Origin of the sequence: Variovorax sp. RCC_210 (assembly GCF_041355175.1) — a bacterium.
Taxonomy (GTDB): Bacteria; Pseudomonadota; Gammaproteobacteria; order Burkholderiales; family Burkholderiaceae_C; genus Variovorax.
In genome coordinates, this window is the sequence record NZ_JBFUPJ010000001.1 from 1,247,290 (window position 1) to 1,303,853 (window position 56,564).

Annotated in this window: 52 protein-coding genes (2 of these 52 only partly in view); 22 read left to right on the forward strand and 30 right to left on the reverse strand. The window is 69.8% G+C overall.

Annotation, left to right across the window (positions count from 1 at the left end):
- Both AB6807_RS05870 and AB6807_RS05875 read left to right on the forward strand, forming a co-directional pair.
- Positions 1-342, forward strand: the final stretch of a protein-coding gene (locus AB6807_RS05870; RefSeq protein ID WP_371083849.1) for an MBOAT family protein. The gene continues 1,053 nt to the left of window position 1, outside the view; only the last 342 of its 1,395 coding nucleotides appear in the window; its start codon lies beyond the left edge, outside the window; the stop codon is at positions 340-342.
- A 32-nt stretch (positions 343-374) separates the two neighbouring features.
- Positions 375-1,460, forward strand: coding sequence for a cell division protein FtsQ (locus tag AB6807_RS05875; RefSeq protein ID WP_371083850.1), 1,086 nt, complete (start codon positions 375-377; stop codon positions 1,458-1,460).
- A 19-nt stretch (positions 1,461-1,479) separates the two neighbouring features.
- On the opposite strand, the gene AB6807_RS05880 is transcribed toward AB6807_RS05875, so the two are convergent.
- Complete coding sequence (locus AB6807_RS05880) at positions 1,480-1,974, reverse strand: protein tyrosine phosphatase (protein WP_371083851.1); 495 nt, start codon at positions 1,972-1,974, stop codon at positions 1,480-1,482.
- Positions 1,975-2,065: 91 nt separating this feature from the next.
- Here AB6807_RS05880 and AB6807_RS05885 point away from each other — a divergent pair, with 91 nt between their 5' ends.
- The 12 genes from AB6807_RS05885 to AB6807_RS05940 all read left to right on the forward strand — a co-directional run bounded on the left by AB6807_RS05885 (position 2,066) and on the right by AB6807_RS05940 (position 17,454).
- Entirely contained in the window at positions 2,066-4,792 is a 2,727-nt protein-coding gene (locus AB6807_RS05885; protein WP_371083852.1) for a GNAT family N-acetyltransferase, read from the forward strand.
- Positions 4,793-4,862: 70 nt separating this feature from the next.
- On the forward strand, positions 4,863-5,900 hold the full coding sequence (locus AB6807_RS05890; protein ID WP_371083853.1) for a DUF4105 domain-containing protein: 1,038 nt from the start codon (positions 4,863-4,865) through the stop codon (positions 5,898-5,900).
- Positions 5,897-7,936, forward strand: coding sequence for an esterase/lipase family protein (locus AB6807_RS05895; RefSeq protein WP_371083854.1), 2,040 nt, complete (start codon positions 5,897-5,899; stop codon positions 7,934-7,936). Before AB6807_RS05890 ends, AB6807_RS05895 begins: the two co-directional genes overlap by 4 nt.
- A 277-nt stretch (positions 7,937-8,213) precedes the next feature.
- On the forward strand, positions 8,214-9,467 hold the full coding sequence (locus AB6807_RS05900; protein WP_371083855.1) for an MFS transporter: 1,254 nt from the start codon (positions 8,214-8,216) through the stop codon (positions 9,465-9,467).
- The gene (locus AB6807_RS05905) at positions 9,464-10,336 is read left to right on the forward strand and encodes a dihydroorotate dehydrogenase electron transfer subunit (RefSeq protein ID WP_371083856.1); all 873 of its coding nucleotides are present in this window, start codon (positions 9,464-9,466) and stop codon (positions 10,334-10,336) included. Before AB6807_RS05900 ends, AB6807_RS05905 begins: the two co-directional genes overlap by 4 nt.
- Positions 10,329-11,279 (forward strand): dihydroorotate dehydrogenase, encoded by a 951-nt coding sequence (locus AB6807_RS05910; protein WP_371083857.1) that lies wholly within the window; start codon positions 10,329-10,331, stop codon positions 11,277-11,279. Before AB6807_RS05905 ends, AB6807_RS05910 begins: the two co-directional genes overlap by 8 nt.
- 10 nt (positions 11,280-11,289) lie before the next feature.
- Positions 11,290-12,564, forward strand: a complete 1,275-nt coding sequence (locus tag AB6807_RS05915; protein ID WP_371083858.1) for a hydantoinase/carbamoylase family amidase — start codon at positions 11,290-11,292, stop codon at positions 12,562-12,564.
- Position 12,565: 1 nt separating this feature from the next.
- Positions 12,566-13,633 carry a dihydroorotase gene (gene pyrC, locus AB6807_RS05920; RefSeq protein WP_371083859.1) on the forward strand — a complete coding sequence of 356 codons (1,068 nt, stop codon included), beginning with the start codon at positions 12,566-12,568 and terminating at the stop codon, positions 13,631-13,633.
- Positions 13,634-13,665: 32 nt separating this feature from the next.
- Positions 13,666-14,571 (forward strand): helix-turn-helix domain-containing protein, encoded by a 906-nt coding sequence (locus tag AB6807_RS05925; protein ID WP_371083860.1) that lies wholly within the window; start codon positions 13,666-13,668, stop codon positions 14,569-14,571.
- Positions 14,568-15,275 carry an orotate phosphoribosyltransferase gene (locus AB6807_RS05930; RefSeq protein WP_371083861.1) on the forward strand — a complete coding sequence of 236 codons (708 nt, stop codon included), beginning with the start codon at positions 14,568-14,570 and terminating at the stop codon, positions 15,273-15,275. The genes AB6807_RS05925 and AB6807_RS05930 overlap by 4 nt, the downstream gene beginning before the upstream one ends.
- A gap of 15 nt (positions 15,276-15,290) precedes the next feature.
- Entirely contained in the window at positions 15,291-15,617 is a 327-nt protein-coding gene (locus AB6807_RS05935) for a hypothetical protein (RefSeq protein ID WP_116907678.1), read from the forward strand.
- Positions 15,618-15,780: 163 nt separating this feature from the next.
- A complete protein-coding gene (locus AB6807_RS05940; RefSeq protein ID WP_371083862.1) occupies positions 15,781-17,454 on the forward strand; it encodes an ankyrin repeat domain-containing protein in 1,674 nt (557 codons plus the stop codon).
- Positions 17,455-17,582: 128 nt separating this feature from the next.
- Here AB6807_RS05940 and AB6807_RS05945 read toward each other — a convergent pair whose 3' ends face one another.
- The 12 genes from AB6807_RS05945 to AB6807_RS06000 form a co-directional block, all read right to left on the reverse strand.
- A complete protein-coding gene (locus tag AB6807_RS05945) occupies positions 17,583-18,590 on the reverse strand; it encodes an LLM class flavin-dependent oxidoreductase (protein WP_371083863.1) in 1,008 nt (335 codons plus the stop codon).
- Entirely contained in the window at positions 18,587-19,555 is a 969-nt protein-coding gene (locus tag AB6807_RS05950; protein WP_371083864.1) for an ABC transporter substrate-binding protein, read from the reverse strand. Before AB6807_RS05950 ends, AB6807_RS05945 begins: the two co-directional genes overlap by 4 nt.
- Positions 19,556-19,560: 5 nt before the next feature.
- Complete coding sequence (locus AB6807_RS05955; RefSeq protein ID WP_371083865.1) at positions 19,561-20,502, reverse strand: ABC transporter substrate-binding protein; 942 nt, start codon at positions 20,500-20,502, stop codon at positions 19,561-19,563.
- A 47-nt stretch (positions 20,503-20,549) separates the two neighbouring features.
- Positions 20,550-22,400, reverse strand: a complete 1,851-nt coding sequence (locus AB6807_RS05960) for an amino acid ABC transporter permease/ATP-binding protein (RefSeq protein WP_371083866.1) — start codon at positions 22,398-22,400, stop codon at positions 20,550-20,552.
- Positions 22,397-22,933, reverse strand: coding sequence for a GNAT family N-acetyltransferase (locus AB6807_RS05965; protein ID WP_371083867.1), 537 nt, complete (start codon positions 22,931-22,933; stop codon positions 22,397-22,399). Before AB6807_RS05965 ends, AB6807_RS05960 begins: the two co-directional genes overlap by 4 nt.
- On the reverse strand, positions 22,933-24,282 hold the full coding sequence (locus AB6807_RS05970) for an LLM class flavin-dependent oxidoreductase (RefSeq protein ID WP_371083868.1): 1,350 nt from the start codon (positions 24,280-24,282) through the stop codon (positions 22,933-22,935). Before AB6807_RS05970 ends, AB6807_RS05965 begins: the two co-directional genes overlap by 1 nt.
- A gap of 49 nt (positions 24,283-24,331) precedes the next feature.
- Complete coding sequence (locus AB6807_RS05975) at positions 24,332-25,339, reverse strand: LLM class flavin-dependent oxidoreductase (protein ID WP_371083869.1); 1,008 nt, start codon at positions 25,337-25,339, stop codon at positions 24,332-24,334.
- 319 nt (positions 25,340-25,658) lie between these two features.
- Entirely contained in the window at positions 25,659-25,856 is a 198-nt protein-coding gene (locus AB6807_RS05980; RefSeq protein WP_116907670.1) for a hypothetical protein, read from the reverse strand.
- A gap of 114 nt (positions 25,857-25,970) precedes the next feature.
- On the reverse strand, positions 25,971-27,011 hold the full coding sequence (mgrA, locus tag AB6807_RS05985; RefSeq protein ID WP_371083870.1) for an L-glyceraldehyde 3-phosphate reductase: 1,041 nt from the start codon (positions 27,009-27,011) through the stop codon (positions 25,971-25,973).
- Positions 27,012-27,210: 199 nt separating this feature from the next.
- On the reverse strand, positions 27,211-28,206 hold the full coding sequence (locus AB6807_RS05990; protein ID WP_371083871.1) for an ABC transporter substrate-binding protein: 996 nt from the start codon (positions 28,204-28,206) through the stop codon (positions 27,211-27,213).
- 67 nt (positions 28,207-28,273) lie between these two features.
- The gene (locus AB6807_RS05995; protein ID WP_116907667.1) at positions 28,274-28,603 is read right to left on the reverse strand and encodes a ferredoxin family protein; all 330 of its coding nucleotides are present in this window, start codon (positions 28,601-28,603) and stop codon (positions 28,274-28,276) included.
- Positions 28,600-30,225 (reverse strand): FAD-dependent oxidoreductase, encoded by a 1,626-nt coding sequence (locus AB6807_RS06000; protein WP_371083872.1) that lies wholly within the window; start codon positions 30,223-30,225, stop codon positions 28,600-28,602. The genes AB6807_RS05995 and AB6807_RS06000 overlap by 4 nt, the downstream gene beginning before the upstream one ends.
- Before the next feature lie 139 nt (positions 30,226-30,364).
- On the opposite strand from AB6807_RS06000, the gene AB6807_RS06005 reads away from it, so the two are divergent.
- Complete coding sequence (locus AB6807_RS06005) at positions 30,365-30,808, forward strand: GNAT family N-acetyltransferase (protein WP_371083873.1); 444 nt, start codon at positions 30,365-30,367, stop codon at positions 30,806-30,808.
- Positions 30,809-30,820: 12 nt separating this feature from the next.
- Here the strand turns inward: AB6807_RS06005 and AB6807_RS06010 are convergent, their stop codons facing one another.
- The 4 genes from AB6807_RS06010 to AB6807_RS06025 all read right to left on the reverse strand — a co-directional run bounded on the left by AB6807_RS06010 (position 30,821) and on the right by AB6807_RS06025 (position 35,991).
- Entirely contained in the window at positions 30,821-32,329 is a 1,509-nt protein-coding gene (locus tag AB6807_RS06010; RefSeq protein ID WP_371083874.1) for an MDR family MFS transporter, read from the reverse strand.
- Positions 32,330-32,468: 139 nt separating this feature from the next.
- Positions 32,469-33,755 (reverse strand): class I SAM-dependent methyltransferase, encoded by a 1,287-nt coding sequence (locus tag AB6807_RS06015; RefSeq protein WP_371083875.1) that lies wholly within the window; start codon positions 33,753-33,755, stop codon positions 32,469-32,471.
- Between the two features lie 148 nt (positions 33,756-33,903).
- On the reverse strand, positions 33,904-34,866 hold the full coding sequence (locus AB6807_RS06020; RefSeq protein ID WP_371083876.1) for a cation diffusion facilitator family transporter: 963 nt from the start codon (positions 34,864-34,866) through the stop codon (positions 33,904-33,906).
- Positions 34,867-34,998: 132 nt separating this feature from the next.
- A complete protein-coding gene (locus AB6807_RS06025) occupies positions 34,999-35,991 on the reverse strand; it encodes an AraC family transcriptional regulator (RefSeq protein WP_116907872.1) in 993 nt (330 codons plus the stop codon).
- Between the two features lie 239 nt (positions 35,992-36,230).
- Here AB6807_RS06025 and AB6807_RS06030 point away from each other — a divergent pair, with 239 nt between their 5' ends.
- Positions 36,231-37,283, forward strand: a complete 1,053-nt coding sequence (locus AB6807_RS06030; protein ID WP_371083877.1) for an aldo/keto reductase — start codon at positions 36,231-36,233, stop codon at positions 37,281-37,283.
- On the opposite strand, the gene bioD is transcribed toward AB6807_RS06030, so the two are convergent.
- From bioD to AB6807_RS06060, 6 genes are all read right to left on the reverse strand, one after another.
- Positions 37,266-38,057 (reverse strand): dethiobiotin synthase, encoded by a 792-nt coding sequence (bioD, locus tag AB6807_RS06035; protein ID WP_371083878.1) that lies wholly within the window; start codon positions 38,055-38,057, stop codon positions 37,266-37,268. The genes AB6807_RS06030 and bioD overlap by 18 nt on opposite strands.
- Positions 38,054-39,331, reverse strand: coding sequence for an 8-amino-7-oxononanoate synthase (gene bioF, locus AB6807_RS06040; RefSeq protein ID WP_371083879.1), 1,278 nt, complete (start codon positions 39,329-39,331; stop codon positions 38,054-38,056). Before bioF ends, bioD begins: the two co-directional genes overlap by 4 nt.
- A complete protein-coding gene (bioA, locus tag AB6807_RS06045; protein ID WP_371083880.1) occupies positions 39,315-40,721 on the reverse strand; it encodes an adenosylmethionine--8-amino-7-oxononanoate transaminase in 1,407 nt (468 codons plus the stop codon). The genes bioF and bioA overlap by 17 nt, the downstream gene beginning before the upstream one ends.
- 319 nt (positions 40,722-41,040) lie before the next feature.
- Positions 41,041-41,913: an NmrA family NAD(P)-binding protein gene (locus tag AB6807_RS06050; protein WP_371083881.1), complete on the reverse strand. Its 873-nt coding sequence runs from the start codon at positions 41,911-41,913 to the stop codon at positions 41,041-41,043.
- A 47-nt stretch (positions 41,914-41,960) separates the two neighbouring features.
- A complete protein-coding gene (locus tag AB6807_RS06055; protein WP_116907656.1) occupies positions 41,961-42,272 on the reverse strand; it encodes a plasmid stabilization protein in 312 nt (103 codons plus the stop codon).
- A gap of 158 nt (positions 42,273-42,430) precedes the next feature.
- Positions 42,431-43,324 carry a LysR substrate-binding domain-containing protein gene (locus tag AB6807_RS06060; protein WP_116907655.1) on the reverse strand — a complete coding sequence of 298 codons (894 nt, stop codon included), beginning with the start codon at positions 43,322-43,324 and terminating at the stop codon, positions 42,431-42,433.
- Between the two features lie 186 nt (positions 43,325-43,510).
- Here AB6807_RS06060 and AB6807_RS06065 point away from each other — a divergent pair, with 186 nt between their 5' ends.
- The 6 genes from AB6807_RS06065 to AB6807_RS06090 are packed head-to-tail and all read left to right on the forward strand — an operon-like array spanning position 43,511 to position 50,705.
- Positions 43,511-44,656: a C45 family autoproteolytic acyltransferase/hydolase gene (locus tag AB6807_RS06065; protein WP_371083882.1), complete on the forward strand. Its 1,146-nt coding sequence runs from the start codon at positions 43,511-43,513 to the stop codon at positions 44,654-44,656.
- Positions 44,657-44,667: 11 nt separating this feature from the next.
- The gene (locus AB6807_RS06070) at positions 44,668-45,600 is read left to right on the forward strand and encodes a hydrolase (protein WP_371083883.1); all 933 of its coding nucleotides are present in this window, start codon (positions 44,668-44,670) and stop codon (positions 45,598-45,600) included.
- Between the two features lie 51 nt (positions 45,601-45,651).
- The gene (locus AB6807_RS06075; protein ID WP_371083884.1) at positions 45,652-46,596 is read left to right on the forward strand and encodes an ABC transporter permease; all 945 of its coding nucleotides are present in this window, start codon (positions 45,652-45,654) and stop codon (positions 46,594-46,596) included.
- 5 nt (positions 46,597-46,601) lie between these two features.
- Positions 46,602-47,429: an ABC transporter permease gene (locus AB6807_RS06080; RefSeq protein WP_371083885.1), complete on the forward strand. Its 828-nt coding sequence runs from the start codon at positions 46,602-46,604 to the stop codon at positions 47,427-47,429.
- Positions 47,426-49,099, forward strand: a complete 1,674-nt coding sequence (locus AB6807_RS06085) for an ABC transporter ATP-binding protein (RefSeq protein WP_371083886.1) — start codon at positions 47,426-47,428, stop codon at positions 49,097-49,099. Before AB6807_RS06080 ends, AB6807_RS06085 begins: the two co-directional genes overlap by 4 nt.
- A gap of 31 nt (positions 49,100-49,130) precedes the next feature.
- Positions 49,131-50,705, forward strand: coding sequence for an ABC transporter substrate-binding protein (locus AB6807_RS06090; RefSeq protein WP_371083887.1), 1,575 nt, complete (start codon positions 49,131-49,133; stop codon positions 50,703-50,705).
- Here AB6807_RS06090 and AB6807_RS06095 read toward each other — a convergent pair.
- From AB6807_RS06095 to AB6807_RS06125, 7 genes are all read right to left on the reverse strand, one after another.
- On the reverse strand, positions 50,686-51,435 hold the full coding sequence (locus AB6807_RS06095) for a glycosyltransferase family 2 protein (RefSeq protein ID WP_371083888.1): 750 nt from the start codon (positions 51,433-51,435) through the stop codon (positions 50,686-50,688). The two genes, AB6807_RS06090 and AB6807_RS06095, sit on opposite strands and share 20 nt — an antisense overlap.
- Entirely contained in the window at positions 51,432-52,121 is a 690-nt protein-coding gene (locus tag AB6807_RS06100; RefSeq protein ID WP_371083889.1) for a class I SAM-dependent methyltransferase, read from the reverse strand. Before AB6807_RS06100 ends, AB6807_RS06095 begins: the two co-directional genes overlap by 4 nt.
- A complete protein-coding gene (locus AB6807_RS06105) occupies positions 52,118-52,876 on the reverse strand; it encodes a PIG-L deacetylase family protein (RefSeq protein ID WP_116907649.1) in 759 nt (252 codons plus the stop codon). The genes AB6807_RS06100 and AB6807_RS06105 overlap by 4 nt, the downstream gene beginning before the upstream one ends.
- Positions 52,864-53,907, reverse strand: a complete 1,044-nt coding sequence (locus AB6807_RS06110) for an acyl-CoA dehydrogenase (RefSeq protein ID WP_371083890.1) — start codon at positions 53,905-53,907, stop codon at positions 52,864-52,866. Before AB6807_RS06110 ends, AB6807_RS06105 begins: the two co-directional genes overlap by 13 nt.
- Before the next feature lie 164 nt (positions 53,908-54,071).
- Positions 54,072-54,674 (reverse strand): DUF4304 domain-containing protein, encoded by a 603-nt coding sequence (locus AB6807_RS06115; protein ID WP_371083891.1) that lies wholly within the window; start codon positions 54,672-54,674, stop codon positions 54,072-54,074.
- Positions 54,671-55,288, reverse strand: a complete 618-nt coding sequence (locus AB6807_RS06120) for an alpha-ketoglutarate-dependent dioxygenase AlkB (RefSeq protein ID WP_371083892.1) — start codon at positions 55,286-55,288, stop codon at positions 54,671-54,673. Before AB6807_RS06120 ends, AB6807_RS06115 begins: the two co-directional genes overlap by 4 nt.
- Positions 55,275-56,564: the 3' portion of an ATP-dependent DNA helicase gene (locus AB6807_RS06125; protein ID WP_371083893.1), read on the reverse strand. It continues 1,161 nt past the right edge of the window; the window shows 1,290 of its 2,451 coding nt (coding positions 1,162-2,451); its start codon lies beyond the right edge, outside the window — the gene reads right to left on this strand; the stop codon is at positions 55,275-55,277. Before AB6807_RS06125 ends, AB6807_RS06120 begins: the two co-directional genes overlap by 14 nt.

Below are 56,564 nucleotides of genomic sequence, written 5' to 3' on the forward strand. Positions count from 1 at the left end.
GCGCCGTTGGCGCACGCCGCCACGCTGGTGTTCGTGATGCTGGGCTGGACGCTGTTTCGCTCGCCCGACCTCGCGACCGCCGGCGCCATGCTGGGCGGGCAGTTCGGGCTGCACGGCGTGGGCCTGGGCGCGGCGCTGTCGAACATGCTGCGCCTGCCGGTGGTGCTGGCCTACCTGCTGGGCATCGCGTGGGTGGTGGCACCCGCGCTGGTGAAGCGCCCGTGGCCGACCCACAGTGCACGCGCGGTGGCGGCCACGCTGCTGCCCATCGGCGGCTTCGTGTTGTCGCTGGCGCTGGTGGCGAGCCGCGGCACCGTGCCCTTCCTGTACTTCCAGTTCTGACGATGGCACGCCCTACCCGACGTTTGCGAAGTTTGCGAGATGGCCTCCACTGGGCCGTCACCACCGTGCTGCTGGCCGCCATCGGCACCGCCTTCATCGCGACCTGGCCGAACCTGGGCGCGGTGCGCTCGCATGTGGACACGTCGCTGCTGCACGACGCCGCCGCGCGCCGCGCGCTGACCAAGGAGCTGGTCACGACGCCGTTCACCGAAGCCCTGGCGCGCTGGCAGCGGCAGGCCAGCTGGTTGCTGCTGCGCGACCTGGGCCCCGAGGTGAAACGCGGCGAAGAGAACTGGTTGTTCCTGGACGAGGAGCTGCAGCTTCATCGCGACCGCGCGGCCCACGCAACCGCGCGCGCAGAGGCCGTGTCGGCCATCGCCCGCGCGCTCGCCGACCGGCACATCGCGCTGCTCGTGGTCGTGGTGCCGGACAAGAGCCGCATCGAAGCCGCCCACCTCGGCACGCTGCGCCGCCCGCCGCAACTCGACGCCCGCGTGCGCGACTGGACCGCGAAACTGGGCGCCGCGAACGTCGCCACGCTCGACCTGTCTCCTGCGCTCGCGGGCGCGTCGCCCTCGCCGTTCCTGCACACCGACACGCACTGGAACGAGCGCGGCAGCTGGCTCGCGGCGCACGCCGTCGCGCAACGGTTGCAGGAGATGCATGCGCTTCAGGGCGAGCCGGTGCCCTCGGTCGTCGTGTCGAAGCAAGTGCGCGAAGTGCATGGCGACCTGTTGCACCTGGCCGGCATCGACGGCCTGCCCGCTTCACTGCAACCCGCGCCCGATACCGACGCGCAATCGGTCGTGGAAACGCGCAACGACAGCACCGACCTGTTCGGCACCACCGCCGTGCCGTCGACCGTGCTCATCGGCACGTCGTTTTCGCGGCGCAGCAATTTCGTGTCGTTTCTGCAACTGGCGAGCCGCGCGCTGGTCGCCGATTTCGCGATGGACGGTGGCGATTTCTCGGGCGCCGCGCGCCGCTACTTCGGGGGCGAAGATTTCGTGAAGACGCCGCCGCGCACCATCGTCTGGGAAGTGCCCGAGCGCGCCATCGAGGCGCCCATCGGCGAAACGGAAGCGCAGTGGCTGCGCCAGCCGCTGCCGCCGCGTTGATTCGTTGCGGCCTTCGCCGCTATCGCATGTAGCCCAGGTCCCGCACGTCGGAGCGCACCGCCGCTCGGTCACCGCCGTGCAGCGGCAAGCTCACGAGCAGCTCCAGCCGGCGGCGCAGCGAAAACAGCAGCTGTATCGCGTCGTGCGCCACCTTCTCGGGGTTGTCGACGGCGGCCACGTCGGGGTAGTCCCACAGCGCCGCGTCGGGCTGGCCGGGCCACGAGGGCTGGCGCGACTCGGTGGCCGCATCGAGCGTGATGACGAACTCGGCCACCATGCCGTTGGAGCGCGCCAGCTCGTCCCAGCCGCGGGGCGCGTGCGCGGGAACCGGAATGCTCGCGCTGTGCAATGCGCCGACAGCGGCGGGATGAAGCTCGCGCGCTACATGGCCGGGCTGGCCGCAGGACATGGCCGAGAAGCGCTTCGGGTCGAGGTGCGCGAGGCACGCTTCGGCAAGGATGCTGCGCAATGAATTTCGCCGGGAGACGAAGATCACGCCTATTCGTTTTTGCATGGAGCTTTGACTATAGCCAAGCCCGGCGAATTCGTCATGACAGGCAAGGCCCGCGTGCACAGCGCCGGCCGAACGGTGCAGACTTGGGGGCATGGACAAGCATTTCCTGACCCCGCTTTTTGCCCCCTCTTCCGTCGTGGCCTTCGTCGGCCACGCCGACGATCCGGGCGGCCAGTCGGCCGCGGGCCGCACGCTGCGCGAGGCCTTCCGCGCCGACCGTTTCGACGGCACCCTTCGCTTCCTGGACGTGCGCACCAAGGGCACGCTCGAAGAACTTTCACAGACCCATGCCGACCTCGCGCTGATCGCGCTGGCCCCGCGCGACGTGGCCGCCGCGCTCGAAATCGCGGGCCGCATCGGCTGCACCGCGGCGGTCGTCATCTCCAGCGGCATCGGCACCGACCAGGCCGCGCAGTGGCGCAAGATCGCAAGGCGCGAAGGCGTGCACCTGCTGGGGCCGAACTCGCTGGGTTTCCAGCGCCCTTCGCTGCACCTGAACGCCAGCGTGGCCGGCCCGCTGGCGCGCTCGGGGCCGTTGGCGCTGGTGTCGCAGTCGGGCTCGCTCACGGCCTCGATGCTCGACTGGGCGCGCCAGAACGGCGTGGGCTTCTCGAGCGTGGTGTCGCTGGGGCCGCACACCTCGGTCGACATGGCGCAGGTGCTCGACTTCCTGGCGAACGACCGCGACACGCACAGCATCATCGTGTACCTCGAAGGCATCGACGACGCGCGCCGCTTCATGAGCGCGCTGCGCTCGGCCTCGCATGCCAAGCCCGTTGTGGTGCTCAAGGCCGGGCGCAAGCCCGCGGGCAACGAGGCCGCGCAAACGCACAGCGCGGCCATCGTGGGCAGCGACGACGTGTTCGACTCGGCCCTGCGCCGCGCCGGCGCGGTGCGCGTGCGCTCCTTCGTCGAGCTGTTTTCCGCGGCCAAGTGCCTGGCCTCGCGCTACCGCCCGGTGGGCAAGCGGCTGGCGGTGGTCACCAACGGCGGCGGCCCCGGCGTGCTGGCCGCCGACTGGATCAACGAGATCGGGCTCGACCTGGGCAAGCTCTCCGCGCCCGCGCAGAAACTGCTGCTGCCCACCCTGCCCCCGCTGGCCTCGCTCACCGACCTGATGGACCTGTCGGAAGACGCGCTGCCCGCGCACTACCGCGCGGCCATCGACGCGGCCTCGGCCGACAGCCAGGTCGACGGTGTGCTCGCCATCTTCTCGCCCAAGCCCGGCGCCGACGCGGCCGCCACCGCCAAGGCGCTGGCCGACATTCCGCGGCCCATGAACAAGCCGCTGCTGGCCTGCTGGATGGGCGATTCGTCCGTAGGAAAGGCGCGCACGGTGCTGGCCGACGCGACCATCCCGAGCTTTCGCACGCCCGAGGCCGCCGTGGGCGCCTTCGGCAACATCGCGGCCTTCTACCAGAACCAGCAGCTGCTGCAGCAGACGCCGCCGCCGCTGTCGGCGCTGGCCAAGCCCGACATCGAAGGCGCGCGCCTGCTCATCGAAAGCGTGCTGGCCGAGCGCCGCCGCGTGCTGACCGAGATGGAGTCGAAGACGCTGCTGTCGTCGTTCCACATTCCCATCACGCGCACGCTGCTCGCGCGCAGCGCCAACGAGGCCATGATGATCGCCACGCAGCTGGGATTCCCGGTGGCGCTGAAGATCGACTCGCCCGACATCTCGCACAAGTCCGACGTGGAGGGCGTGGCGCTCAACGTGCTCAACGGCACCGGCGCGCGCGACACCTACATCGAGATGATGGAGCGCGTGGCGCGGCTGGCGCCCGACGCGCGCATCAACGGCGTGACCGTGCAGAAGATGGTGCGCGCGCGGCGCGGCCGCGAAATCTACGTGGGCATGGTGACCGACGAGCCCTTCGGCCCGGTCATCGTGTTCGGCGCGGGCGGCACCATGATCGAGCTGCTGAACGACCGCGCCATGGAGCTGCCGCCGCTCAACCAGTTCCTGGCGCGCCGGCTCATCGAACGCTCGCGCGTGGCCGAGACCCTGGGCGAATGGCGCGGCGCCAACGCGGTGGACATGGAGGCGCTCGAAGAGGTGCTCCTGCGTGTGTCGGAAATGGTGTGCGAGCTGCCCGAGCTGCGCGAGATGGACATCAACCCCATCATCGTGGACGAGAACGGCGCCATCTCGGTCGATGCGCGCATCGTGGTGGCGAGCAGCACGCAGGCGGTGGCGGGGAACAGCGGCTACGGAAGCGGATCGGCCAGCTCAAGCAACGGCTACCAGCACCTGGCCATCATGCCGTACCCCGCGCGCTACCGGCGCGAGTGGCCGCTGCCGGGCGCGGGCGGCGGCACGTACATCGTGCGGCCGGTGCATCCGAACGACGCGCAGATGCTGCAGGCGCTGGTGCAGGGCCTGTCGCCGGAGAGCCGGTGGTTTCGCTTTGTGTCGCGCTTCCACGAGCTGCCGCCGTCGATGCTGTCGCGCTTCACCCTCATCGACTACGACCGCGAGATGGCACTGGTGGCCGTGGTGCTGGAGCGCAGCGTGTCGCCCGACGGCACCGTGCTGGAAAGCGAACGCATCGTGGGCGTGTCGCGCTACATCACCAACCCCGACCAGACCAGCTGCGAGTTCTCGCTGGTGGTGGCCGACGAGTTCAGCGGCAAGGGCATCGGCTCGCGCCTGATGGAAAGCATCATCGACGTGGCGCGCGACAAGGGCCTGGCCGAGATGGACGGCCTGGTGCTGGCCACCAACCCCGACATGCTGAAGCTGGTGCGGCGGCTGGGGTTCACAGTGAAGTCGTTTCCGGAAGACCCGGACTTCAAGCTGGTGGTCTACATGCTGTGACACCCCGGCGCGCGAAAGGCATCGCGGCCGCGACGTAAGCTCTCGGGTCGCCAGCTTCCTGACCTTTTTCATGATCCGAACGCTCTTGCGTGTCATTGGCCGCCTTGCGGTGTCGCTCGCCGTGCTGCTGAGCGCCCTCTGGGCCTGCCTCGCACTCTGGTACCAGCTGCCCGGCCCGGCCGCCGTGAAGATCGGCGCCGGTGTGCTGTGGGCCTTGTTCGCCCTGGCCGCCATCGCCCTGATGTGGCGCGGCCGCGCCGCCCGCGCCCTGCTTTCGTACATGGTCGGCTTCGCGCTGCTGCTCGGCTGGTGGGGCACCATCCTGCCGTCGCAGAACCGCACCTGGGCCGACGACATGGCGCGGCAGGTCACGTCACGTGTCGAAGGCAGCGTCGTCACCCTGGACAACGTGCGCAACTTCGACTGGCGCAGCGACACCGACTACACGTCGCGCTGGGAAACGCGCCGCTACGACCTCGACCGGCTGCGCACGGTCGACGTGGCACTGTCTTACTGGAGCGGTCCGGCCATTGCGCACACGCTGGTGTCCTTCGGCTTCGACGACGGCCGCTTCCTGACCTTTTCCATCGAGATCCGCAAGGAGCGCGGCGAGAGCTTCTCGTCCATCGGCGGGTTCTTCAAGCAGTTCGAAACCAGCCTGGTGGCGGCCGACGAGCACGACATTCTTCGGGTGCGCACCAACGTGCGCGGCGAAGACCTGTACCTGTACCGCGTGCAGTTGCCGCAGGCGCAGATGCGCTCGCTGTTCCTGGCCTACCTGGACGAAGGCGCGTCGCTGGTGCGCGCGCCCAGCTTCTACAACACGCTCACGGCGAACTGCACGACCATCGTCTACGCACTGGCCAGGCACATCGTGCCCGGCCTGCCGATGGACTGGCGACTGCTGGCCTCGGGCTACCTGCCCGACTACCTCTACGACGTGGGCGGCCTCACGCCGGGCTACAGCCTGGAAGCGCTGCGCGCGGCCGGCCGCATCACCGACCGTGCGATTGCCACCGACAAGGCGCCCGCCGTCGATTTCTCGCAGGCCATCCGCCAGGGCATGCCTGGGGCCGCAAGCGTGAAGCCAGCAAAGGCGCTGCCATGACGTGCGTGCGCGGACGCGCGCTGCCCGGCTTGCTGCCCGGCTTGATGCTTGCAGCCGCGCTGCTCACCGGCTGCGCGGGCGTGAAGGTCGGCTCCATCTCCCCGGCCGACTACCTCGCACAGCGTCGCGGCGACGTGCTCACCACCGGCAAGCTCAGCACCTCCGCGCAGGAGGTGCTGCGCGTGATCGGCTCCGACGCCGATCTGTGCGGCAAGAGCGGCCCCGCCTGCCGCGCCGCGCTGGCCGACTCGCCGGGCCTGACCGACGAGCAGCGCCTGTCGGCCCTGTCGGAGGTGTGGCTGCAGGTGGCGCTGGCAGCGGACAAGGGCGGCACCACCGCCGAGCCTTCGTCGCCCGACACCGCCATCGAGGCCTGGCTGGAAACCGCCCGCCACGCCTACGCCTACCTCTTCTTCACCGCCCGCAAGCCGCGCGACCGCGCCTTCGAAGACCGCCAGACGCAGGTGCGCGACTACTACAACTACGCGGTGCAGCAGGCCATCACCGGGCTGTACCGGACGTACCAGCGCGCGGGTGCAGGCTCGGCGCCTCAGGCCCCGACCGAAGGCGCGCCACCGCAAGTTCCTCAGGTTCCCCAGGTCGGCAACTGGCGCATCGGCACCGACGTGACCGCGTTGCGCCTGCCGGCCGATTCGGCCCTGCCCGACGAGCTGATTCCCGCCGCATCGCTCACCTTCTCGGGCCTGCGCAACACCTACCGGCGCGACGGCTTCGGAGCCGAGCTGGTGGCCGCGGCCAGCAAGCGCACATACGACGAATCGCAGCAGCCCTCGGTGCCCTACCGCGAAACACCCTTCCCCGCCGTGACCGCGCTGCTGCTGTTCGACGGCAACAGCCTCGGCGAAATCTTGCGCACGCGGTCGCTGCGCATCGCGGCCTACGACCCGTACCGCACCGCCACCGTGCAGCTCGCCGGGCAAGAGGTGCCGCTGGCCGCCAACTTCACCTCCGGCTACGGCCTGTGGCTCGCGCGCTCGGACTTCGCGCTGCAGGCGCTGCGCAGCCTGTTCGGCAGCGCCGAAGGGCTGACCGAGCCGCGCATCTACCTGATGCAGCCCTACGACCCCGAGCGCCGCACCATCGTCATGCTGCACGGCCTGGCCAGCAGCCCCGAGGCCTGGATCAACGTGGCCAACGAGGTGCTGGGCGACGAAACGCTGCGCCGGCGCTACCAGGTCTGGCAGGTGTACTACCCCACCAACGCGCCGCTGCCGCTGAACAACCAGGCCATTCGACAGGCGCTGGAGCAAACGCTGGCGCACTTCGACCCTTCGGGCAAGGCGGTTGCGTCCAACAACCTCACGCTGATCGGCCACAGCATGGGCGGCGTACTGTCGCGGCTGATGGTGTCGTCGTCGGAAGACACGCTGTGGGACGCCCTGCTCAGCAGCTACCCCATGCAGGGCGCGCAGCAACAGCGCATGGAGGCCAAGCTGGCGCCCTACCTGCGCTTCGAGCCGCTGCCGCAGGTGAGCGACGCCATCTTCATTGCCGCGCCGCACCGCGGCACGCCGTTCGCCAACAACCGCGTCTCGCGCTGGGTGGCCAACCTGGTGACGCTGCCGGTGACCATGCTGGGCCAGCTCAACGACATTTCGCGCGAGCTGATCCGCATCGCGCCGGCCCGGCAGGACCTGGGCGCCTTCCGCATTCCCAACAGCATCGACAACCTGAGCGACCGCGACCCGTTCGTGCGGCTGTCGTCGGGGTTGCCGATGAACCCGCGCGTGCGCTTTCATTCGATCATCGGCAACGACACGCCGGGCCTGGCGCAGGCGCTGTCGAGCGACGGCATCGTGCCCTACGAGAGCGCGCACCTCGACGGCGCGGCGTCGGAGCTGGTGATCGCGTCGCCCCACAGCGTGCAGGAGAACCCGCTGGCGATCCTGGAGATACGGCGCATCCTGCGCGAGCAGTTGGCGCCAGTGCCTGCACTGACACCTGCACCTGCACCTGCACCTGCACCTGCACCTGCACCTGCACCTGCACCTGCACCTGCGCGCGCCGCGCCCTGATCAAAACGGCCATCGCGCCCTGACCGCGCCGCGTTCGCAGGCGCGGTCCCCACCACCGTGTTGAACATCGCCTGGGCCGCATGGGCCAGGCTCCGCCGTTGCCCGCGCATGCCACCGGGTTTGCCCCAGTCTCGAAAACTTTACCAGTCTTAAAAAAGATACTAATATCGAAACTTGAACTGAACCCAGGGTTGCGCGACCTCTTCGTCTTCGCGGACCTTCCCAGCCATTGATCCCCGTGCGGCACACACCCCGCGCTCAGCCAGGAGTCGACAACGTGGAAGCAAGAGTGAATTCATCGGCCACGGCCGCGGACGCCGCCCCCGGCCACGACAAGGTGACCGGCTACGGCTGGAAAGCCCTCGCGGGCTCGGCCGTCGGCTACGCCATGGACGGCTTCGACCTGCTGATCCTCGGCTTCATGCTCACCGCCATTTCGGCCGACCTGCACCTCACGCCGGGCCAGGCCGGCTCGCTCGTCACCTGGACGCTGGTGGGCGCCGTGGCCGGTGGCATCGTGTTCGGCTCGCTGTCCGACCACTACGGCCGCATCCGCGTGCTGACCTGGACCATCGTGATGTTCGCGGTGTTCACCGGCCTGTGCGCCTTTGCGCAGGGCTACTGGGACCTGCTGGCTTACCGCACGCTCGCGGGCATCGGCTTGGGCGGCGAGTTCGGCATCGGCATGGCGCTGGCGGCCGAGGCCTGGCCCGCAAGGCACCGGGCGCGCGTGTCGTCGTATGTGGCGCTGGGCTGGCAGACGGGCGTGCTCGGCGCCGCGCTGCTCACGCCGCTGCTGCTGCCGCACATCGGCTGGCGCGGCATGTTCCTGATCGGCGTCATTCCGGCGGTGGTGGCCTGGGTCATCCGCAACAAGCTGCACGAACCCGAGGTCTTCGTGCGCCGCCCGGCGGCGAAGGGCCCGAAGACCAAGGCTTTTCGCCTGCTCGTGAAAGACGGCCGTACGGCGCGCACCAGCCTGGGCATCGTCACGCTGTGCGCGGTCCAGAACTTCGGCTACTACGGCATCATGATCTGGATGCCCAGCTTCCTCTCGAACAAGCTGGGCTTCAACCTCACCAAGTCGGCCCTGTGGACCTCGGTGACCATCCTCGGGATGATGGCCGGCATCTTCGTCTTCGGCCAGCTTGCGGACCGCATCGGCCGCAAGCCCAGCTTCCTGCTGTTCCAGGCCGGTGCCGTGGCCATGGTGCTCACCTATTCGCAGCTGTCCGATCCGGTATCGATGCTGTGGGCCGGCGCGCTCATGGGCATGTTCGTCAACGGCATGCTCGGCGGCTACGGCGCGCTCATGTCGGAGGCCTACCCCACCGAGGCACGCGCCACCGCGCAGAACGTGCTGTTCAACATCGGCCGTGGCGTGGGCGGCTTCGGGCCGGTGGTGGTCGGCGCGCTGGCCACGGCGTACTCGTTCCAGGTGGCCATTGCCCTGCTGGCAGCCATCTACGTGCTCGACATGCTCGCCACGCTGTTCCTGATTCCCGAACTCAAGGGCAAGGAGCTCGAATGACCACCACAGCCGCCCTCCCCACGGCGCACGCCGCCTGCTTCCAGCGCAATGCGCAAGGCGTGGCCTCGCACCGTTGCGAGGTGGTCGAGCACCGCTGGGTGAACGACCGCTACCGCTACCTGCGCCTGTCGGCCAGCGCCGACCTGGCCGGCACCACCCGGCCCGGCCAGTTCTACCAGCTCAAGTGCCCGCCGTCGCAAGACCTGCACCCCTTCCTGCTGCGCCCCATGAGCGTGTACGGCACGGGGCCGGAGGCCGGCACCATCGAGTTTCTCTACAACGTCACGGGCGTGGGCACGCGTGCGCTCGCAAGCCTGCAAGCCGGCAGCCACATGGACATCGTCGGCCCGCTGGGCAACACCTTCGCGCTCGACCCCGGTGCCCGGCGCATCCTGATGGTGGCGCGCGGCGTGGGCCTGGCCACCATGGCGCCGCTGGTGCAGCACGCCGCGCGCCTGGGTGTGCATGTCAGCGCCGTGATGTCCGCGCGAGCGCCGAAGGACCTGATGCGCGACGAGTTCCTGCGCGGCGTGGACGCCGACGTGCACTGCGTGTACGACAGCGACGGCTCCTCGTCGGTCGAGGCCATGGAGGCACTGGTGCGCCGCCTGCTCGAAGAGGCCCGCCACGACGCGGTCTACACCTGCGGCTCGCACCGCATCCTGATGCTGCTGCAGCGCGTGCTGCAAGACCATCCGCACACCCGCGGCGAGGTCGCCATGGAACAGCGCATGGCCTGCGGCATGGGCGTGTGCCTGTCGTGCGTGCGGCTGTTCGACCGCGAGGGCGACAAGCAATTTCTTCGCGTGTGCCGCGAAGGCCCGGTGTTTCCCATTCGCGACGTTGTGGGGGAGGTGGAGTTTGGCTGACCTGAATGTCCGTATCGGCGAGCTCGAGCTGCGCAACCCGGTGATGCCGGCCTCGGGCTGCTTCGCCATCGAGTACAGCGAAGCACTGGACCTCGCCCGCCTGGGCGCGCTGGTGGTCAAGAGCGTGTCGCCCGTGAGCCGTGCGGGCAACCCCACGCCGCGGGTGAGCGAGGCGCATGCCGGCATGCTGAACTCGATCGGCATCCCCAGCAAGGGCCTGGCGCACTACCGGCGCGAGGTGCTGCCCGCCTACACCGGCTTCGGGACGCCCGTGGTGGTCTCCGTCTCGGCCGACACGGTCGATGAGTTCGCCGACGCCGTGGCCGAGATGTCGCTGCCCGAGGTGGCCGTGATCGAGGCCAACATCTCCTGCCCCAACCTGGAAGCCGACGGCATGGCCTTCGCCATGACGCCGGAGACCACCTACAGGGTGGTGAGCGCCATTCGCCGCAAGACCCGCCACCCGTTCTGGGCCAAGCTCACACCCAATGCCTCGCACATTGCCGCCGTGGCCAAGGCCGCGGAAGAAGCCGGTGCGGACGCATTGGTGATGGGCAATACCGTGCTGGGCATGGCCATCGACGTGCGCACGCGCCAGCCCAAGCTGGGCAACGTGATGGGAGGCCTCTCGGGCCCGGCCATCAAGCCGATCGCCCTGCGCATGGTGCACCAGTGCTACCGCAGCGTGCGCATTCCCATCATTGGCTGCGGCGGCATATGCACCGCCGACGACGCGGTGGAGTTCATGCTGGCCGGCGCGAGCGCGGTGCAGGTGGGCACTGCGTCGTTCCTCGACCCCGGCGTGATGCAAAAGATCATCGACGGGCTGCAGGCCTACTGCGGCGAGATGGACGTGGCGCACGTGCGCGACCTCACCGGCCAGGTGAAGCTCGACCGGCAGCTGTCGGACCGCTGGCTGCGCTTTGCACAGCAGTCGGGCTAGGAACACGACCATGGACCTGCTGGAACTGCGCCCGCTCGCCGAGAAGCTGTTCGACGACGTGCGCGCCCTGTCCTTCGACGGCGTGGGCGTCACGCGCGAAAGCTACGGGCGCGGCGAATCGGCAACGGCCGAATACCTGTGCGAATTCGCGCGCGCCGAGGGCCTGGAGGCCGAACCCGACCGGGCCGCCAATGTCGTATTTCGATTGCCCGGCACCGCGCGAGAAACGTCCGTGGCCTGGACCGGCTCGCACATCGATTCCGTGCCGCAGGGCGGCAACTTCGACGGGCTGGCGGGCGTGGTGGCAGGGCTGCTGTGCCTGGTGGCGCGCCAGCGCAAAGCCGATGCAGGGCACGCACGCGATGCAGCAGGGCTGCCCCTGGAAGTGCTGGCCTTCCGCGGCGAGGAAAGCGCCTGGTTCGGCAAGGCCTACATGGGCTCGGGCGCGCTGCTGGGGAAGATCGGCGAGGCCGACCTCGCGCTCACGCAGCGCAGCACCGGCGAGACCCTGGCCGAGTGCATGCGCAAGGCCGGCGCGGATGTCGACGCCATCCGCGCGCAGCAACCGCTCTTCGACAGTTCGCGCGTGAAGGCCTACCTGGAACTGCACATCGAGCAGGGGCCGGTGATGGTTGCGCGCAAGTTGCCGCTGGCGGTGGTGTCGGGCATTCGCGGCAACGTGCGCCACAACCGCATCGTGTGCAACGGCGACGCGCAGCACTCGGGCGTGGTGCCGCGCTGGCTGCGCCACGACGCGATGTTCGCGGTGGCCGACCTGGTCATGCGCATCGACGAGCACTGGCGCGTGCTGCTGGAGCGCGGCACCGACCTGGTGGTGACCACAGGCATCGTGCAGACCGACGCCGCCGAACATTCGATTTCGCGCATTCCCGGCCGCGTGAGCTTCAGCCTCGAGGCCCGCAGCAAGAGCACCGACACGCTGGAGGCTTTCTACCAACTGATGCGCGCGGAGTGCACGGCCATCGAGCGCGAGCGCGGCGTGCGCTTTGCATTCGACCGCCGCCTTGAAAGCGCGCCGGCCACGATGAACGAGGGCATCTGCGGCGTGCTCTCCCAGGCTTGCGGCACGCTCGACGTGCCGTTCGACGTCATGCCGAGCGGTGCGGGTCATGACGCATCGCTCTTCGCCAACGCGGGCATTCCCAGCGGCATGCTGTTCGTGCGCAACCAGAACGGTTCGCACAACCCGCACGAGGCGATGGACATGGCCGACTTCATGCTTGGCGCGCAGGCGCTGAGCGATGCCTTCGGCCAACTGGACTGACATGCGCCCGCAGACCCTCACGATCCGACGCCCAGACGACTGGCACCTGCACCTGCGCGACGGCGACATGCTGCGCACCGTGCTCGGCCACAGCACTGCCTCGTTCGCGCGCGCCGTCGTCATGCCCAACCTCCGGCAGCCGGTGACCACCACGGCGCAGGCGAGCGCCTATCGCGAGCGCATCGTCGCTGCCCTGCCAGCCGGCGCGCGCTTCACGCCGCTCATGACGGCGTACCTCTGCGACGGCACACCTGCCGCCGAACTGAAGCAAGGCTTCGAGCAAGGCGTGTTCACCGCCGCCAAGCTGTATCCGGCCGGCGCCACCACCCATTCGGAATTCGGTGTCACGTCCATCGCCAGCGTGGCCCCGGCGCTGGAAGCCATGCAGGCCCTGGGCATGCCGCTGCTGGTGCATGGAGAAAGCACCGATCCGGCCGTCGACATCTTTGACCGCGAGGTCGTGTTCATCGACACCACGCTGCGCCCGCTGCTCGCGGACTTTCCCGCGCTGAAGGTGGTGATGGAGCACATCACCACCGAGCAGGCGGTCGGTTTCGTGCAGGCCGACCACAGCGGACGGCTGGGCGCCACGATCACGCCGCAGCACCTTCTGTTCAACCGCAACGCCCTTTTCACCGGGGGCATCCGGCCGCACTTCCATTGTTTGCCGGTGCTGAAGCGGGAGCGTCATCGGCTGGCGCTGCGCCGCGCCGCGACCTCGGGCGATGCGCGCTTCTTCCTGGGCACCGACTCCGCGCCGCATGTGCGCGCGCTGAAAGAGGCGGCCTGCGGCTGCGCCGGCATCTTCAATGCGCCGACCGCGCTGCAGGGCTACGTCACGGTGTTCGAGGAAGAAGGCGCCCTTGGGCACTTCGAGGCCTTCGCGAGCGAGAACGGCGCGCGCTTCTACGGCCTGCCGCTCAACGAAGGCACGCTCACCCTGTACCGGCAACCGGCGCGGGTGCCCGAAGACATCGCCCTGCCCCACGGCGCGGCCCTGCACCCGTTCCTGGGCGGCAGCACGCTGGCGTGGTCGCTGGGGCAGCCCCATGGACAGGAGTCTCTATAGTGTCTTTTTCGATCTCCGAGCAGGAAAAAGAGATGACAGCAGCACCTCCGGCATTCAGGTCCTCTATCGACTATGCGGCGCTCGGCGACCGCCTGCGGGCCTACCGCATCGGCGCCTCGCTGCTGGCGGAGGACGTGGCCGAGCAGCTCGGCATTTCGCGCGCCGTGGTCTACCGCATGGAAAAGGGCGAGATCGTCAAGATCGAAACGCTGGAACGCCTGGCCACCCTGCTGGACACCTCCCTCGCCTCGCTGCTGGGCGTGGAGGTGGAGTACTACGCCACCGCGCTCGGGCTGTTCGAGCGCATGCGCCAGCTCGAAGAGAACTCCGACCGCATCCTGGCGCACTTCGAGCCCATCTCGCTGCTGCTGACCTCCGACGACTACCTGCCGCATCTGCGCGAGATGTTGCTGGAGGCCTCGCCGCGCTCGCCCGGCAAGGGCCCCAAGGTCTCGGACATCGACAAGATGCTGGAGATCATGGCGGAGCGCAAGGCCTTCTTCGAGAAGCGCAAGCCGCAGATCGTGAGCCTCATCGGCCTGCGCGAGCTGGAGCGTTTCGTGCACACCGGGCTGGTCGGGCGCGTCGACCTGCCGGCCAGGATCCGCGCCGAGCGCGTGCTGGCCGCGCGCCGCGAAGTGACCCGCATCGCCGACCTGATGGAGAGCGAGCCGTTCCATGTGCAGATCGGCCTGATCGACGACGCCATGCCGGCCTCGACCTTCCAGCTCTTCACGAGCGCCAGGCACGCGGTGCTGGCGGTCAGCCCGTTCCGCCTCGGCGAGCTGCCCAACGTGCGCAACGGCATCGCCACCGTCACGGCCTCGCCCGAGGCGGTGCGCATGCATGAAGAGATGATCGAGCGGCTCTGGAAGAGCGCCTACAAGGGCCGCACCGGCGCGCAGCACCTGCGCAAGCTGCTGGAGCGGATTCAATGACACACGCACACCCCACCGCGGGCACTTCCGCCAGCGCCGGCGCCGGCGCCGACGCCATGGCCGTGGCGGCCGGCCTGATCGATGCCGGCTGCGTTTCGGTTCGCACCGACGAGCCCTACCGCCTGCCCTCCGGCTGGGCCAGCCCGGTGTACATGGACTGCCGGCGGCTCATTTCCTTTCCGGCGTTGCGGCGCGACCTGGTGGCGCGCGGCATCGCACTGCTCGCGTCGCACGGCTGCACCGAGGGCCTTGCGGGCGTGGCGGGTGGCGAAGCCAGCGGCATCGCGCTGGCCGCGTGGATGGCCGAGGCGCTCGACCTTCCGCTGCAGTACGTGCGAAAGCGCGCAGCAGGCGCCAGCCAGGTCGAGGGCGTGGTGCCGGCCGGCGCCCGCGTGCTGCTGGTCGACGACCTGATGGCCGCGGGCCACTCCAAGCTGCGCTTCTGCCGTGCGCTGGCCGACGCCGGCGCGCAGGTTGCCGACCTGTTCGTGGTGTTCGACTACGCCACCTTCCCCACAGCGCAGCTGCTGGCCCCGCTGGGCGTGCGCGTGCATGCGCTCGCCACCTGGCGCGACGTGCTCGCCGTGGCGCAGCAGCGTGGCGACTTCACCCCTGCCGCCCGCGCCGAGTGGGCCGACTTCCTGGCCGCCCCCGCGGCCTGGTCGCAGGCCCACGGCGGACTCGGGCCCACCGCCCATTCATAGAGGAGATCGAGAAAAATGGAATTCATCGACATCGCCCGGCGCTTCGACAGCGCCACCTCGGGCACGGACGCCTTCAAGTCGTTCTACAAGGACGCCTTCGCACTCATGAAGGCCGACCCCGACAACGCCAGCCTGTACTTCGTGGTCGGCATTGCCGCGCAGTCGTATGTGCGCACCTACGAAGACCAGGGCATCAGCGGCGAATTCGCCGACAGCGCCAAGGTCACGCTCGTGGGCTTCAACGCGAAGCTGGTCGAGGCCCTGGCCGCCGCGCCGCAGGAGCGGCTGCGCCTGCTGGGCGAGGTGGCCATCGACTACGAGTGGAACGTGCACAGCTTCTGAACCGGCCCCGCGGAAAAAATGCTGCGCTAACATCCAGCCCGCGGTCGCAAGCCGCGCCCGGGCCCGCGGGAAGGGTTGAACCCACTTGCCTTCACGTGACGATCCACAGCCTTTTGTGCAGCCGGATTTGCGGGCCGTCGGCGCCTGATGCACGGAGGTTTTCATGAAGCGCATTCCCGCCCGGCCCGACATCGGCCATCTCAAGAAACAAGCCAAGGACCTGCTCGCGCTCTACCGCGGCAACGACCCCGCGGCCTTCGCCCGCTTTCGCGACGCCCTGCCGGCCGCTGCCGGCAAGACCGATACCACCCTCGCAGCCCTCGGCCTGCGCCTGCACGACGCGCAGTCGTGCGTGGCGCGCGAGCACGGCTTTGCCTCGTGGGCCGACCTGCAGGGCTTCGTCGTCGCGCGCCGCGCGCAGGCGGACGACCCGGCCCGCGCGCTGCTGCACTGGCTGCGGCTGGTGTACGCGGGCGACATCTCGGGCGGCAACCACCGCGCGCGGCCCACGGTGGCGGCCCGTCTGCTCGAAGACGACCCCGCCCTGCCCGCGTCCATGCCCGTACTCGGCCAGGACCCCTACCTGGCCTGCGCCATCGGCGACGAGGCCGCGCTGCGCCGGGCCACCGCGCAAGACCCGGGCTGGCTGCACCGCGCCGGCGGCCCGCTGAACCTGCCGCCCCTCGTGGCCGTGACGCATTCGAGCCTGCTGCGCCTGCCGGCGTTTCGCGAGCGGCTGCGCGCATGCGCCAGGTACCTGCTCGCAGCCGGTGCCGACGCCAACCAGTCGGCCGGCAACCGCTGGCCGCCGGCCTCGCTGGCCGCGCCCTCGGACACCGAGCGCCTGTCCGCGCTGTACGGCGCGGCCGGCCAGAACCACGACGTGGAACTCACCGAACTGCTGCTCGGCGCGGGCGCCGACCCGAACGATGGCGAGTCGCTCTATCACTCGCTGGACCAGCCGGCCTGCACCCGGCTGCTGCTGCAGGCCGGCGCGCGCGTCACCGGCTCCAACGCGCTGTACCGCGAGCTCGACCTGGACGACGTGGCCACCCTGCGCCTGCTGCTCGCGCATGGCGGCGACGCGAACGAGCCGGCGCGCGGCGCACCCACCTCCGACTGGGGCACGCCGCTGCTGTGGGCCCTGCGCCGCCGCCGCTCGCCGGCCCACATCGAGGCCTTGCTGGCCGCGGGCGCCGACCCGGCCGCCACCACGCCCGACGGCACGCCCGCCCACCTCGTCGCCTTGCGCTTCGGCCTGACCGAGGTGGCGCGGCTGCTGCAGGCGGCCGGCGCCGACAGCGCCCCGTTGCCGCCCGATGAGGCCTTCGTCGCCGCCTGCGCGCGCGCGGACGAAGCGGCGGCGCGGCAGGTGCTGGCGCAGCACCCGGGCCTGATCGCCTTGCTGGGCGACACCCGCCTCAAGCTGCTGCCCGAGCTGGCGGCGCAGGGCTGCACCGACGCGGTGAAGACCATGGTCTCGCTCGGCTGGCCGATCGAAGTGCGCGGCGCCGACATCGACGGCTCGGCGCTGAACCAGGCGGTGTTCCGCGGCGATGCGGCGCTCACGCGCTTCCTGCTCGAACACGGCGCCGACTGGCGCACGCTGCACGGCTACGGCGACGACGCGCGCGGCTCGCTGTCGTGGGCCTCGCTGAACGAGCCCGAGCCCGGTGGCGACTGGCTGGGGTGCGCGCAGGCGCTGGTGGCGCACGGCATGCCCGCCGCGCGGCCGGACCCGCAGGCGCCCGACGCCGTGCTGGTCGGCGAAAAGCGCTACTGGTTCTCCGACGAGGTCACCGACTTCCTGCTCGGCGCATCGGCAGCGCAGGGCTAAAAAAAAAGCGGGCCACAAGGGCCCGCTGAAGGTCTTCCATCGAACGGCGCCAAGGCGCCTTCCGACTCCGACTCACCTCGAACTCAACCTCCTGCACTCCTTTTTTTCCTCTTCCTCTCCTCCTCGGTTCACAGCGCCCGCCAGCCCAGCTCAGGCGCAATGCGCGCGCTAAGGTCGCTCAATATCTGCTCGTAGTCTTCGCCGCTGAAGTTGTAGGGCAGCTCCACGCGCAGCTCTTCCACCTGCGGCAGCACCGGGTCTTGCCGCAGGTGCTCCAGGATCTCGTCGGACGTGCCCACCAAATCGCTCGCGAACAGCGTGCGCCGCTCGCCCTGCGGCGCCAGCGTGCGTTCCACGCGGCCGGCCGCGAAGGCGCGGTAGCGCTTGCGGGTGGCGGCGTCGGCGCTGTCCAGCGGCACGATCACGCGGCCCAGCGCCACCCGGCCCTTGTGTTCGCCTGCCTCGCTGGCGCGAAAGCGCTCGACCAGGCCGAGCTGCGCCGCCAGGAAGTCGTCGGTGTTCTCGCCCGACAGCACATTGCCCTGCAGCAGGTTGAAGCCGTTGCGCCCCGCCCACTCGGCCGAGCGCAGCGAGCCGCCGCCGTACCACAGCCGGTTGGCCAGGCCCGGCGCATGCGGCTGCACCTGCGGCCGCACGCGCCCGCCGGCCGACTCGATGAAGGTCTGCGCGTCGCCCAGCAGCGTGGGCGCCAGGTTGGCCTTCAGCCGGCCCACGCGCTTGTGCGTGTAGTCGACGGTGTTCGGTGCCGTGTCGTAGAAGCGGTTGCCAAGTAGCGCGCCGTGCAGCGGCACGCCCGCGCTCAGGCCCACCTGCAGCCGTCCGCGCGCCAGGATGTCGACCGTGGCCAGGTCCTCGGCGAGGCGGAACGGGTTTTCATAGCCCATCTGGATCACGGCTGCGCCCAGCTCGATGCGGCGCGTGCGCTGCGTGGCCGCCGCCAGGAAGGTCGCGGCCGACGACACGCCGCGCTCCAGGTGGCGCTGCCGCACCCAGGCGCCGTTGAAGCCCAGCTTCTCGCCGAACTCGAACAGCTTCAGCGCCGCCTCCAGTCCCGCGTAGGGGTCGGTCTCCGCGAAATTGCCTGGCGTGAGAAAGGCGAGATGGCGGATGCTCACGGCGCGAACTTCGGCAGGCCGGGCGGGTTGGTTTCCGACCTGGGCAATGCCTCTTCGGCCAGGCTCCAGCGCGCCAGCGTCTTGGCGTAGCTGCCGTTGCGAATGAGGTTGTTGGTGGCCGTGGTCAGCGCCACGGCCAGGCCGCTGCCCTTGCGCGTGGCAATGGCCACGTCGGACTTCAGCGGCCAGCCCGCGTTCACCGTGCCGACCAGGCGAATCTGCCCGTTCTTCGCGGCCTCGTAGGCCTGCGGCGCGTTCGGGTTGAAGTTGGCGTCGACCCGCCTGGTGACCACTGCCAGCGTGCGCGTCACATCGTCGTCGTAGTACTGGATCGTGGCGGGCTTCAGCCCCGCTGCGGCGTTCTGCCGGTTCCATTCGAGCAGGATGCGCTCCTGGTTGGTGCCCGCGCCGGTCGTCAGCTTCAGGCCGGCGATGTCCTTGGGCTCCTTGATGCTCTTGATGGGGCTGTCGGCCTTCACGTAGAAGCCGTGCAGGCCCAGGCGGTAGGAGGAAAAGTCGAACTTCTCCTTGCGCTGCTCGGTCACGCCCACGTTGGAGATCACCGCGTCGTACTTGCCCGAGCTCAGGCCCAGCGGCCAGTCGGCCCACGCGATGGGCTGCAGGTCGAGCTTCAGCCCCAGCGCATCGGCGATGAGCAGTGCGTAGTCGGCTTCGAAGCCGACCACCGTCTTCGCATCGGTCGCATAAGTGGAGATGGGCGGCGCGAACGGCGCCACGGCCACGGTCAGCACGCCCTCCTTCACGAACTTGAAGTTGGGCGGAATCGCGTTCACGGCCTCCGCGTCCTTGCCCGTGCGCAGGCGGCCCTGCTGCTCGGGGCTGAAGTCGAACTTGTCGGCGGCATGCGCCGTGCCTCCAACGAGGGTGAATGCGGCAAGGGCGAATGCGGCAAGGCTGCGCGCGATCCACGCCGCGGATGTGTGCTTGATGTTCTTCAAAGTCATGGTCTTCAGTTCTTCGGCAGGCCGGGCGGGTTGGTGCGCGACGCCTGAATGGCTTCGGACTCCAGGCTCCAGCGCGACAAGGTCTTGGCGTAGTTGCCGTTCTTGATCTGCGTGTTCAGCGCCAGCGTCACCGCGTCGGCAATGCCGGAGCCCTTGCGCGAGGTGACGGCAATCTCGGCGTTCAGCGGCCAGCCGCCCGAGAACACGCCCGCCAGCTTCGTCTTGCCGTCGCGCGCCTCGTAGGCCGCGATGGCGTTCGGCCCCACATAGGCGTCGGCCCGACCCGACTGCAAGGCCAGGCGCTGCACCACGTCGTCGTCGTAGTACTGGATCTCGACCGGCTTCAGCCCGGCGGCCAGGTTCTGCTTGTTCCATCGCAGCAGGATCTGCTCCTGGTTGGTGCTGGCCGCCACGATCACCTTCAGCCCCGCGATGTCCTTCGGCTCCTTGATGGCGCCCAGCTTGCTGTCGGACTTCACATACACGCCGATCTGGTCGTTGCGGTAGGTGGAAAAGTCGAACTTCTCCTTTCGCTCTTCCGTCACCGTCACGTTCGACACCACCACGTCGAACTTGCCCGACTGCAGGCCCAGCGGCCAGTCGGCCCAGGTGGTGGACACCAGCTCCAGCTTGCGACCCAGGCTGTCGGCCACCAGCTGCGCGATGTCGGGCGCGTTGCCCACGGGCGTCTTCGTGTCGGTGGCGTAGGCCGCGAACGGCAGGCGGCCCGTGGTCGTGCCGACGACCAGCACGCCCTCCTTCTGGAACTTGAAGTCCCTGGCGAGCGCCACGGCCTCGTCGATCCTCTGCGCGCGCGGGCGGCCGACCTGCTCGGGGCTCAGGTCGGGGGCGGCCTGGGCCGATGCCGCCAGCGGGAGCAACGCAGCCACAAGAACGGACCAGAAAGCGAACCAGGAGGCGGACAGGATGTTTCGTCGGTAGGTCATGAAGTGCGATGCAGTGAAAGATGCGGTGAAGGAAAAATGGGGAAGCGTCAAAGAACCTTGGCCAGGAACTCGGCCGTGCGCGCGTGCACCGGCGCGTTGAACACCTGCTCGGGCGTGCCCGTTTCCAGGATGCGGCCGCGCTCCATGAAGACCACGGTGTCGGCCACCTCGCGGGCAAAGCCGATCTCGTGCGTGACGATGAGCAGCGTGGTGCCCGAGCGCGCCAGCTGCTTGATGACGGCCAGCACCTCGCCCACCAGCTCGGGGTCGAGCGCGGAGGTGGGTTCGTCGAACAGCAGCACCTTGGGCTTGAGCGCCAGCGCGCGCGCGATGGCCACGCGCTGCTGCTGGCCGCCCGAAAGCTGGCGCGGGTAGGCGTGCGTCTTGTCGGCCAGGCCCACGCGCACCAGCAGTTCGTGCGCGAGCGCCTCGGCCTCGGGCCGCGGCAGGCCGCGCACCGAAATCGGCGCCTCCACGATGTTCTCCAGCACCGTCAGGTGCGGGAACAGGTTGAAGTTCTGGAACACCATGCCCACGTCGACGCGGCGCTTGAGAATTTCTTTCTCGTGCAGCTCGTAGAGCGTGTCGGCGTCGCGCCGGTAGCCGATGAGCTCGCCGTCGATGGCGATGAAGCCGTCGTCCACCCGCTCCAGGTGGTTGATGGCGCGCAGCAGCGTCGACTTGCCCGAGCCCGACTGCCCGAGCACGACCGTGACGCTGCCCTGCCCCACGGTGAGCGTCACGTCGTCGAGCACCTTCAGCGCGCCGAAGCTCTTGGACACGCCGTGGATTGTGACCTCGCCGCCCTGCGTGAGCGGATCGGTCCAGCGCGGCACCTGCGCGGGCGCGTCGGCGACCGATGCGTCGACCTCGAGCGCAGCGACAGGCGCCTTCGAGTGCAGCAGCTTTCGCAAAGCACCGCCGATCCATGAACTCGGCGGATTGCGCAGCGCCCCGCGCGAAAAATGCCGCTCCACATAGTGCTGAACCACCGACAGCACCGTCAGGATGACCAGGTACCACACGGTCGCCACCATCAGCAGCGGAATCACTTCCAGGTTGCGCCGGTAGATGATCTGGATCGTGTAGAACAGCTCGGGCAGCGCCAGGATGTAGAGGTTCGACGTGCCCTTGGCCAGCCCGATGATGTCGTTGAAGGCCGTCGGAAGAATGGTGCGCATCGCCTGCGGCAGCACGATGCGAAACGACTGCCGCCCGCGCGACAGGCCCAGCGCCGCGGCCGCCTCCAGCTGCCCCTGCTCCACCGACAGGATGCCCCCGCGCACGATCTCCGAGGCGAATGCCGCCTGGTTCAGCGTGAGCCCCAGCAGCGCCGCCACGAAGGGGCTGATGAGCTGCGTGGTCGGGTACGAGAAGAAGGTGACGTCGGTGCCCGGAATGCCCAGCGACACCGTCTCGTACAGGTAGCCCAGGTTGTTGATGATCAGCAGCAGCACGATCACCGGAATCGACCGGAAGATCCACGTGAACACCCACGCCAGCCTGGAGAGCAGCGGCGAGCGCGACACGCGCGCCAGCGCCAGCCCGGTGCCGAAGAAAAAGCCCAGCACCGCGCCGAGCGCCGTCAGCAGCAGCGTGCGGCCCAGGCCTTCGAGCACCGGCTCGGCGAAGAACCATTGCGCGAACACGCCCCAGCCCCAGCGCGGGTTGGTGAGCGTCGAATACAGCACCAGCGCGATGACCGCGACCGCGAACACGGTGCCCACCGTGCGTGCCGGGTAGCGGGCCGGCACGATGCGGAAGTGGGAGTAGTCGCCCTTGTCAGGCGTGGTGCGTTGCGGTTGCGCTTGTGCTTGAGGGGACGGTGGCACCTGCGGCAGGCGAACCGGCACGGGGTCGCGCGGCTCGCCGCCGGCGTCGAGCACGGTGGTGTTCATCGCTGCACCGCCTCGGCATGGCGCGGAGCGGCTTCGCTCTGTGCGAGCGGCACCACCAGCTCTTTCTCGAAAGGGAGCTTGCGCGGCGTTTCCGGATCGGCAACCGGGCCGAACAGCGCGGTGTAGCCATGACCCAGGTACAGCGCCACCGCCTCCGGCTGGCGAAAGCCCGTGGTCAGGCAGATGCGCTCGTAGCCCTGGCGCAGCACCTGCGCCTCGAGCTCCAGCAGCACCTTCTTCGCCAGGCCCTGGCGCCGCAGGGCGTGGTGCGTCCACACGCGCTTGAGCTCGGCGGTGCGCTCGTCGTGGCGCATGAACGCGCCGCCGCCCACCGCCACGCCGTCGCGCAGCAGCAGCACGAAGTTGCCGTGCGGCGGCGCGAACAGGTGCGCCGGGTAGCGGTCTATTTCGCGCGGCTCGCCGGGCTCTCGCAGCACGTCGCCGTAGCGGGTGGCGTATTCGTGGGCCAGGCCTTCGAGCAGCGGCGCGGCGCGCGGGTCCAGCGGGGTGGTGTAGACGAAGGCCTCGCTCATCACGCGGCCCTCCGTGTCGCACTGGCTTCGCCTTCAACTGCGTTTGCGTTTGCATAACGGCTGGCCTTGCGCGGCAGGCCGAGGTGGTCGCGCAGCGTGTGCCCCGGCAGCTCGCGGCTGTACCGCCCGCGCGCTTCCAGCACCGGAATGACGAACGCGATGAAGTCGTCCAGCCCCTGCGACAGCACCGGAAAGCCCAGGATGAAGCCGTCGGCCGCGCCCTCGTCCACCCAGCGGATGATCTCGTCGGCGATGCGCTCGCCGGTGCCCACGAACTGCGTGCGCGGCGTGGCCACTTCCAGCGCCACCTCGCGCAAGCTCAGGCCCTTGGCCTTCGCGTTGGCCTTGATGCGGTCGGTGGTCGAGCGGAAGCTGTTGCGGCCCAGCTCGCCAAGTTCGGGAAAGGCGTCGTCCAGCGGGTACTGGCCGAAGTCGTGGTGGTCGAAGAAGCGGCCCAGGTAGGCCAGCGCTTCTTCGATGGTGAGCAGTTCGCGAATCAGCTTGTACTTGGCCTCGGCCTCTTCCTCGGTGGCCGCGACCACGGGGCCGATGCCCGGAAAGATCTTCACGTCGTCGGCCTGCCGGCCCTGCGCCACCGCGCTGGCCTTCACCTGGCGCAGGAAGCCGCGCGTGTCTTCCAGCGAAGGCGAATGCGTGAACACAGCGTCCGCGTACTTGCCGGCCAGGCCGATGCCCGCGTCCGACGAGCCGGCCTGGAAGATCACCGGCTGCCCCTGCGGCGAGCGCTGGATGTTCAGCGGCCCCGACACCTCGAAGAAGCGCCCCTTGTGGTCCAGCGTGTGCAGCTTGTCGCGCGCGAAGAAGCGGCCGCTGTCGCGGTCGCGCACGAAGGCGTCGTCGTCCCAGCTGTCCCACAGGCCCTGCGTCACGGCCAGGTACTCGTCGGCAATCTCGTAGCGCTGCGCGTGCTCGGGGTGCGTGCGGCTGTAGTTCCTGGCGCTGCCTTCCAGCGGCGTGGTCACCACGTTCCAGCCGGCGCGCCCGCCGCTGATGAGGTCGAGCGAAGCAAACTGCCGCGCCACCGTGAACGGGTCGCTGTACGAGCTCGACACCGTGCCCGCCAGCCCGATCTTCGACGTGACCGCGGCCAGCGCCGACAGAATGGAAATCGGCTCGAAGCGGTTCAGGAAGTGGGGTATCGACTTCTCGTTGATGTAGAGCCCGTCCGCCACGAACGCGAAGGCGATGCCCGCGGCCTCGGCCTTCTGCGCGGTGCGCACGAAAAACTCGAGGTTCACGCTGGCATCGGCCGGGCCCGCCGGGTGCTTCCACGAATTCATGTGGCTGCCGGCGCCTTGCAGCATGACGCCGAACTTGATGTTGCTCATGGCCAACCTTTCTTCTTGTCTCGTTGTGGGTGCAGGAGAAAAACCGGGCTCAGGCCGGCGCCAGCTCGCGCGCCCTGGCCAGCAGCTCGACCGATGCATGGCGCGCCGCAAAGTCGGCCACCGGGATGTCGATGACGAACTCCTCGATGCCGTGCTGCGCGCTCAACGCATCGAGCGCCGCGCGCACTTCTTCGCCGGTGCCTGCGATGACGTGCGGGCGCCGCTCTTCGGTGCGGAAGTCGCTTGCGCCGGCCTGTCGCGCGAACTCGGCCGCGGCCTCCAGGCTGGGCAGGTTCACGGTCTGGCCGGTGGGCAGGTACACGCGAAAGCTGCGCAGCGCGCCGACACGCTCGGCCGCTTCGTCGTGCGTGTGCGCGGCAAAGGCGAAGAGCGCGAGCCATGGCGCGCGGCCCGTCTCGGCGCGGTAGGCGGCTATCGATTGCGCGAGGTTCACCGGGTCGCCGTTGAAGTGCCCGGCATACACGAACTGCCAGCCCAGCCGCGCGGCGAGCACCGCGCTTTCAGGGCTGCCGCCCAGCAGCACACGCTGCGGCAATTGCGGCGGCTGGGGTGTCGCGACCGCGCCGGCCAGTGCGTGGCCCGAGGCGACGCCGTCGTACAGGAAGGCGTCGAGCTCCGCCAGCCGCACGCCGAAGTCTTCGCTGCGTTTTTTCTCGGGGTCGTGCAGCCACTGCAGCGCCTTGCTCGTGAGCGGAAGGCCGCCGGGCGCCTTGCCGATGCCCAGGTCCACGCGGCCCGGCGCCAGCGCGGCGAGCACGCGGAAGGTCTCGGCCACCTTGAACGGGCTGTAGTGCTGCAGCATGACGCCGCCCGTGCCCACGCGAATGCGCGAGGTCTTCGCGAGCACGTGGGCGGCCAGCACCTCGGGCGCGGAGCCCGCGTAGTTCTTGTTGCCGTGATGCTCCGCGAGCCAGTAGCGGCGGTAGCCGAGACACTCCGCGCTCTGCGCGAGCGCCACGGTGTGCTGGAACGCCTGCGCGGCGTCGGCGCCTTCGGGAATCAGGCTCTTGTCGAGCAGGGACAGCGAGTAGGACACGGTGTGCGGCGGGACACGCCCTTGAAAGAATTGCTGCGAATTCTCTTGGGCAACGCGCGCACCGGTTGCGCTGAATTCCTCTATCGATATGCGGCGTGGAGTGCCGTTGCGGACCTGTCGCGCAGGCCGGCGCGACGGCGCTGCTTCACGCAGTCGCGAGTGGGAAAGACTCTCCGCGGTGGGTCAGGGTTGCGTGTTTCACGCGTGAGCCTTCAGGACGAAGGCTCGTTGTCGGCGAGAGGCGAATGCAGCCGGTTGCGGTTCCACGCTCTTGCATCGATAGCCGGCCGATCAACCGTTCAGCCGACCGCCATCAGGCTCACCAAGAATGCGGCAGCAGGCCGAGCACGGCGGCCGCATGCAACCGCCGCATCGCGCGCGCAGGCACATGGCCGTGCGGCGCGCGCCGTGCCAGGGCACGGGGGGAACTCGGTGGAATGCGCCAGGCCTTGGCGGTCAGGTCGAGCACATGGCGGGCCTGGGCGGCCGGGGAAACGTAGTGGGTGCGCAGTTGCATGGCAATGAATCGAATGAATGCTTCAACCGATTCTGCTGAGCGGCACCGCCTTTGACAAAGACGGATTCCAAGTTTCCTGATGCGGTTACCGAACGCGGCACCTCACGTGACACTTCAAGCGAAATCGGTCGACGGCTTCTCCCACAGGTTCACGCCGCCCTCCACCGCGTACTTGTCGATCTCGGCCAGTTCCTCCGCGCTCAGCGGCGCGTGCGACAGCGCGGCCACGTTGTCGACGATCTGCTCGGGGCGGCTCGCGCCGATGAGCGCCGAGCTCACGCGCGGGTCGCGCAGCGTCCACGTCAGCGCGAGTTGCGCCAGCGTTTGCCCGCGGCGCTGCGCGATCTTGTTGAGCGCGCGGGCGCGCTCCACGTTGGCCTCGGACAAATGCTCCTGCTTGAGCGAGCCGCCGCCGGGCCGGTTGATGCGCGCGTCGTCGGGAATGCCGTTGAGGTACTTGTCGGTCAACAGGCCCTGCGCCAGCGGCGTGAAGGCGATCACGCCCGCGCCCAGTTCGTCGGTCGCGTTGAGCAGGTCTTTCTCGACCCAGCGGTTGAACAGGTTGTAGGCCGGTTGATGGATCAGGAGCGGCACCTTCCATTCGCGCAGCAGCGCGGCGATCTCGCGCGTCTTGCCGGCCGAGTACGACGAGATGCCGATGTACAGCGCCTTGCCCTGCTGCACGGCCTGGGCCAGCGCGGAGGCGGTTTCCTCGAGCGGGGTGTCGGGGTCGAAGCGGTGCGAATAGAAGATGTCGACATAGTCCAGCCCCAGGCGCTGCAGGCTCTGGTCGAGGCTGGCGAGCACGTATTTGCGCGAGCCGCCGCCCTTGCCGTAGGGGCCGGGCCACATGTCCCAGCCGGCCTTGCTGGAGATGATGAGCTCGTCGCGGTAGGCCTTGAAATCTTCGCGCAGCAGGCGGCCGAAGTTGGTCTCTGCGCTGCCGTACGGCGGGCCGTAGTTGTTGGCTAGGTCGAAGTGGTTGATACCCAGGTCGAAGGCCGTGCGCAGCAGCTGGCGCTGCGTGGCGACGGGCGTGGTGTCACCGAAGTTGTGCCAGAGCCCGAGCGAGATCGCGGGCAGCACGAGCCCGCTGCGCCCGACGCGGCGGTAGGGAATGGCGTCGTAGCGCTTGGAGTCGGCGTGGTAGGTCATGGGTGGGTGTGTCTTGTCTTGACGTTGAATGAATGAGAAAGGCCGCACGCCGGGGTGGGCTGAACCGAACCGAACCGAACCGAACCGTGGCGCGGCGCGGCGCGGCGAGTTCGAGAATGCCCGCGCCGGCGCCGCCTCGCAAGCATGCCCCCGCCGCAAGCGCGTGCATGCGCGCCGCGCGATGCGCGCTCGCAAAAGTTCAGGCTTCAGGCGCGCGCCATTGCGCCAGCGCGAAGTCGCGGCTCACGAGGTTCTCGGCCAGCAAGAACTTCTTCACCTCGTCGAGCAGCGCCAGCCCCTCGGCCGGGTACGCCGCCTCGGGAAACTGCGACAGCGGATGCGACACCTTCACCACGTCGAGCGGAAAGCCGCTCACCTCGGCGTGGAAGGCGTAGTAGGCCTCGCTGTCGCGGTGTATTTCCTGCAGCGCGGCGCGGCGCGCGCGCGTCCATGCGGCGGGCACGCCCGGCGCGGCCGCGAGCAGCTTGTTCGACGCCACGATCACCGAGGTGCCGCGCAGCGTCGGGTGCTTGTCGGCCTCGTCGATCACCGGGTAGCCGCGCGAGGCCAGCAGCGGCCCCACGTCGATCTGCGCGGCAAAGGCCGCGATGGAGCCCTGGTCGAGCGCGGCCTCGCCGTCGCGCGGGAACATGTGGATCACCTTGACCGACTTTTGCAGGCCGTGCTCTTTCAGCAGGCCCAGCACGTAGCGGTGCATGTACGAGCCGCGCGCCACGCCGATGGTCTGGCCATCGAGCGCCTTCACGCTGCGCGCGCCGTTGCGCGGCGTGAGCAGCCACACGTTCATGCCCACGGCATCGAAACCGATAAGCTGGTTTTCGAGCCCGCGCGACCGGGCCACGATGGCGGGCGTGTCGCCGTAGATGCCCACGTCCAGCGCGCCGGCCACGAAGGCCTCGTTCAGGTCGGGCCCGTTCGGAAAGTTGCGCGTCGTCACTTCGGTGAAGCCGAGCGTTGCCAGCTCGCGCTGCAGGTGGCCCTGGCGCAGCGCCCAGCCGGTGGCGTTCGCGGGCTTCTTGCCCGGGCCGATGTAGCCCAGGCGCAGCACCTTGCCGCCGCCTTGGCCACTGGCCGGACTGCCGTTCTGTGCGAAGGAAAAAGCGGGAACCGCGCTGGCGGCGGCCGCAGCCATGGCGCCGCGCAACAGCCGGCGGCGGCCTGGAAGATCAGACATGGAAAGACCCGAGCAAGAAAAAGAGAAAGGAAAAGAGAAAGGAAAAGAGAAAGGAAAAGGAAAGGGCTCAGTGCGCGCGCCGCAGCAGCTCGAAGCTCGCGTCGGCCGAGGCGGTCGACTCGCGCCCCCTGCCCCAGCCGATGGCGCTGCGGTAGCTGCCCATCAGCGCCTCGGCCGCAGCGTCGCGTTCTTCGGCGGTGGCGCCGCGGTCGGCAATGGGGGCGACGTACAGCGCGTCTTCCGGGCAATACAGCTCGCACATGAAGCAGGTCTGGCAGTCGTCCTGCCGGGCGATGCGCGGCGGCCCGCCCGCCACGGCCTCGAACACGTTGGTCGGGCAGGCGCTCACGCAGATGTTGCAGGCCGTGCAGCGTTCGGCGCTGATGACTTCGATCATGCCGACACCTCCTTCACGCCCTGCTGCTGCACCCACACCTCGTCGAGCCCGCCGCTGAGCAGGCGGTGCCGCTGCGCGGGGTCGAGCACGACGTGCTCGCGGCGGCGGTGCATGCCGCGGGTTTCGGTGCGCGCCAGGGCGCTGCGGTACATCCAGCGCGAGGTGGCCAGCATGGCCGCGGCCTCGCGCGCGCGCACGGCCTCGGTGGCCGTGGCGGCCGGCGCGCTGGTGCGCAGGCGCGCCCACAGCGCGTCGAGCCGGCCCAGCGAGTCGCGCAGCACGTCGCCTTCGCGGAACCAGTTGCGCTCGTAGGGGAACACCTCGGCCTGCACCGCGCGAATCACGTCCTGCGCGTCGAAGGGCGTGGCGCCGCGCGTCGACAGCGCCACGCCGCCCGCGCGCAGGGCCGTGCGGGTGGCACGCGCGCGCGTATCGCGCCCGAAGGCGGCCGCGCCCGCGCCGGCCCAGAAGCCCGACGACAGCGCCCAGGCCGCGTTGTGGCTGCCGCCGCCGGTGAAGCCGCCGCAGATCAGCTCGCGCGTGGCCGCGTCGCCCGCCGCATACAGGCCGGGCACCGAGGTGGCGCAGGAATCGTCGACCAGGTGCAGCCCGCCGGTGCCGCGCACCGTGCCTTCGAGCCGCAGCGTGACCGGGAAATGCTGCGTGAACGGGTCGATGCCCTGCCGGTCGAACGAGACGAAGAAGTTGGGCTGCGCCGTGCGCATCCACGCGCGGATCTGCGCGTCGGCGCGGTCCAGGCAGGCGAACACCGGCTGCGACTGCAGCGTCTGAGCGATCACGCCGCGCCCCTTCGACGAGCCCGCGCCCTCGATGGCCACGCCGTCGGCGGTGTAGAAGGTCGCCCAGTTGTAGAACAGCGACTTGGTCACCGACGAAAACGCCGGCCCCAGCCCGTAGGCGTTGGAAAACTCCATGCCCGACAGCGCCGCGCCCACTTCGGCCGCCATCAGCTGGCCGTCGCCGGTGAGCACGTTGCAGCCCAGCGCGCGGCTCAGGAAGGCGCAGCCGCCGGTCGCGATGACCACCGCGCCCGCGCGCACCACCCAGGTGTCGCCGCGCTGGCGGTTCACGCCGGTGGCGCCGCACACCGTGCCGTGCTCGTCCACCAGCAGCTCCAGCGCGGGGCTGTGGTCGAGGATGCGCGCGCCCGATTCCTTCACCCGCTTGCGCATCAGCCGCATGTATTCGGGGCCCTGCAGCGAGGTGCAGCGCAACGCGCCCTGGTCGTCGGCGGGAAAGGGGTAGCCCCAGTCTTTGAGCCGCTCGACGTTGTCCCAGGTCTGCGCGAGCACGCGGTCCATCCACGCATGCTCGGCCAGCTGGCCGCCCATGGCGTAGCGGCTGGCCTTGGCTTCTTCGCGCGCCTTGCCTTCGGGCGACACGTGCCACAGGCCGGTGCCCGAAGGCGCCGTGGCGCCCGAGGTGCCGCAGAAGCCCTTGTCGGCCAGCACCACGCGCGCGCCCTGCGCTGCAGCGCTCACCGCCGCCCATGCCCCGGCGGGGCCGCCGCCGATCACCAGCACATCGGCATGGTGCTGGACTGTTCCGTCGGCGCCCGACAGAACCTGTGCTCCCTGCCCGTTGAAATCTCTCGCGCCCATGGTCGCTTGCCTCGAAATGCAAAGAGAGCGACCGTATCAATGGAGGGCGTGGGGCACAAAGAAGGAAAGTGCGCAAGGTTATGCAACATGCGGGCATGGGCAGAATGCCGCCTCCGAACACGCCCGGCCCCGGACCGCCATGACCATCACCCTCTCGACCCCGACACCCGACCAGCTGCGCTCTGGCGAACTCGGCCGCAAGCTGCGCCATTTCAACTACGCGGCGGTCGGCGAGTACCCCGAGCAGGAGTACATCCGCATCGACGCCCGCGACGAGAACGACCGGCTGCTGGGCGGCATTCGCGGGTTCGTGTTTCTGTACTGGCTGAACGTCGAAGTGCTGTTCGTCGAGGAAGACGCGCGCGGCGCGCGCCTTGGCAGCCGGCTGCTCGCCGAGGCCGAGCGCCAGGCCGTCGCGCTGGGCGCGAAGAACGCCAGGCTCGACACCTTCGAGTGGCAGGCGCGCGGCTTCTACCTGAAGCACGGCTACGAGGAGTACGCGCGCATCGACGACTACGCGCCGGGCTTCTATCTGGCGTACATGAAGAAATCGCTACCAGGCTCAGCAAACCGAACGGGCTGAGCGCCCGAAGCGCTACTTCGGCGCCGGCTTCCCCGCCCCGATGGCATGGCTCTCCAGCCCTTCCTTGGGCAGCAGCAACGCCAGCACCACCACGCCCAGGCTCACCACCAGCATCGTCACGAAGGTCAGGTGCAGCGAGCCGCCCAGCGCCAGCCGGATGCCCGCGTCGGTGGCGGCACTGCCGTGCGAGCCCTGCAGCAGCAGGCGCAGCTGGTCGTCGGTGAAGGCCATGGCGCCGTCGCCGCGGGTGAGCCCGAAGTTGAAGACGGCGCCGAAGAAGGTGGCGCCCAGCGCGCTGCCGAGGTTGCGCGAGAACACGTTCGACGCGGTGGCCACGCCGCGCTGCGCCACGTCCACCGCCTCCTGGATGAGGATGAGCGAGGCCAGGCTCATCACGCCCATGCCCAGGCCCATGATGAAGGAGCCCACCGCCGCCAGCGCGGGCGTGCTGTTCGACGACAGCAGCGCGAAAGCCGCCGTGCCCACCGGAATGAGCGCCCCGCCGATCAGCACCATGCGCCACAGGCCCACGCGGTGGAAGGTGCGCGACGTCAGCGTGGCGCCGATGGGCCAGCCCAGCATCACCATGGTGAGCGTGAGCCCGGCCTTGACCGACGAGCGCTGCAGCACCACCTGCACATACATCGGCAGGAAGGTGGTGATGCCGATGAGCACCATGCCGCCCAGCATGGCCGCGCCGTTGACGGTGGCGATGATGCGCGCGCCCCACAGCTTGAGCGACACCATCGGGTCGGCGGCGCGGCGCTCCTGCATCACGAACAGCACCAGCGTGACGGCGAAGGCCACGGTCCACAGCGCGGCGCTGCCGGTGTCGCCGATGCCGAAGTCGGTCAGCGCGATCATCAGCGCCGCGATGCCCACGGTGAACAGCACCGCGCCGACGATGTCGATGGACGAGCTGCGCACGGTGGGCGCCTCGTGCAGGTGGCGCCAGAAGAGCGCGGCGGCGGCCAGGCCGATGGGCACGTTCATCCAGAAGATCCAGCCCCACTCCAGCTTCTGCACGATGAGCGCGCCGATCATCGGCCCCACCACCGCCGACACGGCCCACACGCTGGCCAGGTAGCCCTGCACTTTGCCGCGTTCGCGCGCCGGGTACAGGTCGCCCACGATGGTGAGCGACACCGGCTGGATGGCGCCCGCGCCGATGCCCTGGATGAGCCGGAAGCAGATCATGGCCGGCATCGACCACGCGAAGCCCGCGAGCACCGAGCCGATGAGGAAGATGGAGATGCCCACGAACATGATGGGCTTGCGCCCGTACAGGTCGCTGAGCTTGCCGAACACCACCGTCATCGCGGTCTGCGCCAGCAGGAAGGACGCGAAGACCCAGCTGTACAGGTGCAGCCCGCCGAGCTCCGAGGCGATCTGCGGCATCACGGTGGAGACGATGGTCGCTTCGATGGCCACCATGGCCATGGAGGCCATGATCGCGGCGATGACCAGCGGGCGATTCGTTGTTCTGGGTGCCGTGGGAGTGGGTATGGGTGTGGGCGTCATGAGCGGGGGATGCTATCGGGGACACGAGCCCTTGTCCCTGGCTCAAGCTCTCGGGGGGCCATGCCGTGATGCCGTGATGCCGAGATGCCGTGACGTCGTCCTGTCTTCATTCCGTCATGACGCCCCCCGGGCGACAGGATCAGCTCGCGTTCAGCGCCGAGGTGCCGTCATAGATGTAGCGCCGCGACCACGGCAGCGTCTTCGCCGCCCTGCCCGCCTTTCGCCCGACGATCTGGTAGATGGCGACGTCGTCGTTCTCGAACGCGTAGGCGCAGCCGGCCAGGTACACGCGCCAGATGCGGAACTTTTCTTCGTCCACCAGCGTGTGCAGCTTCTCGGCGTTGGCCTCGTAGGCGTCGCTCCAGCAGCGCAAGGTCTGCGCGTAGTGGCGGCGCAGGTTCTCCACGTCGAAGGCTTCCAGCCCGCCCTGCTGCATGGCCTGCAGCGCCAGGCTGATGTGCGGCAGCTCGCCGTTGGGGAACACGTAGCGGTCGATGAAGTCGCCGCCGCCGTAAGACACGCCGCCGCCTTCGGGGTCGGACGAGGTGATGCCGTGGTTCATGACCACGCCGTCGTCGGCCAGCAGCTGCTGCACGCGCCTGAAGTACTCGGGCAGGTTCTTGCGCCCCACGTGCTCGAACATGCCCACGCTGGTGATGCGGTCGAACTGGCCGGTCACGTCGCGGTAGTCCTGCAGCCGGATCTCGATGCGGTCCTGCAGGCCGGCGGCGCGCACGCGCTCGGTGGCCAGGTCGAACTGGTTCTGCGACAGCGTCACGCCCACGCAGCGCGCACCGAACTTCTGCGCCGCGCGGATCACCAGCGCGCCCCAGCCGCAGCCGATGTCCAGCAGCGTCTGGCCCGGCTTGAGCTCGATCTTGGTGAGGATGTGGTCGATCTTCTTGAGCTGCGCGGTGCCCAGGTCTTCGTCGCCGTTTTCGAAGTAGGCGCACGAATAGACCATGTTCGCGTCGAGAAAGAGCTGGTAGAACTCGTTCGACACGTCGTAGTGGTACTCGATGGATTTCTTGTCCGACGACTTGGTGTGCGCAAAGTAGCGCGCCATGTTCTGCAGCGCGCCCGAGGGCTTGTCGATGGAGGTCTTGGCCAGCCCGTAGGCGATGTCGATGACGTCGCTGAGCTTGCCCTCGATGTCGATCTTGCTCTTGACGTAGGCCTCGCCGAGGTTGTCGAGCGTGGGCTGCAGCATCAGCGACAGCGCCGCGGGGGTCTTCACGTGCAGCGTGACGGCCGGGGCGAATGCGCCATTGGCCCCATCTGCGCCCTTGCCCCCGTCCGCGCCGGTGGCCTCGCTGAACTCGCCGAAGTCATACGACTTGCCGTCCCACAACGTCAGCCGCGCCGGCAGGTTCGCACGAGCGCGCACACCGGCGCTCCATTGCGCCAGCTTGTTTTCCCAAAGCATGCTTACTCCGTATGTTGTCCGTGTTTTCGGGTTCCGCCTCTCGCGAGGCGGGCGTGCTGCAGCGGACAAAACAATAGCGAAAATTTGTAAAACCTGCATGGTCGACTCGACGCAAGAAATCGCCGAAAGTGCTAATGCGCGCGAGCGCCTAGCGGGTCGCCGCGCTGGCAGCCTGGCTTGCCGTCGCGCCGTGCGCCGCCACCTCGACGGCCGGCGCGTCGCTGGCCTCGATGAACAGCCGCTTGATCATCGGGAAGCGCGCGCGCACCTGCTTCTCGATGGCGGCGATGGCGTCGGCCGCCTCGCCCGTGTCGGTGTCGTCGTGGAAGTTGACGTCCACCACCACCAGCACGTTGTCGGGCCCGACGTACATCGACAGCACGTGGCCCACCTCTTCCACGCTGGGTTGCGCCATCGCCATCTCGCGGATGGCGCGCGCGGTTTCGGGGCGGATGCCTTCGCCGATGAGCAGCCCGCGCGCCTGGCGAATCAGCAGCACCGCCACGCCGGCCAGCAGCAGCCCGATGACCACGGAGGCAGCCCCGTCGAGCTCGGGCATGTTCAGCCGGTGGCTGAAGTAGATGCCCAGCCCGGCCACCACCAGCCCCGCCAGCGCGGCCGAGTCTTCGGCCAGCACGGTGTAGGTGGTCGGGTCCTTGCTGCGGTCCAGCGCCTGCCAGAACGGCGTGTCGCCGGCCTGCTTCAAGAATTCGCGCAGCGCGATGACGAAACTGGTGCCCTCGAACAGCGCGGCCGCGGCCAGCACCACGTAGTTCCAGGTGGGGTCGCGCATGGGCTCGGGTTCGCGCATGTGCTGCACGCCCTCGAAGAAAGACACGCCGCCGCCCAGCCCGAAGATGAGCACCGCGACGATCAGGCTCCAGAAGTACAGCTCCTTGCCGTGCCCGAACGGGTGCTCGGCGCTCGGTGGCCGCTTGCTCAGGCGAATGCCCACCAGCAGCAGCACGCCGTTGAAGGTGTCGACTGCCGAGTGGATGCCCTCGGACAGCATGGCGGAGCTGCCCGTGACGCCGGCCACGATGAACTTGGTGATGGCGATGGCGACGTTGGCGCCAATGGCGCCGTAGATCGCGACTTTGGATTCGGCCATGGGCTGTGCGATCTTTGCAATCGTTGCGAAGGGAAACGCCCAGTGTCCCCAGCCGATGGCCGCCCGCCGCCGGACGCCCGCGCGACCCCTTGCAGGACGCGCGCGCACTTCAGAAGGGCTCAGCCTGGGCTGCTAGGCCGCTTCCATCGACGCCGCGCCCAGCGCGTCGTTGCCCGCCTCGCCCAGCCAGCGCCGCTTGTCGCGCAGCGGCGGCGCGCCGAACATGCGCCCGTACTCCCGCGCGAACTGCGAAGGGCTTTCGTAGCCCACGCTGTGCGCGGCCGAGGCCACGTCGGCGCCCGTGAGCAGCATCTGGCGGCGCGCCTCCTGCAGGCGCAGCTGCTTCTGGTACTGCAGCGGGCTCATGGCCGTCACCGCCTTGAAGTGGTGGTGGAACGACGACACGCTCATGTGCACCGCGCGCGCCATGTCCTCCACCCGCAGCGACTGCGCGTAGTTCACCCGCAGTGCGCTGATGGCCTTGGTGATGCGCTGCGTGTGGCTGTCCTGCAGCGCGATCTGCCGCAGCCGCGCGCCTTCGCCGTTGACCAGCAGGCGGTACAGGATTTCTCGCTTGATGAGCGGCGCGACGATGGGCACGTCTTCCGGCGTGTCGAGCAGCCGCAGCAGGCGCAGCACCGGCTCCAGCACGGGCATGGCGATGCGGTTGACGTACATGCCGCGCGACGCGGGTGCGTTGGCCTTGGCGGGCAGCTTCTCGTCGCCGATGAGCTCGCCGATCTCGTCCACGGCCAGCTCCAGCCGCACGCCCAGGTAGGGCTCGTTCTCGCTGGTGACGCACACCTGGCCGCACACCGGCAGGTCGACCGAGGTCACCAGGTAGTGCATGGGGTCGTACACGTAGATGTCGTCGCCCACGATGATGCGCTTGGAGCCCTGCGCGATGAGGCCCAGCGCCGGCGTGGCGAAGGCGTGCTTGGGGCCGTCGGGCTTGCTGATGCAGAACACCTGCAGCCCGGGCACGGCGGTGATGACGGTGCCGTCCTGCCCGCGCGTGATGCGCTCGATGAGCGCCACCAGCTCCTTGCGGGCTTCGTCGAGCTCGGCGTCCAGCGGCATGGGCTGGGCAATGACTGCTGCGATTTCTGGGTTTTCGTCGGACATGTTCATGGCCTTGTCACGATGGTGGGGCAGCCAGGCAGCGGCCACCCCTGGAGGAATGAGCGGTTTGCAGCTTAGCGCCGCTCCCCCGGTTTGGCACGCCGCGCGGCGGAGGTCTGGAGAATTAGGCAAAAGCTTTGCAGGAACGCGCGCGCCGCCCGGCAGCCCGCGGCGGGATACTTTTCAGGCTGCCGGGGCCCAGTTCGCGCTCCGCACGCCATCCAACGCAAAGGAACCTCTCCATGCAATACCGCAAATTCGGCCGCACCGGCCTCCTGGTCTCTGAACTGTGCCTGGGCACCATGACCTTCGGCGGCTCCTCCGGCATCTGGGGGCAGATCGGCAACCTGCAGCAGTCCGAGGCCGAAGGGCTGATCGGCAAGGCGATGGACGCCGGCATCAACTTCATCGACACGGCCGACGTGTACTCCGAGGGCCAGTCCGAGGTCATCACCGGCCAGGCGCTGAAGAACCTGAAGGCCCCGCGCGACAGCTTCGTGCTGGCCACCAAGGTGCTGGGCGAAACCGGCAGCAAGGGCCTGAACTCGGCCGGCGCCTCGCGTTTTCACATCATGGACGGCGTGAAGGCCAGCCTGAAGCGGCTGCAGCTCGACCACATCGACCTGTACCAGATCCACGGCTTCGACCCGCTCACCCCCATCGAGGAAACCGTGCACGCGCTGGACACCCTGGTGCGCCACGGCCACGTGCGCTACGTGGGCGTGTCGAACTGGGCGGCCTGGCAGATCACCAAGGCGCTGGGCATCGCCGAGCGCGACAAGCTGGCGCGCTTCGAATCGCTGCAGGCTTACTACACCATCGCCGGGCGCGACCTGGAGCGCGAGCTGGCGCCCATGCTGCGCAGCGAAAACGTGGGCCTGATGGTGTGGAGCCCGCTGGCGGGCGGCCTGCTGAGCGGCAAGTTCGGCCGCGACATCGAGGCCGAGAAGGGCAGCCGCCGCGCCAGCTTCGACTTTCCGCCCGTGAACGTGGAGCGCGCCTACGACTGCATCGACGTGATGCGCCAGCTGGCCGACGCGCGCAAGGTGTCGGTCGCGCAGATTGCGCTGGCCTGGCTGCTGCACCAGCCGGTGGTGACCAGCGTGATCATCGGCGCCAAGCGCACCGAGCAGCTCGACGACAACATCGCCGCCACCGCCATCAAGCTGACCGGCGACGAGCTGGCCGCGCTCGACAAGGTGAGCGCCCTGCCCGCCGAATACCCGGGCTGGATGCTGGAGCGCCAGGGCGGCGCGCGGGCCAAGCGGCTGGCGGAGTCAGGCCAGCGCGGCTGATTGCTGCGGGGCGAGGTGGCCGGCGCGCGCCACCTCGTAAGCCTCGTACGGCGCGTGCATGGCGTGCATTGCGTGCGCGGCCGTCGCACGCAACGCCCGCAGGTCGATGTGCCGGGCCGCCTGCGCGGCGTCGGCCTGCTGCAGGTGCGGCACCACGCCCAGCAGCGGCGCCCCCAGGCGCGCGCGCAGCGTCTGCAGGTTGGCCTGCGGCGCGAGCATCGCGGGATCGACCATGCTGGCCACCCAGCCCGCCAGCACCAGCCCGCGCGCGCGCACGGCCTCGGCCGTCAGCAGCGCATGGTTGAGGCAGCCCAGCCGCAGCCCGACCACCAGCACCACGGGCAGGCCCAGCGCCACGGCCAGGTCGGCGCTGTCGAGGTCGTCGCCGAAGGGCACGCAGAAGCCGCCCACGCCTTCGACCACCACCGCATCGGCGCGCGCCGCCAGTTCGGCGTAGGCCGAGAGCATGGGCTGCAGGGCGATGCGCACGCCCTCTTCCTTCGCGGCCAGGTGCGGCGACATGGGCGCGCGCAGCAGGTACGGGCAACGCAAGGCCAGCGGCGCATCGACGTTGCCGGCGGAGTCGAGCCGCTCCACGTCTTCGTTGCGCCATGCCCCATCTGTCCCATCGATGTCGTCCAGCCCTGCCGCCACCGGCTTCATGCCGACCGCGCGCAGCCCCGAGCCCGCCAGCAGGTGCAGCATGGCGCTGCTGACCAACGTCTTGCCGATGCCGGTGTCGGTGCCGGTCACAAACCAGTGGCGGCGCGTCATGCGGCCTCCCGTTCGGCTTGCGACGGCGGGGCCGACGGTTCGCCCGGCGCCTCGCCCAGTGCCTCGCCCAACGCGTCACCCACGGCTTCGACCAGCCGCGCCACATCGGCCTCCCCGTGGCTCGCCGACAGCGCGATGCGCAGCCGCGCCGTGCCCGCCGGCACGGTCGGCGGACGGATGGCGCCCACGCGCAGGCCGCGCGCGTCGAGCCGCGCCGCCACGCGCATCGCCCGCGCGTTGTCGCCCAGCACCAGCGGCTGGATGGCCGTCGGCGACGGTGCCAGCCACGCGCTGCCGTCCGCGGGCAGCACCGCCTGCAAGCCCTGCCGCAGCTGCGCGATGCGCGCCTGCAGCCGTGCGCGGCGGCGCGCGCCCTCTTCGCCTTCGATCAATGCCAGGCTCGCCAGCAGCGCATGCGCCACCGCCGGCGGCGCGGCCGTGGTGAAGATGTAGGGCCGCGCGCGCTGCACCAGGTAGTCGACCACGGTGCGGTGCGCCGCCACGAAGGCGCCCGACACGCCCGCCGCCTTGCCCAGCGTGCCCACCAGCACCAGCCGCTCGGAGCGCAGGCCCAGCGCCTGCAGCACGCCGCGCCCGGTGACCCCGAGCACGCCGAAGCCGTGCGCGTCGTCGATGACCAGCCACGCGTCGTGCCGCTCGGCCAGCGCGAGCAGCTCGGCCACGGGCGCGAGGTGGCCGTCCATGCTGAAGACCGCGTCGCTCACGATGAGCTTCACCGGCGCATTGCAGGCGGCGAGCTGCGCGTCGAGCGCGGCCACGTCGCAGTGCGCGTACCGTTCCACGCGCGCCTTGGCCAGCCGCGCGCCGTCGATCAGCGAGGCGTGGTTGAGCGACTCCGAGAAGATCACCGCGTCCGCCCCGCCCAGCGCCGACAGCACGGCCAGGTTGGCCATGTAGCCGGTGCAGAAGAACAGGCTGCGGGCTTCGGGAATGTGGGGCGACATCCAGTCCGCGAGCTTGTCTTCGAGCAACGCGTGCGCCCGCGAATGGCCGAGGATGAGGTGCGAGCCGCCGCTGCCCGTGCCGTACAGCGCCGCGCCCTCGGCCCAGGCCTCGGCCAGCGCGGGGTGCGCGGCCAGGCCCAGGTAGTCGTTGCTGCTGAAGCACAGCATGGTGCGCGGCGCGGCGGTGCCGGCCAGCGTCAGCGTCTGCTCGGGGGCGCAGGCGGTTTCCGCGATGTGGCGGCGGCGGCGCAGCGATTGCGCGTCGAGCGCGGCAATCTCGCCCTGCAGGCGGTCAAGCAAGCGCGACATCGCGGGCTCCCTTGTTGTCGCCCGTGGCCATGGCCATGACCGACTTCAGCGTGGCCAGCGTGCCGTCGACCAGCTGGTCGATCTCGCCGTCGCCGATCACATAAGGCGGCATCAGGTACACGGTCGCGCCGATCGGCCGCATCAGCAGGCCGTGCGCGCGCGCCGCCAGGTGAAAGCGCTCGGCGAAGCGCGCGCCGGGTTCGCGCACGTCGAAGGCGGTGATCATTCCGCGCTGGCGCAGGTGATCGACCTGCACTCCCTCCAGCCCTTCGCGCAGGCGCTGCAGCAGCCGCTGCGCACGGCCGCGGTTGCGCCGCAAGGCGTCTTCGCGCCCGAACAGGTCCAGCGTGGCCATCGCCGCGCGGCAGGCCAGCGCGTTGCCGGTGTACGAATGCGAATGCAGAAAGCTGCGCGCCGCGTCGTCGTCCACAAAGCCGTCGTAGATGGCGTCGCGCGTCATCACCAGCGCCAGCGGCAGGTAGCCGCCGCTGATGCCCTTCGACAGGCACAGAAAGTCGGGCCAGATGCCCGCCTGCTCGCACGCGAAGAAGGTGCCGGTGCGCCCGCAGCCCACGGCGATTTCGTCGGCGATCAGGTGCACGCCGAAGCGGTCGCACAGCGCGCGCACCCGGCGCAGGTAGGCCGGGTCGTGCATGGCCATGCCGGTGGCGCACTGCACCAGCGGCTCGACGATGACGGCGGCGATGCTGTCGTGCTGCGCCGCCAGCAGCGCTTCGAGTTCGTCGGCGGCGCGGTGCGCGACGGCGGCCGCGTCTTCGCCCTGGCCTGCATGGCGCGCATCCGGCGAGGCCACGAGGTGCGCCTGCGCCAGCAAGGGCGCGTACGCGTCGCGGAACACGGGCACGTCGGTGACGTGCAGCGCGCCCAGCGTTTCGCCGTGGTAGCCCTGCTTGAGCGCGACGAAGCGCTGCTTGCCGCCGCGGCCCGCGTTGCGCCAGGCGTGAAAGCTCATCTTCAGCGCGATTTCCACGGCCGATGCGCCGTCGGACGCATAGAAGCAATGGCCCAGCGCATGGCCGGTGAGCGCGGACAGACGCTCGGCCAGCTCCACGGCCGGCGCATGCGTGCAGCCCGCGAGCATCACGTGCGAGAACCGGTCGAGCTGGTCCTTCAGCGCGGCATTGAGCGCCGGGTGCGCGTGGCCGAACAGGTTGACCCACCACGAGCTGGTGGCGTCCAGGTAGCGCCGGCCTTCGGCGTCGAAGAGCCACACGCCCTCGCCCCGCGCGATGGGCAGGGGCGGCACGGCCTCGAGGCGGATGCTCTGCGTGCAGGGGTGCCAGACGTGGCGCCGGCTGCGTTGCTGCCAGCCGGCGTTCGAGGCGGGTGAAGTATGGGAATCTGGAGAGAAAGCGGTCGTCGAGGGCACCCGTGCAGTCCTTTTTTCAGGGGCAAGGCGCGGGATCGTATCGACGCATCCGGGGCGCGGCAAACGCCGAAAAGCTGGGCGGAATGACGGACAGTTCGGCGGTGTTCGACGGTGTTGCGTGCGCGTTCGATGCAATGTCGCAGAACAAGCCGACTTCCTCGGTTCAGCCGGCCGTGGCGGGAAAACGCAAGTTGTCTGGCTGGCGCCAGAAACTGGTCACGAATGTCCGGTTGGCACGACTTGGTTGCGCGGTCTGCGGTTTTCAGACACGCGCGGTGGCCGGTTTCAACCAATGCGCCGCCAGCGCGCAACCGACGGTTCAGGCGCTGCTTTTCTTCACCAGCGCCGTGACGTATTCGCGCAGCGACACCACGCCGCGCTCCGGCTTCTCGGGCCGTTCGCAATGGTCCAGCGTGGCGCGCGTCATGGCCGCGTACGACCGGGCCGCCGCATCGGAAAAGCCTTGCGCCTTGAATGCCTGCTCCCACTGCTCGGGCGGCGTCACCTCGACGGCGACCGGCCGTCCCAGCGCCTCGGCGAAGGCCTGCGCCACGTCGGCGGGCGTATAGCGCTGCGGCCCTTCGACAAAGTGCGGCCCCGACGGCGCGGGCGACCCCAGCATCAGCTTCGCGGCGAACTGCCCCAGGTCGTGCGGCGCCACCATCGGCAGGACGAAGTCGGCCGGGTACAGGCTGTGCACCTTGCCGTCTTCGCGCGCGGTTTTCAGCGAGGCGTCCCAGTTGCTCATGTAGTACGCCGCGCGAATGGCGCTGAACGGCACGGGGCCGGCTTGCAGCGCCTGCTCCATTTCGTAGAGCACGCTCGAATCGCCCACCCCCTGGCCGGAGACGTCGGGTTGCGCGCCGTAGGTCGACTCGCCGACGATCTTCTCCAGCTTGCAGCCTTCCAGCGCGGCGACGATGGCGTGCAGCGTCTTGCGCTCCTCGGCCACGGTGTCGGTCGACGGGGGCGCCGGCGGGTTCAGCACGAAGACGCGCGTGCCGCCCAGGAACACGCGGTGCAGCGCGGCGGTGTCGAGCACATCGACCACCGCCACACGCGCGCCCTTGGTCTGCAGTGCCTGCGTCTTGTGCGCGTCGCGGGTGACCACCGTCACGGGCTCGTTGTGCGCGAGCAGCGCCTGCGCCAGAGCCGAGCCGACATGGCCGGTGGCGCCTAGAACGATGTGCATGAGATTTCCTCCGCTTCCTCGTTTCAATTCGCTTCGGTTCGAACGCTTCAGCCGCGCTTCTCTGCGTTGCGCTTGCGCGTGGCCGCGGCCTTCTTCGCGGAAGCCGAGCGTTCCGCTGCCGTGCGGTTCGCGGCAGCGGCGCCGCCCAGGTGGCCGCCCTTGCGCGCCGGTGCATGGTTCTCGGCCTTGCCACGGCCGGAGCCGCTCTTCTTGCCGCCGCCGGTCTCTGCGTTCACCGTGGCCCAGGCGCGCCTTTCGGCCTCGGCCTTGCCGACGCCGCGCTGTTCGTAGCCCTTCTCGATGTGCTGGGCCTCGCGTTTCTGCTTGTCCGTGTAGGACGACTTGTCGCCTCTTGGCATGGCATGGCTCCTTCGCGTTGTCGCACGGTCACTGTGCGCGTTGAGCTTGCTGGGCAAGACACGTCCGCGCAGGGTAAGAAGACGCACGCGGCGCGCGTCAGCCTTGTCTGGCGTGGCCGGCGAAACCGGCCGTGGCCGCGCTCGTCGGCAAGGGCGGGTCAGCCGCTCTGCTTCATCCGCCGCAGGTGCGCCAGCATCTCTTCGCGCACCACGCCCGTGATGTGGCTGCGCCGCCCGCTCTCCAGCATGCCCAGGCGCCGCGCCACCGGCCGGCCCGGCAGCTGCAGCACGCACAGCGCGGGGTCGCTTTCCCAGTCGAAGTTCTTCAGCAGCGGCGCCATGGTGAAGCCCACGTTCTTGCGCACCAGCTCGGCGATGGCCAGCAGCGAATTCAGCTCCAGGAACTCGCGCGGCACCAGCTGCATGCGGCGCAGGTGGCGGTCGATGCGCGCGCCGGTCGGCGTGCGGCGGTCGAAGCGAATGAAGGGGTGCGTGGCGAACAGGTGCGCAATGGAGGTGTCGGGCGACGCGATGCCCGAATTGGCGATGACGGTCAGCGACTCGTCGTAGCACGGCGTCCACAGCAGCCCCGGTACCTCGGGCCACTGGCGCTCGACGACCACGGCCGCGTCGAGCTCGCCGCTCACCACGTCCTGCATCAGCTGCGTCTGCTCGCGCACGCGCAGCTCGACCTCCAGGTTCGGGTGCAGCGACTTCAGCTGCGCCAGCGTGCTCGACAGCAGCCCCATCGCCGAGATGAGCGAGCCGAGCTTGATGGTGCCGGCGATCTGCCGCTGGTCCTGCAGGTCGCGCCGCATCGACTCGTACTGCGCCAGCAGCTCCTCCGCGCGCGGCAGCAGCAGGTGGCCGGCGGGGCTCAGCACCATGGTGCGGCCGGTCTTGTCGAACAGGGTCTTGTTCATTTCCCCTTCGAGCGCGCGCATCTGCTGGCCCACGGCCGCCTGCGTGAGCGCGACCTGGTCGGCCGCCGCGGCGAAGGAGCCGCCCCGGGCGGCGGCCACGAAGGTGCGAAGGAAGCGAATGGTGCTCATGGCGGGCGTGCCCGAGGGGCGGCGATGGGTCGCAGATCGGTGAAAGGGAAAGTTTTTCTTTATTAATTCTAAATAATTTTTAAATTTATTTTTTCCTGTGCTTCCCAAACAATGCGGGCCATGGTCACTGCCTTAGCGCCTCCAGACGGCAGGCAGATGACAAGACCTCCACCGCCCTCCACTGCCATGACCACCCCTCAGTACTTTCCCCTCGTCGATGTTTCCGGCACGCCCCACGCCCGCGGCGTGCAGCATGGCCGCGCCGTGCCCGAGCGCGTGGCCGGCGGCGTGGCGCTGTACCGCGCCCAGCTCGGCCGTCGCGGCCTGGACGACGCCACCATCCGCCGCCTGGCGCAGTCGATGGTGCCGCTCATCGAGGCGTACGACGCCAGCTACCTCGAGGAGATGCGCGGCATCGCCGAGGGCGCGGGCGTGCCGCTCGAAGACATCGTGATGATCAATTGCCGCACCGAGATGCTCTTCGGCTACGCGGACATGAAGCGCGCAGCCGAACCCGCGGCAGACTCGCCCTCGTCCGAAGACGGCGACTGCACCGGCCTGCTGGTGCTGCCCGCGCGCTCGGCCACCGGCCGGCTCATGCACGCCCACAACTGGGACTGGCGCCAGGAATGCGTGGACACCGGCATCGTGCTGCGCATCCGCAACGCGGGCGGGCCCGACATGCTCACCTTCACCGAGGCCGGCGCGCTGGCGCGCCACGGCTTCAACAGCCACGGCGTGTCGCTCACCGGCAATTCGCTGACCTGCCACGAAGACTTCCAGCACGGTGCCGGCGTGCCGCTGGTGCTGCTGCGCCGCCGCGTGCTGGAGGCCGCCAACCTCGCGCAGGCGATGAAGACCATCTGGGCCTCGAAGCGCTACTGCGCCAACAACATGATCCTGGCGCAAGCCACGGGTAACGACGGCTCGGGCATCAGCCTGGAAACCTCGCCGGGCGAGATCTTCTGGACGCTGCCCGAAAACGACCTGCTGGTGCACGCCAACCACTGGATGTCGCCCTCGGCCGTCATCAAGCTGCGCGACCCCGGCCTGCCGCAGCGCCCCGACAGCATCTACCGCCAGCACCGCGTGGAAAACGCGCTGGGCCGCGTCATCTCTCAACCCGAAGGCAGCATCGACTGGACCCATGTGAAGGCCGCGCTGGCCGACGAGTTCGGCAAGCCCGACGGCGTGCTGCGCACCCCGAAGCCGGCCGACTTCAGCAGCATCTCGGCCACCGTGGCCACCACCCTCATGGACGCGGCCAACCGCGTGATGTGGGTCGCCCGCAAGCCCTACGAGGCCCGCAACTTCCAGGAATACACGCTCTGAGCCGCGCCGCCATGACACAAGCAAACATCCCCGCAGACACTTCCTCGAACGCTCCCGCAAACGCTTCCACCGAAGCCACCACCGCGCTGGCCGACCAGCGCGCCCGCGCCATCTACGACCTGGGCCCGAGCACCGTCTACGCCTCGCGCACCGACCCGCGCTTCTCGTACTGCACCTACGTGCCGCACCACATCGGCAAGCCGGGCGCGCGCCCCATGCAGCTGGTGGTGGTCATGCACGGCACCGGCCGCGCCTTCGTCAACTACCGCGAGGCCTTCAGCGGCTTCGCCAAGTGGAACGACTGCATCGTGCTGTGCCCGCTGTTCCCGGCGGGCGTTCGCGGCGACGGCAACCGCGACGGCTTCAAGCACCTGGTGGAAGCCGACATCCACTACGACCGCATCCTGCTGGACATGGTGGCCGAGGTGGCCGAGAAGTTCGGCTGCGACTTCAGCCGCTTCGCCCTCTTCGGCTACTCGGGCGGCGGCCAGTTCGCCAACCGCTTCGCCATGCTGCACCCCGAACGCCTGTGGGCGGTGTCCATCGGCGCGCCGGGCTCGGTGACGCAGCTCGACCCCACGCAGGGCTGGTGGGTGGGCACCCGGGACTTCGAGGCGCGCTTCGGCAAGCCCATCGACCTGGACGCGCTGCGCCAGGTGCCGGTGCAGATGATTGCCGGCAAGGCCGACATCGAGACCTGGGAAATCACCCACCGCGAAGGCGGCAAGTACTACATGCCCGGCGCCAACGACGCGGGCAAGACCCGGCCCGAGCGGCTGGACACGCTGCGCCGCTCCTTCGAGGCGGCGGGCGTGGCGGTGCGCTTCGACCTGCTGGACAACGTGCCGCACAACGGCCTGGCCTGCGTGGGCCGCGTGCAAGACTTCCTGGCCGACGCGCTGTATGCGCTGCGCGAGCCGCGCGCCGTGTCGTCGTCGGCCTGAGCGTCCGGCGCTCCGTTCGCAACCCTTTCGCTTCGACAAGGAAAAAGGCCCATGTTCCGTTTCGCAGCCGCCCGCATCGCGATGGCGATTCCCACACTGCTCATCGTGGCGGTGTCGGTGTTCGTGCTGATACGGCTGATTCCCGGCGACCCGGCCCAGTTGCTGCTGGGCGACCTCGCCACGCCCGCCAGCCTGGCCGACCTGCGCGCGCGCCTGGGCCTGGACCGCTCGCTGCCGGCGCAGTTCGGCATCTGGTTCGGCCATGTGCTGCAGGGCGACCTGGGCACCTCCATCAACAGCGGGCAGGACGTGCTCTCGCTGGTGACCGACCGCTTTCTCATCAGCGGTCGCATCGTGCTGGTGGCCGTGGCGCTGGCCGCCATGGTGGCGGTGCCCGCGGGCATGGTCGCCGCGTGGAAGCAGAACCGCGCGCCCGACCTGCTGCTGGTCGGCTCGGCCACGCTGCTGGTGTCCATTCCGACCTTCTGGCTCGGGCTGCTGTTGCTGCTGCTGTTCGGGCTGAAGCTGGGCTGGCTGCCGGTGGTGGGCTACGTGGGCATCGCCGAAGACTGGAAGAACGGCCTGCTGTACCTGGTGCTGCCGGTGCTCACGCTGTTCCTGCACGAGATCGGGGTGCTCATGCGCATGGCGCGCGCCAGCACGCTGGAGGTGCTGCGGCTGGACTACATCACGCATGCGCGCGCCAAGGGCCTGTCGGAGCGCGCGGTGCTCATGCGCCACGCCTTCAAGAACGCCTTCGGCCCCACCTGGACGCTCATCGGCCTGGTGCTGGGCAACCTGCTGGGCGGCATCGCGGTGGTGGAAACGGTGTTCACCATTCCGGGCCTGGGCCGGCTGCTGGTCGACGCGATCTTCGCGCGCGACTACCCGGTGATCCAGGGCTGCCTGCTGTTCGTGGCGGTGATCTACGTGGTGGTGAACCTCGTTATCGACCTTTGCTATCCCTTCTTCGACCCCCGCGTCGCCGTCGAATGAGCACGATGAAACGCAAGAAACGCATTCCCCTGAACGCCCTGGTGGGCATCGTCGTGGTCGCGCTCATCGTGGGCGCCGCGCTGCTGAGCCTGGTGTGGACGCCGCACGACCCGCTGCGCATCAACTTCGGCTCGCGCCTGAAGCTGCCCGGCGCCACCTACGTGCTGGGCACCGACGAGTTCGGCCGCGACGAGCTCTCGCGGCTCATGGCCGGCGCCGCCACCAGCGTGTGGATCGGCGTGCTGACGGTGGGCTTCTCGATCGTGGTGGGCAGCATCGTGGGCGTGCTCACGGGCTTTCTGCGCGGCTGGACCGACCGCATCGTGATGGCCTTCAACAACGCGCTGCTGGCCTTTCCCGGCCTGCTGCTGGCGCTGGGCCTGCTGGCGGTGGTGGGCGCGAACCAGTACGGCATCGTGCTGGCGCTGGGGCTGGCCTACACGCCCTCGGTAACGCGCATCGTGCGCGGCACGGTGCTGTCGCTGCGCGAAAAGGAGTTCATCGAGTCGTCCCGCGTGCTGGGCAACTCCGAGCTGTACACCATGGTGCGCCACGTGCTGCCCAACTGCACCGCGCCGCTCACGGTGCTGGCCACCTCGATGTTCGGCTGGGTGATATTGGCCGAGAGCGCGCTGTCTTTCCTGGGCCTGGGCGTGCCGCCGCCGGCGCCCACCTGGGGCAACATGCTGGCCTCGGCCCGCCCGTTCATGGCGCAGGCCAGCTACCTCTCGATTCTTCCGGGCCTGTGCATCGCGCTGACGCTGCTGGGCATCAACCTGCTGGGCGACGCCGTGCGCGACTGGCTCGACCCGCGCATGAAGGGCGTGCAATGACCACCACCACAACCCAAGGCCCCCTGGTCAGCGTGGAAGGCCTGACGCTCGCTGTCGGCCACGGCGGCCGCGAGATCGTGCGCAACGTGTCCTTCGACATCGCGCCGGGCGAGATGGTCGGCATCGTCGGCGAATCGGGCAGCGGCAAGACGCAGGCCGCACGCGCCCTCATGGGCCTCACGCCGCCGCCGCTGGTGCGCACGGCGGGCCGCATCCTGTTCGAGGGCGAAGACCTGGCGCTGGCCAAGCCGGCGCGGCTGCGCGAGCTGCGCGGCGCGCGCGTGGGCATGGTGTTCCAGGAGCCCATGACCTCGCTGAACCCGTCGATGACCATCGGCAAGCAGCTGGGCGAGGCGCTGGCGCTGCACCGGCGCGACCTGGGCGCGGCCGCGCGCGAGGCGCGCATTCTCGACATGCTGGCGCGCGTGGGCATCCGCGACCCCAAGGGCGCGCTCGCAGCCTGGCCGCATGAGTTTTCGGGCGGCATGCGGCAACGGATGATGCTGGCCTCGGTGATGCTGCTGGAGCCCGCGCTGCTGATCGCCGACGAGCCCACCACCGCGCTCGACGCCGTGGTGCAGCGCGACGTGCTGGAGCTGATGGTCGGCCTCACGCGCGAGCACCGCACGGCCGTGCTCATGATCAGCCACGACCTGCCCATGGTCGCGCGCTTCACCCAGCGCATGGTCGTCATGCGCCACGGCGAGGTGAAGGAAACCGGCCGCACCGACGAGATGCTCGAGCGCCCGAAGCACGATTACACCCGCGAGCTGCTGCAGGCCATGCCGCGCCGCATGCCCGCGCGCCAGGTGCCCGACGAGGCGCCCGTGGTCGAGGTGCGCAACCTGGTGGTCGACTACGCCGGCCACCGCCGCCTGTTCGCCAAGGCCGTGCCCAAGCGCGCGCTGCACGGCATCGACCTGGTGGTGCGCCCGCGCGAGGTGGTGGCGGTGGTGGGCGGCTCGGGCTCGGGCAAGACCACGCTGGGCCGCACCATCGCGGGCCTGATCAAGCCGAGCGAAGGCGACATCCTGTTCCGCGGCCGGCCCATCCTGCGTTCGGACGCGGGCTGGGAAGACTACCGGCTGCAGTGCCAGATGGTGTTCCAGGACCCGTACGCCTCGCTCGATCCGCGCATGACCATCGGCCAGCTGGTGGGCGAAGGCCTGCGGCTGGTGAAGGGCATGTCGTCGCCCGACAAGGCCAGGCGCGTGGCGGAGGTGCTCGACGAGGTGGGCCTCGGTACCGCCTACGCGCCGCGCTACGCGCACGAGCTGTCCGGCGGCCAGCGCCAGCGCGTGGCCATTGCGCGCGCCATCGTGCGCCGGCCCGCTTTCGTGATCGCCGACGAGCCGGTGTCCGCGCTCGACGTGACCGTGCGCGCGCAGGTGCTCGAGCTGTTCGCCGAGCTGCAGAAGCGCCACGGCTTCTCGTGCCTGTTCATCAGCCACGACCTGGGCGTGGTCGAGCAGGTGGCCGACCGCGTGATCGTGATGCAGGACGGCCGCATCGTCGAGCAAGGCCCGCGCGACGCGGTGTTCGACGCGCCGCAGCAGGACTACACGCGCAAGCTGCTGTCGGCCATTCCCGCGCTGGAGCCGACGCCCGCCGGTGGCGTGCGGCTGCGCTGGCGCTTCGGGGCCGAAACGCCGGCGCCGGCCTTCGCCTGATTTCTTTGTCCTTGAACCGCAGGAGTCCTTCATGCCCCGCTTCACCCTTCGCCGCGCCGCCCTCGCCGCCGTCCCAGCAGCCTGCCTGGCCGCATCGGCCGCTTTCGCCCAGACCACCGTCACCGTGGCGCAGCCCGCCGACATCCGCTCCACCAACCCCGGCGTGAACCGCGACAACACCACCGACGGCGTGCTGCTCAACGTGGTCGAGGGGCTGGTCGGCTACCGCGCGGACGGCAGCGTGGGCCCGCTGCTGGCGCAGTCGGTCGATGTGTCGGCCGACGGCCTCACCTACACCTTCAAGCTGCGCAAGGGCGTGAAGTTCCACAACGACGCGCCGCTCACCGCCGCCGACGTGGCCTGGAACTGGAAGCGCTACATGGACCCGAAGACCGACTGGCGCTGCACCAGCGAGTACGACGGGCGCAACGGCCTGAAGGTGGTGGACACCGCCACGCCCGACGACGCCACCTTCGTCATGAAGATCAACAAGCCCTCGGCCGTGTTCCTGGACACGCTCGCGCGCACCGACTGCGGCATGACGGCCATCCTGCACAAGAGCTCGCTGAAGGCCGATGGCAGCTGGGACAAGCCGGTGGGCACCGGCCCCTTCAAGTTCGGCGAATGGAAGCGCGGCGAGTACGTGACGCTCACCGCCTTCAAGGGCTACACCTCGTCGCCCGGCGCCACCAGGTCCGACGGCTACACCGGCCTGAAGGCACCGCTGGTCGACACGGTCAGGTTCCTGGTGGTGCCCGACGCCGCCACGGCCGCGGCCGGCCTGAAGTCGGGCGCCATCGACGCGGGGCAGATCACGTCGAGCGACGCGCAGGAGCTGAAGACCGACCGCAGCCTCACGGTGCAGGCGCCGCCCGAGGCCATCAAGAACGTGCTGCTGATCCAGACGCGCGACCCGCTGCTGAAGAACCAGAAGCTGCGCCAGGCCATCGCGGCCTCGCTGGACATCGAGCAGATCGTGGCGGCCGCCTCCGAAGGGCTGGGCGCGGTGAACAACTCGGCCATCCACAAGGGCTCGGCCTTCTACAGCGCCGCGCAGAAGAAGGGCTGGCACTACGACCCGGCGCAGGCCGCCAAGCTGCTGCGCGAGGCCGGCTACAAGGGCGAGAAGATCACCATCCAGACCAACAAGCGCGCGCACGTGCCCAGCTACACGGTGGCCGTGCTGGCGCAGGCCATGATGCAGGCGGTGGGCATCAACGCGCAGATCGAGGTGCTCGAATGGGCCACGCAGCTCGACCGCTACAACAGCGGCAACTACCAGATGAGCTCGTTCAGCTATTCGTCGCGGCTGGACCCGGCGCTGAGCTACGAGCAGTTCTCCGGCCCCAAGGACAAGCAGGCGCGCAAGGTGTGGGAAGACCCGCAGGCGCTGAAGCTCATCGACGACAGCTTCACCGAGGCCGACCCGAAGAAGCGCCAGGTGCTGTTCGACCAGATCCACGCGCAGATGATCCAGCAGGTGCCCATGGTGATGCTGTTCAACGGCATCGACGCCTGGGCGGTGCGCAAGCGCGTGAGCGGCTTTGCGGTTTGGGAAGGCAAGCCCCGCCTGTGGGGCGTGTCGGTCACGGCGACGCGCGGCTGAAGCCCAGCAACGGCATCGGTACCGGCACGGGAACAGGCATCGACAAGGGCACCGGCACCGCCGGTGCCAGCGCGGCCACCATGGCCAGCAGCGTGTCGCCGAAGCCGCCGCGCGCGCGTGCGTCGGTGCGGGCGCTGGTCGTCACGCGCGGGCCGGCGCTCCAGGCGATGCGCGCGCCGATGGCGGTGAGCGACTCGACCAGCGCCACGTCTTCGCTGCAGGCCAGCGGCGCGAACCCGCCCGCGCGGCGGTAGGCCTCGGCGGCCACGCCCAGGTTGGCGCCGTGCACATGCCGGTGGCCGTCGGCGTGCGTGTAGCGGCTGTCGAAATGCGCCTGCACGCGCTCGCCTTCCGTGCCGTGCACGCTCCAGTCTTCCACCGCCACGCAGCCGCACACCGCGTCGGCCTGCTCCGCGAGCTGCATCACCAGCCAGTCGGGCGAGACCACGGTGTCGGCGTCGGTGAAGGCGAGCCAGCGCGCGCCGGCCTCGATGCACAGCTCGGCCCCGCGCGCGCGGGCAATGCCCACGTTGCGCGCCGTCAATGACAAGCGCGCCACGCCGTGCGCGAGCACCACGTCTTCGGTGGCGTCGCTGCAGCTGTCGAGCACGACCACCACTTCCACCGCTTCTCCGGCCAGCGCCGGGTGCGCCGCCGCCAGCTGCACGGCGGCCAGCGCGGCGCCGATGCGTTCGCACTCGTTGTGCGCGGGAATGACGACGCCGATCACCGGATGCCCTCCCGCTGCGCCACCGAGCGCGCGTCGCGCGACCACAGCTGCAGCACGAAATCGTCTTCCTCGTGCAGCACGAGCCGTGCGAGCCCCAGCTCGGCGAGGATGCCCTGCACGTCCTTCGTGGCGAGGCTGCGCTGTTCGAAATCGGGCCGCCAGTCGCAGGCGACCAGCGTGCCGTCGTCGTCCAGAGAAAGCGCGCAGCATTCGGCCACGCGCTGCATGTCGCTGCGCGGCAGGAAGTAGCCGACCTCGCTGAGCACGATCAGGTCGAAGCCGCCGGCGTCGTGCGGCCAGTCGGCCGGCAGCGTGTGGCGCGCGACTTGCACGTTGGTCATCGCCTCCGTCCGCTGGCGGGCCAGCGCGACGGCCTGCGCGTTGAAGTCGCTCGCCAGCAGTTCGTCGCAGCGCTGCGCGAGCGCGAGCGTAAGTTCGCCGATGCCGCAGCCCGGCTCGTAGGCGCGGCGAAAGCGCGGCTGCGGCAAGGCGGCCAGCAGCACGGCCCGCTTGCGGGCCTCGTACCAGCGCTGGCGCGAGGCGTAGGGGTCGTCGCTGGCGGCGTAGAGGGCGTCGAAGTACGGGCGCTGGTCCCGATCTGGGCCCTGCTGGCCCTGCTGGCCCTGCTGGCCCTGCTGGCCCTGCTGGCCCTGCTGGCCCTGCGCCTTTTCGGCAGGCCCGCTCACAGGAACACCACTTCGTAAGGCCGCGCCGCGCGCTCGACGGTGGTGGCCCGCAGCACCGGGCCGGAGCCGGTGGACGCATCGCGCCGCAACTGGCTGGTAAAGGCCTGGACGGCCGCGCGCTTGCGGCGCACGGCCTCGGCGCTCAGCGGCAGGCGAAAGGCGTTCTTCCACGGCATGCGGCTGTCGCCGGGGCGGGACCAGTGCCAGCCCCACACCGGCACCTCGACCAGGCGCGCGCCGGCGCTGGCCGCGGCCAGCGCGCAGGCCTCGCCGGTGACTTCGTGGTCGGGGTGACCGTCTTGCCGCCAGGTGGTGAAGACCACGTCGCCCGGGCGCAGCAGCGACACCAGCTGCGCCGCGAGCAAGGCGCGCATGTCCTTGAGGCCGCCGTCGGGCAGGCCGAGCCGCGCCGGCGCAATGGACAGGCCCAGCCGGCGCAAGGCGCGCAGGCTTTCGCGCGGGCGGGCCTGCGCCAGCCGCTCGGCCGACCACTCGGTGGAGCCGCTGTGGCTGGCGGTGCCGTCGGTCACGGCGATCACCTCGACCGGCGTGCCGCTGTCGGCCAGCTGCGCCAGCAGGCCGCCCACCGAGAGCACCTCGTCGTCGGGGTGCGGCGCGACGACCACCGCGCGCGAGCCCTCGGGCACCAGCGCGCGCAGGTCGATGTGCGGCAACTCGGCCAGGCCCGGCCAGCGGTGCCATTCGGCTTCGGTGGTGCCTTCGCCCCGGATGGCGCGGCGCTCTACAGGGTCCATGACGCGGTCTCCTCTTCAGATGTCTGGGTGGCCAGCTGGCCGAGCGCCGCGAGGTCGCGCTCGGCATGGCTTTGTCGCAGGAACACGGGCAGGTCGGCCATGGCCTGCGCGAACTGCGGGTCGCGGCACAGCGGGCCGGCACCGACCGCGCGGCCGGCGTGCCGCATCACCTCGGTAGCGGCCTGCTCGACGGCCAGGCGCGCGCACATCGCGACGCGCTGGGCGTTGTCTTTCGGGTGGCGGTCGATCCACTCGGCGGCTTCGCGCAGCAACGCGGCGGCCCCGCCCAGCGCCACCTCAATGGCGCCCAGGTGCGCGAGCCGGTGCGCGTCGGCCTTCGGGCCCGTGCCCTTGCGCACCTGGCGCGCGATGCCCAGCGCGCCGCCGAACCAGCACGCGGCAATGCCGGCGCCGCCCTGCCAGAAGCCGGGCCGGCGCACGTAGTCGCCGGGCTGGCCGATCTGCACCGCGCGCGCGCCGTCGAAGCGCACGTCGACGCTCGCGCTCGCGGCCATGCCGACGGCGTGCCAGCCCTCGTCGGTGACGCGCACGCCGGGCTGGGTCATGGACACGGCTGCCAGGCACGGTTCGCCGGCCGTGTTCCAGCCGCTGACAACAGCGTGGGTGACGCTGGCCGCGCCGGAGCACCAGGCCTTGGTGCCGTGCATGCGAATGGCCTGCCCTGCGCCGTTGCCGTCGTTTTTGCCGTCTGCGGCGGCCGGCTCGAACACCACTTTCGCGTCCGGCGGCTCGGCGCACCACGTGCCCCAGCGCGCCCCGCGCGGCGTCGACGGTGCGCCACCGAGTTCGGCCAGGATGGCGAGCGCATCGGTGTGGCCCTCGAAGAGCTTGACCAGCGACAGGTCGTGCGCGGCCACGGCCGCCAGCACCCGCCAGCGCGCGAGCGTGTGGCCCGAGCCCGGTCGCGGCAGCACGTCGATGCCCGCTTCGACGAGATGGCCCAGCGACAGGCCGCGGCCGTGCCGAAGCGCCAGGGGGGTGAGGACATCGGCGGGAACGGGATCGAACATGGCCTGAAGTTAGGCAGGCCATGGAGGCGGGCTCGTCGGCAAGCAGCGTCGTGGCTTGTAGGAGCCGAGCCGCCGCTCGGGTTGCAGGAGGCGGTGTCGGCCGACCGTCGCGGAACCGGCCGTGGAACGCCCGCGTAAACGGCCGCAGAACCAGCCGCGGAAAGCTAGGCGCTCGCCAGCACCTGCGCGAGGTCTGCCTTCAGCGAGGTCGCGCGCTCGGGCGCCCGCGCCAGCCCCGCATCGACCAGCGCCTGCGCCCGCTCGCGGTCGCCCAGGTGCGCGGCAATGCGGGCCAGGTGCAGCGCGGTGCGCGCGTGGACGCCGTTCGGGTCGGTCTCGCGAAGCAGCTGCTCGAAGCTCTGCGGGTAGCTGCCATGCCGGGCGAAAAAGGCGCGGCCCGGGCCGCTCCATTCGCTCACGATGAACTCGACGCTTTCCTCCGCCTCTTCCTTCGACGTGCCATAGGCCCAGCCGAAGGCTTCGCCCGGCGGCGGGTGCATGCGGTCGCGGAACACGCAGTGCGCTTCCTCGATGTCCCGCGGCGCGACCTGCCCGCCGCCCTCGGTCGGCAAAAAGGCCAGGTGCGCGCCGAGGTTCAGGTAGCAAGCCCCTCCTCCTCTCGCGCCGCTGGCCCCCTGCACGTTGAACACATGGATCACCGGGCCGTCGATGCGGCGCAGCGTCTGGCCGGTGCCCTCGAAGCCTTCGGCCTTGAGCACGGGGAACAGCTTCTTTTCGAGGAGCCTGAGAAAGGTGGCGCGGTTCATGGGCTGGGTCGTCTCCGGGTACGCAGGGTGATCGAGTATCGCAAGCCCTCCGTCGGCGCGATGGCGTGCTGCCAAGCCCACCGCGCCGGCCCGCGCAGCACGTACACCGAGCGCGGCTCGATCAGGAATTCGAGCGTGGCCGGCCCCGATGCGGCCGCACCCGGCACATACGGCCTGAACTGCATCACCGCGTCGCCGTGCAGCGAAACGCCGACGATGTCCTCGAAGTCCGGCACGTCGCGGTGCCAGCCCAGCGGCGTGCCGGGCCGGTACTCGGCAATGAGCGCATGCGTGAGCTCTTCGGGCGCGATGCCGGCCCACGCGGCCGCCTTGTCGCGCAGCGGGTGCAGCTCGGCGGGCAACGGGGCGCCAGGCTTGAGGCGGTTGGTGTCGAAGTCGTAGCTGCCGCCAAAGCCGATGCCGCGCCGGCGCGCCGTGTATTCCTTGTAGCGCATCTCCTTCAGCGGCCAGCCCTGCACGAGGCGCAGCAGCCCGGCCTCTTCGTCGCGCGACAGAAAGCCGTTTTCGTAGCGCAGCCCTTCGATGGCCGCGACCGGCGCCTCGCCGAACAGGTCGGGCTGGCCGGCGTGCTCCAGGCGTCTAGCGGCGCCCATCGCTCACTCCCTTGCTCACTCCCTTGCTCACTCCCTTGCTCACTCCCTTGCTCACTCCCTTGCTCACTCCTGCGCCCACCCTTTCGTTCGCCTCTTCGTTCGCGCCGCCGTGCACAGCGCCCGCCAGCTGCACATGCCACCAGCGCGGCAGCAGCTCGCGGATTTCGGCGCGCGCGAAGCGGTCGTCCAGCAGGTGCAGCACGCCCCGGTCTTCCTCGGTGCGAATCACGCGGCCCGCCGCCTGCACCACCTTCTGCAAGCCCGGGTAGAGGTAGGTGTACTCGTAGCCCTTGCCGAAGCGCGTCTGCATGCGCTCGCGGGTGATCTCGTTCAGCTCGTTGTACTGCGGCAGCCCCAGGCTGGCCACGAAGGCGCCGATGAGCCGGCTGCCCGGCAGGTCGATGCCCTCGCCGAACGCGCCGCCCAGCACCGCGAAGCCGATGCCCTGCCCGCCTTCCTCGAAGCGCGCGATGAAGCCGTGGCGGTCGGCCTCGCGCATGCCGCGCGTCTGCGTCCACACGGGCACGCCGGGGTGCCGCAGCGAGAACGCGGCGCAGGCTTTTTCCAGGTAGTCGAAGCTGCTGAAAAAGGCCAGGTAGTTGCCCGGCATGCGCTCGAACTGCGCGCCGATGATGTCCGCCACGTTGCGCAGCGAGCCCGCGCGGTCCCTGAAGCGCGTGGACACGTGCATGGCCACCTCCACGCGCAGCTGCTGCGCGGTGAAGGGCGAGGCCACGTCCAGCAGCACGGTGTTCTCGGGCAGGCCGAGCGCGTCGCGGTAGAACGCGAACGGCGACAAGGTGCCCGAGAAGCAGGTGACCGACGCCGCATCGCCGAAGCGCGCGGCCAGGAACGGCGCTGGCACCAGGTTGCGCAGGGCCAGCGTGCGCTCCTGCTGGGTGGCGCCCAGCGTGCGCTCGAACACCGAGTGGTCGCCGAAGGCCTCGGCCAGCCGGGCGAAGTGCAGCGCGTCGAAGAAAAAACGCTGCAGCGGGCCCTGCGAGGCATCGGGCGTGGCCGCGAAGTACTCGGCCATGGCGGTGTTGGCGGCCTGCAGGGTGCGCAGGAAGCGCTCGGGGATCTCGTCGCCGGTTTCGTAGTCGGCCTGCTGCGACTGCTGCACCGTGTCCCACTCGCGGAACAGGCGCGCCAGCGGGCCGCGCAGCACCGAAGGCGCCGCACGGTGCGCCTCTTCGAGCGCGGCGCCTTCGAGCGACGCGGTGTACATGCCGCGCGCGCGTTCCAGCAGGTTGTGCGCCTCGTCGACCAGCACGGC

Bases quoted from the DNA above. Each gene is read 5' to 3' on its own strand.
- pyrC (WP_371083859.1), top strand. From the start codon at position 12,566: ATGCGCCCGCAGACCCTCACGATCCGACGCCCAGACGACTGGCACCTG.
- AB6807_RS06075 (WP_371083884.1), top strand. From the start codon at position 45,652: ATGTTCCGTTTCGCAGCCGCCCGCATCGCGATGGCGATTCCCACACTG.
- AB6807_RS06025 (WP_116907872.1), bottom strand. From the start codon at position 35,991: ATGTCCGACGAAAACCCAGAAATCGCAGCAGTCATTGCCCAGCCCATG.
- AB6807_RS05905 (WP_371083856.1), top strand. From the start codon at position 9,464: ATGACCACCACAGCCGCCCTCCCCACGGCGCACGCCGCCTGCTTCCAG.
- AB6807_RS06115 (WP_371083891.1), bottom strand. From the start codon at position 54,674: ATGAACCGCGCCACCTTTCTCAGGCTCCTCGAAAAGAAGCTGTTCCCC.
- AB6807_RS06070 (WP_371083883.1), top strand. From the start codon at position 44,668: ATGACACAAGCAAACATCCCCGCAGACACTTCCTCGAACGCTCCCGCA.
- AB6807_RS05970 (WP_371083868.1), bottom strand. From the start codon at position 24,282: ATGAGCAACATCAAGTTCGGCGTCATGCTGCAAGGCGCCGGCAGCCAC.
- AB6807_RS06015 (WP_371083875.1), bottom strand. From the start codon at position 33,755: ATGCTTTGGGAAAACAAGCTGGCGCAATGGAGCGCCGGTGTGCGCGCT.
- AB6807_RS05955 (WP_371083865.1), bottom strand. From the start codon at position 20,502: ATGACCTACCGACGAAACATCCTGTCCGCCTCCTGGTTCGCTTTCTGG.
- AB6807_RS06055 (WP_116907656.1), bottom strand. From the start codon at position 42,272: ATGCCAAGAGGCGACAAGTCGTCCTACACGGACAAGCAGAAACGCGAG.
- AB6807_RS06010 (WP_371083874.1), bottom strand. From the start codon at position 32,329: ATGACGCCCACACCCATACCCACTCCCACGGCACCCAGAACAACGAAT.
- AB6807_RS05980 (WP_116907670.1), bottom strand. From the start codon at position 25,856: ATGCAACTGCGCACCCACTACGTTTCCCCGGCCGCCCAGGCCCGCCAT.
- AB6807_RS05965 (WP_371083867.1), bottom strand. From the start codon at position 22,933: ATGAGCGAGGCCTTCGTCTACACCACCCCGCTGGACCCGCGCGCCGCG.
- mgrA (WP_371083870.1), bottom strand. From the start codon at position 27,011: ATGACCTACCACGCCGACTCCAAGCGCTACGACGCCATTCCCTACCGC.
- AB6807_RS06110 (WP_371083890.1), bottom strand. From the start codon at position 53,907: ATGTTCGATCCCGTTCCCGCCGATGTCCTCACCCCCCTGGCGCTTCGG.
- AB6807_RS05915 (WP_371083858.1), top strand. From the start codon at position 11,290: ATGGACCTGCTGGAACTGCGCCCGCTCGCCGAGAAGCTGTTCGACGAC.
- AB6807_RS05885 (WP_371083852.1), top strand. From the start codon at position 2,066: ATGGACAAGCATTTCCTGACCCCGCTTTTTGCCCCCTCTTCCGTCGTG.
- AB6807_RS05940 (WP_371083862.1), top strand. From the start codon at position 15,781: ATGAAGCGCATTCCCGCCCGGCCCGACATCGGCCATCTCAAGAAACAA.
- AB6807_RS05995 (WP_116907667.1), bottom strand. From the start codon at position 28,603: ATGATCGAAGTCATCAGCGCCGAACGCTGCACGGCCTGCAACATCTGC.
- AB6807_RS06080 (WP_371083885.1), top strand. From the start codon at position 46,602: ATGAAACGCAAGAAACGCATTCCCCTGAACGCCCTGGTGGGCATCGTC.
- AB6807_RS06065 (WP_371083882.1), top strand. From the start codon at position 43,511: ATGACCACCCCTCAGTACTTTCCCCTCGTCGATGTTTCCGGCACGCCC.
- AB6807_RS05950 (WP_371083864.1), bottom strand. From the start codon at position 19,555: ATGACTTTGAAGAACATCAAGCACACATCCGCGGCGTGGATCGCGCGC.
- AB6807_RS06050 (WP_371083881.1), bottom strand. From the start codon at position 41,913: ATGCACATCGTTCTAGGCGCCACCGGCCATGTCGGCTCGGCTCTGGCG.
- AB6807_RS05990 (WP_371083871.1), bottom strand. From the start codon at position 28,206: ATGTCTGATCTTCCAGGCCGCCGCCGGCTGTTGCGCGGCGCCATGGCT.
- AB6807_RS06005 (WP_371083873.1), top strand. From the start codon at position 30,365: ATGACCATCACCCTCTCGACCCCGACACCCGACCAGCTGCGCTCTGGC.
- AB6807_RS05925 (WP_371083860.1), top strand. From the start codon at position 13,666: ATGACAGCAGCACCTCCGGCATTCAGGTCCTCTATCGACTATGCGGCG.
- AB6807_RS06090 (WP_371083887.1), top strand. From the start codon at position 49,131: ATGCCCCGCTTCACCCTTCGCCGCGCCGCCCTCGCCGCCGTCCCAGCA.
- AB6807_RS05895 (WP_371083854.1), top strand. From the start codon at position 5,897: ATGACGTGCGTGCGCGGACGCGCGCTGCCCGGCTTGCTGCCCGGCTTG.
- AB6807_RS05890 (WP_371083853.1), top strand. From the start codon at position 4,863: ATGATCCGAACGCTCTTGCGTGTCATTGGCCGCCTTGCGGTGTCGCTC.
- AB6807_RS06000 (WP_371083872.1), bottom strand. From the start codon at position 30,225: ATGGGCGCGAGAGATTTCAACGGGCAGGGAGCACAGGTTCTGTCGGGC.
- AB6807_RS05960 (WP_371083866.1), bottom strand. From the start codon at position 22,400: ATGAACACCACCGTGCTCGACGCCGGCGGCGAGCCGCGCGACCCCGTG.
- bioD (WP_371083878.1), bottom strand. From the start codon at position 38,057: ATGACGCGCCGCCACTGGTTTGTGACCGGCACCGACACCGGCATCGGC.
- AB6807_RS06085 (WP_371083886.1), top strand. From the start codon at position 47,426: ATGACCACCACCACAACCCAAGGCCCCCTGGTCAGCGTGGAAGGCCTG.
- AB6807_RS06020 (WP_371083876.1), bottom strand. From the start codon at position 34,866: ATGGCCGAATCCAAAGTCGCGATCTACGGCGCCATTGGCGCCAACGTC.
- AB6807_RS06105 (WP_116907649.1), bottom strand. From the start codon at position 52,876: ATGGACCCTGTAGAGCGCCGCGCCATCCGGGGCGAAGGCACCACCGAA.
- AB6807_RS05880 (WP_371083851.1), bottom strand. From the start codon at position 1,974: ATGCAAAAACGAATAGGCGTGATCTTCGTCTCCCGGCGAAATTCATTG.
- AB6807_RS06120 (WP_371083892.1), bottom strand. From the start codon at position 55,288: ATGGGCGCCGCTAGACGCCTGGAGCACGCCGGCCAGCCCGACCTGTTC.
- AB6807_RS05930 (WP_371083861.1), top strand. From the start codon at position 14,568: ATGACACACGCACACCCCACCGCGGGCACTTCCGCCAGCGCCGGCGCC.
- AB6807_RS06030 (WP_371083877.1), top strand. From the start codon at position 36,231: ATGCAATACCGCAAATTCGGCCGCACCGGCCTCCTGGTCTCTGAACTG.
- AB6807_RS05935 (WP_116907678.1), top strand. From the start codon at position 15,291: ATGGAATTCATCGACATCGCCCGGCGCTTCGACAGCGCCACCTCGGGC.
- AB6807_RS06060 (WP_116907655.1), bottom strand. From the start codon at position 43,324: ATGAGCACCATTCGCTTCCTTCGCACCTTCGTGGCCGCCGCCCGGGGC.
- bioF (WP_371083879.1), bottom strand. From the start codon at position 39,331: ATGTCGCGCTTGCTTGACCGCCTGCAGGGCGAGATTGCCGCGCTCGAC.